Below are 57,671 nucleotides of genomic sequence, written 5' to 3'. Positions count from 1 at the left end.
GATGGGCGCTCCCGACTTCCCGCGGCAGGATCGCTCGGACGACCTCGCCGCGATTGTCGAGGAGCAGCACAGTGTGGGCGACCGTCTCCTGTCGAAGTTGAAGGGGCGTCTCGCCTCCTGAGTCGCCAGTGCTGGCGGGCGCTACCCTCCCTCCATGACTGTCCTCATCAATGCCGCCAACCTCAAGGTAGGGGGCGGCGTGCAGGTGGGGGCTTCGTTCTTGGATGAACTCGCGGCGATGCGGAACGATCCCGAGCTCGTGGGCAGGTTCCCTTGGCTGCAGGACTCGCTGGCCATCGTGGCGTCGTCCCAGGTCCTGGACAATCTCAGCCCAGGCACCCGCGAGCGACTTCCGGTGGTTGCCCGCCCCGCCACCGTGGACTTCGCGGCTTTGCTGCGAGCGCGCTACGACGTCTCGTTCACCGTCTTCGGTCCGGAGTACGTCCCCATCAACGCCCGCCGCCGCATCGTCGGCTTCGCGGACGTGACCAGCCTGCACCCGGAGTACCTGCCTCCTGCTCGGGGGAAGGCGAAGGCCCGGCAGTTCGTGCGTCGCGTACTTTCGCGGGCGACCTTCAGCACGACAAGATCTTTGGTGGTGGAGGCGGAGCGGGTCAAGAGGTCACTGGGCAGCCGTTGGGGGATAAGTCCTAGCCGGGTCACCGTGGTGCCCAACGCCTACAACGCGATCTTCGACAGGCCTGAGGAATGGCGGCCGCTGGAAGTGCCGAAGGATCCCGACGTGGCCAACGTCTGTTATGTCACCGGCCTGTACCCCCACAAGAACCACGCGATCCTCGGACAGGTCCATGCTGCGCTCGAGCTGCGCGGGATGTCGGCTCGCTTCCTCCTCACCTTGAGCGACAGAGAATGGATGTCACTTCCACAGGACGTTCGCCGAGCCTCGCTTAACATGGGGCAGCTCACCCTTGACCAGTTGCCGAGCCTCTACGCAGCCAGTGATGCGTCCATCTTCCCGAGCCTCTTCGAAGCCTTCTCGGTCACTCCCCTGGAGGCTATGGTCACGGGTACGCCGCTAGTCGCCTCGGATCGCGATTTCGTGCGCGACGTCTGTGGTGATCACCCGCGGTACGCAGAGCCAAACGACGCTGGCGCCCTCGCGGTGGCGTTGGCGGATGCGCTCGTCGAGGGACGGGGTCGGCGCACGCAGCATGGAATTGAAGCGGCGCGCCATCTGCCCAACGCGGCCGACCGAGGCTTGTCCTATGTGGAGCTGATCGACCAGAACCTCCGCGGCTCGCGGCGCAGCACTTTGTCTCAGTGGCGGGAAAGAAATCCGTCGCGTGTCGCGCGACGCTCGTGAAGACCTAGACTGCCCGAGGGAATCGAGCGTCTAGAGCAAGGGATTTTTCAGTGGCTGACAACGGCGATGAGCCGATCCTGCTCTCCGCTCCGGACGTAGGGGAGCTTGAGCAGGAATACGTCCTTCGCGCGATGCAGTCAGGTTGGGTCGCCCCCGCTGGCCCCGACCTGAACGCATTCGAGGCGGAGGTAGCGGCCCGGCTAGGTGTGTCACACGCCGTGGGGCTCTCCTCTGGTACTGCCGCATTGCACCTCGCCCTTGTGTCCTGGGGTGTAGGCCCCGGTGATGTCGTGCCGGTCTCCACCTTCACCTTCGCTGCGACGGTCAACGCGATTCGGTACGTCGGTGCCGAGCCATTTTTCGTCGACTGTGACGAAGAGACCGGCAACATGTCGGCGCCACTCCTGGAGCAGGCCATTGCGCAACTCTGCGCCGAAGGGCGCTCGGTCCCCGTGGTTGTCCCCGTGGACATGCTCGGCAAGTGTGTCGACTACACCGCGATCGAAAAGATCGCCAGGGAGGCAGGCGCCCGTCTTCTCTGTGACGCCGCCGAAGCGTTTGGCGCCGCTTGGCAGGGCATCCCGGCGGGTTCCTTCGGGGACGCCTCCGTGCTGTCTTTCAACGGCAACAAGATCATGACTACTTCGGGCGGCGGTATGTTGCTCACCAACGACGGCGAGCTGGCCGCCCACGTCCGCAAACTCTCCACGCAAGCGCGTGAACGTGCAGTGCACTACGAGCACACTGAAGTTGGATACAATTATCGGCTCTCGAACATCTTGGCCGCTCTCGGCCGCGCCCAACTTAGGCGCCTCGATGAGATGATCGGTCGTCGACGTGAATGGCGCAGGCGGTATGCCGAGCTTTTCGCTGACCAGCCGGGGGTCCGAATCTTGGGCGGAATTGACGACGCCGAGGACAACTGCTGGCTCACCGCGATAGTCGTGGACCCGGCAATCTCCTCGTGGTCGGCGAATGAACTCAATGCCAAGCTGACAGAGGCTCACATTGAGACACGACCGGTGTGGAAGCCTATGCACATGCAGCCGATATCTCAGGGACTGCAGGGGGTAATAGACGGCACGTCAGAGCGACTTTTCGACCATGGTCTCACTTTGCCGAGTGGATCGGCCATGACGGACGAGCAGTTCGGTCGGGTCCTTAAGGAGATCGCAAAGGTAATCGGAAGATGAATACGTATGACCCGGTTAAGAGAGCCATCGACATTGCTCTCGGAGGCGTTATCCTCGCACTCTCGCTCCCCATCCAAGGGCTTGTGGCTTGCTTGATCAAGAAGAAGTTGGGCGCGCCAGTTCTCTTTCGCCAGCAGCGCCCGGGCAAGCATCAAGAGATTTTCGAGTTGGTAAAGTTTCGCACCATGCTTGACGTCGACGAGGCGCGAGGGCTAGTGACAGACGCTCAGCGGATTACCAAGTTCGGCGCCATGCTCAGGTCCACGAGTCTGGACGAGCTCCCCAGCCTCTGGAACGTGGTAAAGGGCGACATGAGCCTGGTGGGCCCTCGACCCCTGCTCGTCCGGTACCTCGATCGTTACACCCCCGAGCAGGCGCGCCGGCACGAGGTCCGTCCCGGCGTCACAGGCTTGGCGCAGGTGAGCGGACGTAATTCGCTCTCGTGGGCCGAGAAGTTCGACAAGGACATGGAGTACGTCGACAAGCGTTCGCTAACGCTCGACCTCAAAATCCTGTTCCTCACTGTCGCCAAGGTCGTTAGGCGTGACGGAATCGCGGCAGAGGGCGACGTCTCCATGCCGGAATTCATGGGAACCCCCCGTGGCTGAGCTTCTGGTGGTCATTGGTGCAGGGGGCTTCGGCCGTGAGACGGCTGACGTTGTTGAAGCGATCAACCGAAGCGCACCCCAGCCGCAATGGCTCCTGCAGGGGGTGGTGGACGATTCACCCTCGGCGACGAACTTGGCGAGGCTCACTGCGCGAGGCATCGCTCACCTAGGAAGCGTGGATGACCTAATTGCAGGCGATGAGCGACCGCAATACGTCGTAGGGATCGGATCTCCGCGCATCCGCCGAATCCTCGCTGACAAGTTGGACGCGGCCGGTTTCAATGCAGCGACTCTGGTCCACCCGGATGCGAGCGTCGGCTCTCAATGCACACTGGGCGAAGGGACGATCATCCTGGCCGGGGCTCGAGTCACCACCAACGTCCACTTGGGACGCCACGTTCACCTGAATCCCAACGTCACTGTCGGACACGACACCGTCCTCGAAGATTTCGTGAGCATGAATCCGGCGTCATCGGTCTCGGGTGACTGCCTCGTCCAGACCGGTGCGTTGATCGGGGTGGGAGCCGTCGTGTTGAATCAACTCACCCTCGGGCCTCGAGCGCTCGTGGGTGGTTCTGCGTGTGTGGTCACCAACGTGGCGGCCGAGGCAGTCGTTAAGGGGGTGCCAGCGAGATGATCCGCAGGAGAAGTCCTCATGGTCCCATCGTCTACGGCGTCACCATTCCACTCTCCGCGCGTGCTTTCCTGCGGGGGCAACTGAACTTGCTCGCTCCTTTGCGGAATGACGTGCACCTGGTCTACGGACCTGATGGGGAGGGCCCAGTCGACGAGATTGACCAGCGCGTTACCCAAAGGTGTCTGCCTGTTCGGCGGGACCCCGCCCCACTGCAGGACCTCCGGGGCCTTCACGCATTGATCCAGTACCTGAGCAGCATTCGTCCTGGCACGGTGGTGATGGGGACACCCAAGATGGGACTTCTGGGTCTACTGGCCGCTTGGCTGATAGGAGTTCCGAGGCGCATATATGTCCTCTATGGACTACGTCTCCAGGGTGCCACCGGTATGGGCAGGGTGGTGCTGTGGATAATCGAGCGCATCTCAATGGCTTGCGCGACAGAGATATTGGCGCTGTCACCGTCCAACAGGGACGAGGCGCTCAAGTTGCGGCTTGTCTCTTCCCGCAAGATCCAAGTACTCGGGGACGGCAGTATCGGCGGGGTGGACCTAGAACGTTTCAGTCCACCGCAGGATTTTGAAAAGGGGCGCGCTCGCGACGTCTTCGAGATCCCGCTGGAGGCCCCCGTCCTGGGGTTTGTGGGTCGCCTGACACCAGATAAGGGTTTGGGCGACATGGTGGAGATGTGGCGCCGAGTGAGCTCCGCGGTCCCTGAAGCGTGGTTCTTGCTCGTAGGACCCAACGAATCCAGTGACATGGGTGTGGAGCACCTCGTGGATGAACTGCGTACTCTGCCGAGAGTCGTAGTCGCAGGGGCCAGACCTGACCCAGAGACGGCCTACAAGGCGGTTGACGTGCTGGTACTCCTGACCCGCCGAGAAGGTTTTGGAATGGTGGTGATCGAAGCCGCAGCGTGCGGTGTCCCATCCGTCGCAAGCGCCGTCAACGGAACTGTTGATGCCATCAGTTGCGGCGAGACCGGTCGACTTGTCGATTGGGGGGACGTCCAAGGTGCAGCAGCGGCGGTGACGGAATACTTGACGAATGACAACTTGCGCCGGCAACACGGGGCGCGGGCAAAGCAACGCGCCGTTGAGAAGTTTTCAGCTAGCCGAGTCAATGGACTCTGGCTCGACCACATCTCCGGCAAAGGCTGAACATCCATGAGAGAGAAACGACCCTTGGTGAGCGTGATCATGGGCGCGTTTAACTGCGCACACACTATCGATGAGGCAATCCAGTCGTTGGTTGAGCAGACGTACCCCAATTGGGAACTCATTGTCTGCGACGACGCGTCTTCAGACGGCACCTTGGAGGCGCTCCTCTTGTGGCAAACCCGCGACCCCGATCGCATCCGTGTGCTGCAGAATTCGGAGAATCTGAAACTCCCGCGCACTCTCAACAAGTGTTTGACTGAGGTACGCGGCGAATACGTAGCCCGAATGGATGGCGACGATGTTGCGACCCCGACTCGCCTCGGAAAACAGGTTGCCTTCTTGCTTTCCCATCCTGAAATTGATTTGGTTGGGTCTTGGATGCAGCGTTTCGATGATTTTCGAGATGGAGACATTGTTCGGTCACCTCTGGCTCCGGATCGGAACACACTACGCGCCCAAGTCCCATTCTGCCACGCCACAATCATGACAAGGCGAGCGGTCTACGAGGATCTGACAGGGTATTCATTGCATCCTCGAGTTGAGCGCGTTGAGGACATTGACCTCTGGTACAGGTTCTTCGAGGCTGGGTTTGTAGGCGCCAACATTGAGGAACCTCTGTACCGTGTTCGAGAGGACATGGCGGCGATCAGGCGGCGCACGTTCTCCGCTAGACTTAATCTTCTTCGAACGCACTTTCGCGGCCACAGACTCTTGGGGTATCCGCTTGTCGCATCGGTACGCCCACTTATAGAGTTCTGTAAAGTATTGGTACCCGCACGTCTAATCCTAGTCTTGCGATCTGCACAAAAGGGGCTGCAGAGAAGTCCTGGGAATGACAATGATGCCCGCTGAATTGAGTGCCCGCCGGGCATCTTCCTGTCCTGAAACGCTACCCGGTGAGGTGGCCACTGTTTGGCGAATGTGTGGCGACAAGAGGTCTCCCGCCTTGGTGATTACCCCTCAACAGAGAACGGGATTCGAAAACCGAGTTCTAGTCCGCTGTTCATCAACTCTTGCGCGCCAAATGATTGAGCCCGTGACGTGACCACCCGGATGGCAATGGGCATCGCGCGCGTCGTGTCCGGAACAACTGCAGCCCAAGCAATTCTTCTCTTGGGATCGCTAGTCGTTGCCAGGTTAGTCTCGCCAGAGAGTTTCGGCCTTTTTGCATCCGTCAGCGCAGGAGCGATCATTCTGGGATCGATCGTGAGTTTGCGCCTAGAATTAGCTATTGCAGTGCCGTCGAGACGGGGCGAAGCAGTTGACATCATGACTGTGGCACTGATTTTTTCTATAGTTCTTTCCTTTATTGCGGGACTTGGAGCCCTGGCGTATCCTGCGATCTCCGGGAGTGATTGGTACCCGAAGTCGATTGTTCTATTACTGGCTTACGGTGTGCTCATCGCAGCGACCATGGGTGCTACGTCGGCGATGACTCAGATGGCACTCCGCGACCGGCGATATTCATTGGTCGCGACGAGAGTCGCGGTGCAGGCGCTAGTCACCGTCACTGCCCAAGTCACCCTCTCTGCCTGGGTGCCCGGGGCCCCATCCCTGCTGGCTGGACTATTGACCGGGCAGGTGGCAGGTATTTTTCTTCTCAGGGGTGTGTTTGAGGGTGACGTTAAAATTCCCTCAAAGAAGCAGATTAGGGATCTCTTGGTTCAATACCGTCGTTTCCCTCTGATTTCCGCACCATCTGCAGTCGTAAACACTATGGGACTTCAGACGGCCGTCATCCTCGGCGGCATCTTATGGGGGTCTGCAGCGGCCGGATGGCTAGGAATGACTCAGAGGGTATTAGCGGGTCCCGTCACGGTTGTTGGAAACGCGATCGGACAGGTCTTTATCGGAGAATTCGGAAATCTCATGCGGTGCAGGGACCCGGAGCTCTACAGGCAGTTCCTCCGGGTATCGGCGATCCTGGCTAGTACCGGGGCAATCTTGGCCTCTACAGTATTCGTCCTGGCTCCCCACGTTGCGGGAGTAGTGCTGGGCGACGACTACCGAGAGGTCGGCACATTCTCCCAAGCGCTCGCCTTGGGGATAGCAGGTCAAGTCTTGGCCGGGCCACTTTCCGTGGTACTCCCCATGCTCGGTAGACAATCGTGGCAGGCCATCTGGGACGTCACCAGACTCGGCAGCGTGGTTGGAGGCCTCTTGTCCGTCGCCTCCGTTGGCGGCGGTGTAACGACCGCAATGTGGTGGCTGGGTGGCATCAATTTTACAATGTACGTCCTTCTATGGATTGCATCATGCATTGCAGTGAGGCGGGCTTGCCGCTCGTTTCTTTACCCAGGCGACCCGGTGACCGTCGTGGATGAAATGAGACGAGACGCGTGAATACCCTGGACTTAGCCCTGCTAGGGGTAGGAACGGCCATTGCCTGGCTCGCCTTTACCCTGCCCGCCGTGCGGCGGTCACTGAAGATCAAGATCGCCACGATTTCGGTAATCTATTTTCTATACTCTGGTGTTGGAATTGCCACTGATCCAGGCCTTATGGCAGAGTTTGCATTCCCATACTTTGTTTTCCTTGCCTGTCTGCTGCTGGGTGTCTTGTTAGGTGCACAGCTCAACGTAAAACAAAGATCGCGCAGACCTATTCCTCGAGAAGAAATGAGCGAAAGATGGTGGTCAAACACGTCTGCCTCTTGGCTCGCTGTGATCTATGTAGCGGCAATCATCGGTCAATTGTTTGTAACAGGACGCGCGGGTGAGCTCTTTAATCCAAGCTCGATCCTTCTTGAATCCAACAAAGGTGACGATATATTCGCTGGCAGGCTGAATAGGGGGGAAAATTCAGCGTTTGTAGTACTCGGGTACATGAAGCTTTTGTGTATTCCATTCTTCTACATCGAACTTCAGCGCAAACTAGGATCTCGCTGGATCCTACAGCTACTTCTGCTGTGTGGCGTAACCTACCTTCAGGTGACGGTAGCCGAGCAGTGGGGCCGCGCTGCCCTAGTTCAGCCATTTCTAATTTGGTTATTCGTTCTTTTGGCTCACAAGCGAATCTCGGGCAAGATATTCACCGCCATAATTGTGATGGGCTTCACTGCGGTCGTCCCAATCCTGAATTCCATTACCGTCTGGCGGCAGGGTGGGGATTTCGCGTTGACCGATGGCCTCGGCGCTAACATCTCAGCATTTCAGAAAGCTGAACTGAGTTATCCCAGTCTTTATCCGATCGCTCGCGAAATGGGGGCATCTGGTGAGTACATTGAGAGGTATTTGCTGTGGCTCGTCAGTCTCCCCTTCCCTAGTTCTCTTACGGGGACTTCGTTTAGCGTTTCAAGGGACTTCTCGGAAGAGATCTTGGGCATTACCTATGGCCAGGGAGGTTTCTACGTTCTGCTACCCTCGTGGCTGGGGGAGTCCTTTATTGCTTTTGGTCCATACTTTGCACTATGGGGACTAATTGTAGGAGTACTCATTGGCCTCATGGATCGTTTTCTCTCGAAGACTCCCGAACTCCTGACCTACGATGCATACCTGATGGCCCTCTTATTCGTGTATCTTCGAAGTGTTAGTCAGGAATACATCGCTCAAGCGGTCGCCAGCATGTGGCTCTTGCTTTTCCTTTATGCGCTGAGTCGTCTTCGCCGCGAAAAAACTGGAGCGTCAACCACAGAGGAGGAGATCTCAAAGTGATTGAGGATTCGGCGACCGCTGACCACTCTCGACCCGGAAGCGTCCTATTGGTTTCGCAGTTTTTCGCTCCGCGAAACGAAGTTGCGTCGCTGAGAATGGTGAACTTCGCCACAGGTTTGGCGGATTTGGGCTGGGAAGTTACAGTGCTTACTGTTAAACCCAACCCCTATAATCCGCTCGAGCGACGGTTGGATCTTGACATTCCCGAGCATCGACTTGCCGAGATATCTGTAGTCGCGGTCGATACTCCGCTGGAAGTACGATTTCTCTATGCGGCCAGAGCTTGCGCACACCGAGTTCTTAAGACCTTGCGGTATTTCGGTTCACCACCCGGCGCAGCGCTTAAGCCCGAATCTGACGATATTTCGCCCAATCGACAGTCCACTTTTCCATGGCTGCTTGCTCTTGTTGACCACGGCTACCGGAGGGCGTTTTCTCAGGCTAAGGGCCTGGCGCGCGGGTATGATGCACTGTGGGTTTCTTACGGACCACGTTACATGGTTGATGTCGGGGGACTCTTAGCTGACCGTTTCTCGTCGGCTGGCTTTGTCATGGACGTTCGGGATCCGATCGTGCGCAGTGGTAGCTTTGCGGATCCACGGAGTACAGGTAGGCAGCGTCGAACCGAGGCCAAATTGGCTCAGCGCGCTGATGCCGTGACGCTAGTTTCGGGGCCCTTGTTGGAGAACGCTGTCGCTTTCACGTGCCCGGTTTCCGTAATCTCGAACGGCTTTGGGGAACTTGAAAAGTTGGTTGGGAATCCGGTAGAAGCGCCCGACGTACGGCGTCCTTTCACTCTTTACTACGGGGGACGTCTTTCTCCTGCCCAGGATGCCAGGGCGTTGGCCGCTGCATGTAGAAAGCTGAACGAGACGGTGCCTGTTGTTGTGCAATATGCAGGAACGGATTTCTCCGCTTTTAGCCAAGCGTTTGAGGATCAGAACGCTGGTCAGTTGTTGTCTAACCTTGGTCTTGTGTCTAGACCTGATTCGCTGGCCCACGCAAAAGCCGCGGATGTGGTTGCAGTCTTTTCGTGGAACGATTCTGAAAAGGGGATTCTTACTGGGAAGATTTTCGAGCTTATCGCGCTTAACACGCCGATCGCGGTACTGATGGTAGGCGAGTCGAGGGGATCTGCTCTTAGTGAAATGTTTCAAGGAGACCCTATGCGAAGAGTCTTTGAAACCTCCCTTGATGAAGGTAATGTACAAGAGATCGTGGACTTCCTCATTTCAGCACCGAGATTTGATGAGAACTTTAGGAAAGAATTCCAAGGAATATCGCGATACAAACAATATTCCTATCCGGTGCTGTGCGAAAAGCTGAGTGCAGTTCTAGGTTCCGCAGTCGAGTCGCGCAAGTTGGCCAGTAGGCAGGCAGGCGACGACCAACGGTGATGGGGACTGCCCCGAGCTCTATTGACACCTTGGCCTGCCCCATAGGTTGGTTTCCAATTTCGGAGATGAGTCGAAGGCTTGGCTGAAAGGCTTCGACCGTGCCTCGTCCCTACCCACCCGAGTGCCGCGCGTGTGCCGTCGCACTGATCCGTTCCGGCGAACAGGTCAAGCAAACCGCCTACGAGTTCGCATCAGCGCAGGGTGCCTGCACAACTGGGTCGCCAAGACCAGATCGACCGCGGCGAGCGCCCCGGCATCAGCACCAGCGAGGCAAGTGAGCTCCGAACCGCCCGGCGTCGCATTCGCGAACTCGAGACCGAGCTCGCCATCGTCCGACAGGCGGCGAAGTTCCTGGACTAGGAGAAGCCCCACGCAAAAGGGGCTCACCCGGTTATCGACCGGTTGGCCGGTGCCGGGATGCCCGTTGATGTCGCTTGTCGAGTCCTCGGGGTCTCACGCCAGGGCTACTACCGCCAACAGCGCCGGCCGTTGTCGGCGGCCCAGATGCGTCGCCAATGGCTGACCGGCCTGATCCGGGAGGTGCACGTCGCGTCCAGAGGCACCTATGGCTACCGTCGAGTCCACGCCGAACTCACGTTAACGATGGACGTTCAGGGCAGCACGCGACTGGTGTCGGTGCTGATGACGCAGGCGGGGATCTACGGCCTGCCAGGCCCGGCACGAACGAAACGGCACAAGGGCTTCGCGTCCTTAGGGGACTTGGTCAACTGCAAATTCCATCGGTGCGCCCCAACGAGCTGTGGGTCACCGACATCACGGAGCATCCCATGCGTGAAGGGAAGGTCTTCTGTGCCGCCGTTCTGGACGCCTACAGCCGCCGGATCGCGGGCCGGTCCATCGATTCGCGCCAAGACGCCACGCTCGTCGTCAACGCCCTCGCATGGCCATCCGCAACCGCCAATCCGACCCAGGCGGCATCGTCCACGCGGACCACGGCGCCCAGGGCGGATTCAACCGGTCGTCGCAACACCTTGACTTCGGAGGTCTTCGAGGATGGCGACGTGTCGCGTGCCGGGTGTGATGGAGGCTCTCATTCCACGGAAGGATGAGAGTCATGGGAGCACCGAGGAAGTACCCCGACGAGCTTCGGGAGCGAGCGATCCGGATGGCGGTCGATCTGCGACGGGTTCCGGCGACGAGGACCGGTGCGCTGCGCCGTGTCGGCGAGCAATTGGGGATCAACCCCGAGACGTTGCGCAACTGGGTACAGCAGGCCGAGATCGACGAGGGCAGCCGTCCGGGCGTGACGACCGCAGAGGGCCAGCGGATCACCGAGTTGGAGCGTGAGGTCAAGGAACTTCGTCGCGCCAACGAGATCTTGAAGACGGCCTCGGCGTTTTTCGCCGCGGCGGAGCTCGACCGCAAGTTGAAGTGACTACGACGGTGCTCATCGACTACATCGATGAGCACCGGATGAGGTTCGGGGTCGAGCCGATCTGCACCGTCCTGCGCCAGGCCGGGATGCCGATCGCCCCGAGCAGCTACTACGCCGCGAAGACCCGCCCGCCATCGGCGCGGGCTTTGGCTGACCGCAAGCACGTCGAGGTCCTGCGACGAGTCCACGCCGACAACTACGGCGTCTACGGGGTCCGCAAGATGCACGCCGAGCTCAACCGTCGTGGGCATCGGATCGCCAGGTGCACCGTGCACCGGTTGATGCGCGTCGAGGGGTTGCGTGGGATCAGCCGGGCCAAGGGGCCTAGGAACACGGTCCCGGGCAAGGGTCCCGACACCCGTCCGGATCTGTTGGACCGCGACTTCCATGCACCCGCACCGAACCGGGTCTGGGTCGCGGACATCACCTACTGCCGCACCTTCGCCGGGTGGGTGTACGCCGCGTTCGTCATCGACGTCTACTCCCGCCGCGTGGTCGGCTGGCAGCTGTCGAAGAGCCTGCGCACCGACCTGGCGCTGGACGCCCTCGAGATGGGCCTGTGGACCCGCGCCCACGCCGGTCACGACACCACCGGCGTCATCGCGCACTCGGACAAGGGAGTCCAGTACCTCGCGGTGCGCTACACCCAGCGGCTGGCCGAGGCCGGCGCTGTCGCGTCGGTCGGCTCGACCGGGGACTCATATGACAACGCTCTGGCCGAGGCGTTCAACTCGCTGTTCAAGGCCGAACTGGTCCGCAACCGCGGACCCTGGAAGAGCATCGACGACCTGGAGATCGCCGTCGCGGAGTACGTCGACTGGTTCAACCACCGGCGCCTTCACGGCGAGATCGGCATGATCCCGCCCGTCGAGTTCGAGGACACCCACTACCGTCACAACCCCGCACCGACTACCGTCGGCGCGTCACTTCAGAGCCTCCACTGAACCCGGCACGCGACAGTACCGCGCTGGCGTGGCTCAGTGGAAAGCTCAGCAGGCAGCGAAGCGTCCCAAGACCGCGAAGCTCGTGAGCAACGAACGGCTGCGGGAGTACGTGCAGGATCGGCTCGCGGGCAACGTCCGCCGCCCGGACGGTACGATCGTGCCCGGGCCGACACCACCCGCGTGGAAGGGGCTGAACAAGCCGCGTCGTCAGGACCGAAGGTGGTCGACGGCTTGGAGTCCGGAGCAGATCGCCCAACGCCTGAAGGTCGAGTTCCCCGATGATGAGTCCATGCGCATCAGTCACGAGGCGATCTACCAGTCGCTGTTCATCGAGGGGCGTGGTGCGCTCAAACGCGAGCTTGTCGCCTGTCTGCGCACCGGGCGCGCGTTGCGGGAGCCACGGGCGCGATCCCAGAACAAGGCGCAGGGGCACGTGAGTGCTGATGTCGTCCTCAGCGAACGTCCCGCTGAAGCCGGTGACCGGGCCGTCCCGGGCCACTGGGAGGGCGATCTGATCATCGGCACGGGCCGGTCGGCGATCGGCACACTCGTCGAGCGCAGCAGTCGCTCAACGCTCCTGGTGCATCTGCCGCGACTGGAGGGCTGGGGAGAGAAGCCCTACGTGAAGAACGGGCCCTCGCTAGGCGGGTACGGTGCCGTCGCGATGAACGCCGCGCTGACCGCGTCGATGACCAAGTTGCCTGAGCAGCTGCGAAAGACGCTGACGTGGGATCGTGGCAAGGAGCTTTCCGGGCATGCGCTCTTCGCGTTGGAGACCGGCACGAAGGTGTTCTTCGCCGACCCGCACTCGCCGTGGCAGCGGCCGAGCAACGAGAACACCAATGGCCTGTTGCGGCAGTATTTCCCCAAGGGCACTGATCTGTCGCGCTGGTCGGCCGAGGACCTGGAGGCCGTCGCCTATGCGCTCAACAATCGGCCCCGCAAGGTCCTCGGCTGGAAGACACCCGCCGAGGTCTTCGAGGAGCAACTACGATCTCTTCAACAACCCGGTGTTGCATCGACCAGTTGAACTCACCCAGTTCACCTCGTGGGCGTTCGGTGAGCGGATCCGAGGCTGTTGTCGCTGCCGGGTGAATCCTGACCCTCTGGTGCCGATCGAACCTTGACCCCCTCGGCACTGTGAGGGAGTGATCATGACTGAGGACTGGGCTGAGATTCGACGGCTGCACAAGTCGGAGCAGATGAGCATCAAGGCGATCGTGCGGAAGACGGGGCTGGCCAGGAACACGGTCCGTGCGGCGTTGGCCTCGAACACGCCACCGAAGTACGGGCGGGACCCGGCCGGGTCGATGCTCGATGTCTACGAGCCGCGGATCCGGGAGTTGTTGGCGCAGTTCCCCTCGATGCCGGCCACGGTGATCGCCGAGCGGATCGGGTGGACGAACTCGTCGTCGGTGCTGCGGGCCAAGGCCGCGCAATTGCGTCCGCTGTACGCCCCGACCGACCCTGCGGACCGCACGACCTACGTTGCAGGTGAGATCGTGCAGTGCGACCTGTGGTTCCCCGGCAAGGTCATCCCCGTCGATGCTCCGGCGGCGTCGAAGACCGCGGGCTGGGTCGGTGGCAGGCCGACGGCGGACCTTCCGGTGCTGACCATGGTCGCGGCGTTTTCGGGGTTCATCATGGCGACGCTGCTGCCGACCAGGAAGACCGGCGATCTGGTGGCTGGGATGTGGCAGCTCCTTGCTGGGTTGGGTGGGGTCCCGAAGATCTTGGTGTGGGACAACGAGGCTGGCATCGGTCAGCACCACCGTCTGACGTTGGGTGCCAGGTCGTTCGCTGGCACGTTGGGGACACGGATCTATCAGACCGCGGCCCGTGACCCCGAAGCCAAGGGGGTCGTGGAGCGGGCCAACGGGTTCTTGGAGACTTCCTTCATGCCCGGGCGCGAGTTCGAGTCCCCGGGCGACTACAACACCCAGCTCACGGGCTGGTTACCGCGCGCGAACGCCCGGGTGTTGCGCCGCACTGGGGAGCAGCCCGGGGTCCGGGTCGCTGCTGATGTCGCAGCGATGGGGGTGCTGCCACCGATCGCGCCGTCGGTGGGCACTACCGTCCGGGTCCGGCTGGGCCGCGACTATTACGTGCGCATCGCGGGGAACGACTACTCGGTCGACCCAGGCGTGATCGGCCGGTTCGTCGATGTCCACGCCGGTCTGGACACCGTCACGATCACCTGTGCCGGCACCCCGGTGGGGGCCCATCAGCGGTGCTGGTCGAGCCACCAGACGATCACCGACCCAGTCCACGTGAGCACCGCTGCCGGGCTACGGACCGCGTTCAAGGCGCGCACTGCTGACATGCGTGGCCCCACCACCAGACAGTCAAGTGGGGTCGGTGCGGTCGTTGGTGTGCGGGCGTTGAGCGACTACGACGCCCTGTTCGACCTGACCCCCACTGTCACCGACGAAGCGGCCGTGGCCGCGCGTGCGCGACTCGAGGTAGTGCGATGACCTCGGCGCCCGGCAAGGACCTGGTCAGTGAGGTCGCGTTCCTGGCCCGTGAACTCAAGACCCCGGTGATCAACGAGACCTTCGCTGTCCTGGGCGACCAGGCCCGCGCCGAGGGCTGGTCACACGAGGAGTACCTGGCTGCGGTGCTGGGCCGCCAGGTCGCCTCACGGACCGCGAACGGGACCCGGATGAGGATCGCGGCCGCGCACTTCCCCGCGATCAAGACCATCGAGGACTTCACCTTCGACCACGTCCCTGCCGCGACCCGCGACGTCCTCGCGCACATGAGCACCACCACGTTCATCGCCAAACGCGACAACGTCGTCCTCCTCGGACCGCCCGGGACAGGGAAAACACACCTAGCGATCGCGCTGGCGATCAAGGCCGCCGAAGCGTCCTATCCAGTCGCGTTCAACTCTGCGACCGGATGGATCACCCGACTGGGTGCTGCGCACGACAAGGGCCAGTTGGAACGTGAACTGCGCAAGCTCAACCGATACCGACTGCTGGTCATAGACGAGGTCGGCTACCTGCCCTTCGACACCGCCGCCGCGTCGCTGTTCTTCCAACTCATCGCCAGCCGCTACGAGACCGGCTCGGTCGTGGTCACCTCGAACCTGGCGTTCTCACGCTGGGGCGAGACCCTCGGCGACGACGTAGTCGCCGCAGCCACCATCGACCGCCTGGTCCACCACGCCCACGTCATCGCGCTGGACGGCGAGTCCTACCGCACCCGCGGACACCAAACCGGACCGCCCCCAGCCACACGCACCAAGACCATCTAGCACCAACAAACCGCTCGAAGGGGGTCAGTTTTCGGTCGGCAGCAGGGGGTCAGTTTTGGACCGGCGTTGACAGCGCAGGCCTGCTCCCATCGTTCGGCACTGTCGGCGACGCGCTGGACAGTGCCATGATGGAAAGCTTCTGGTCCTCGATGCAGATCGAACTCTTGAACCGCCGCAAGTGGAAGACCCGGGTCGAACTGGCGAACGCCATCTTTGAGGACATCGAGCTCTTCTACAACCGCCAACGACGCCACTCCGCGCTGGGCTACAAGACACCGATCGAGTTCGAGCTAGCCTCACCCGCAGACACCGTTTCCGCCTGAAGACTCATCACCACGAGTGGAGACCAAGGCGTGGGGCAGGTCGGAGTGTCAACCAGACTGGGGGCAGTCCCTCCGGTCACTGACGCGCCGACAACCCCGGAGATGCCTACTCATCTGGGAATGAGCCGGGAAACGCAGCGCTACACCACGACTGGGACTTGATCTGGATCTGATCCACGACTTCAACAAGAACGGGCATCCTGGGTGCACATTTGTTGCGCGGACGATTTGGTTGAATATGCGCCTGTCTTAGACGCTATGTGAGTGAAGTAGGCAGCGGTTTTACGGAATCGACCGCGCTGGGTTACCCGCAACCCGAACATTGGGCGGGACGTCACGAATTACGACCGCGCCGAGCCCGACCGTTGCATGCGCGTGAACCGTGACCTTATTCATGATGACGCTCTGTGGTGCAATCCAAGCATTCTCTCCGACTTGCGCGCTGCCACAGAGTACCGCGCCCGCAATGATGAAGGCGCCTCTGCCTATGTGAGCGTTGTGGGCTATGAAAACAGCGTCGTCAATCTTGACATCCGACCCTATGGTGGTTGGGTTCACTGTTCCTTGACAAATCGCTACGTGGCTGCCGATTTCCACACGGTCTCCGATTTCGACGCCGCCTACGTGAGCAATGCGGATGGGTTTTGAGTCATTTGCCACCTCGAATCCAAAGCCGCTATTGCCCACTGATGTGTGGTTAGAGAGGATGCAATCCGACCCGATCTTGACTCCAGAATGGACTCGGACGTGGGAGCCAATAATTGTTCGCGGCCCGATCTCAACCGCTTCGTCAATTTGAGTGAAATGTCCGACGCTTGCCGTGGGGTCTATCGAAACATCCGCGTGAATTATTGCTGTGCTGGCAATGCCAGTAACTATGTTGCTGGGAACAATTTCATTTGACGCCACGGCAAAGGCCAGTCTCGGGCGTTCTACGGCAATGCAGTTCTCGGGCCAAGATGTTTCTGCTGTCGGAACAAGGAATACAGTCGACGGCGACGACTCGACAATAGATCGCGCCGACGGGCTGTCCACCTTGATGAAGGCGAGGTGGCCGGGGCGCGGGTTACTGCTATCGCAGATTCCCTCCAGCTGAGCATCAGTGCCACCGGACAGTCCAAACATTGACCACAAGTCGACGGACTTCACGACGACTCCCGGGAAACCAAAGAAATGACTTCAAAGGCCTCTGCAAACTCCAGGCCGGATTGTAGGCCGTAGAATTTTCCGGATGCCTCGAGAGAATCGCGCTGCACGTAGGGGCGTTCCAGTTCGTGTTGGGTTCGGTAGCTCTTAAGCATGAGTATTTTCTTCTCAATGTCCGCGCGGCCCACTTCGACAAAAAAATTGGTAATTAGTCTTCTTGAATTCCATGGTGTCTGGTATCCAAGAATATTTCGATTGCGGAATGCTCGCACGGATTCTGCATGCACGACTTCGTGGTCTTGATGTGTGTCGCAACTATTCATGGTCAGGATCAGGTCGGGATTAAACTCGCGTCGCAAATCTATCAGTGTGTCGAGAATTTCTTGACGATGACTGCCAAAATTTCGTACGGGCTTGTTAAAGCAATAGGTGTTTATTGTATCGATACCGAGAGTTTTCATCGCAGCTCGATACTCGAGTTCCATCACATCTTCAGGGGTCCCGGGTGGGCGACTCAACTCGGCGCGGGAAAACGCAGCGGTTGCGATTGTTGCGCCTTCGCGATGGAGACGGCTGAGGGTTGCTCCACATCCGAGTTCGATGTCATCTGTATGTGCCCCAATCGCGAGGACTCGTTTTGCGCCTATCATCAGGGGACGCCTATTACGTGGACGGGGATTGTGAAGTTCGCCTGTTGGATGACTCGACGGCCGTCAAGAATTAACCTCGCCCCAGGAATGTCTTTGGGACGCAGGTCTTCGTAAGACGCGTGGTCAGTATGCAGAATTATGGCGTCAACGGGCGTTCCAAGAGTGTGTGGTTGAAGGCCCAAGAATTCTAGTTCCGCATCAGTGTAGAGCGGGTCATGGACTGTCGTTACAGCTCCCCTATCTTGCAAACTCCGTACGAGGTCGAAGACGCCCGAGAAGGCCGTCTCCTTGACTTGGCCGCGGTAAGCGGCGCCCAGAACGGCTACATGTGCCCCGTCAATGGATCCGTACTCGCGCTCGAGACGGTTGACAGCGTGTACAGGCATTGAAGCATTGGCGTTACGCGCTGCGCTGACCACCGTTGCGTCTGGATCGTTTGCCAGATATAGCCGCGGGTAGACAGGGATGCAATGCCCACCCACGGAGATGCCGGGCCTGTGTATGTGGCTGAACGGCTGTGAGTTGCATGCGTCGATCACTTGGTGGACGTCGATTCCTGCTGTTTCCGCGAACATAGCGAACTGGTTCGCTAGGGCAATGTTCACGTCGCGGTAGGTGGTTTCAGCCAGTTTGGCAAGCTCGGACGCTTCCGCGCTGCCAAGGCCCCACACTCCATTGGGTCGGGTGAGGTCGGATCGTTGGTCAAAGTCGAGCACAGACTCATAAAACTCTCGTGCGCGATCTTCTCCGCACTCAGAAAGCCCTCCGACCAATTTGGGGTACTTGCGCAGGTCCTCAAACACCCGACCCGTCAGCACTCGTTCGGGGGAGAAGACAAGGTGGAAGTCCGTCCCCTCGACGAGGCCACTGATCTCTTCGATCATCGGCTTCCATCGAGTTCGGGTGGTGCCAACGGGGAGTGTCGTCTCGTAACTGACCAGGGTGCCCGGAGTCAGATGGGCGGCGAGGTCGCGAGTGGCCGAGTCCATCCACCCGAAGTCGGGCTTGCTGTCAGCGTCCACGAACAGAGGGACGACGATCACGATGGCATCCGCGTCGGGGATGCCCTCCGCGTAGTTCGTGGTCGCTCGTAGATTGCCTGCGGGGACCAGGCGTGCCAAGTACTCATCCAAGTGGGCTTCGCCGGGGAACGGGACCTCTCCGGCGTTGATCGTGTCGACCGTCTGGGTGTTCACGTCCACCCCGACGACATGGTGGCCCTTGTCAGCGAACTGGGCCGCGAGGGGGAGACCGATCTTCCCCATACCAATGACTGCAATCTTCATGTTCATATGTCCTGTTCGATTGAAACGGTGCGCTCTTCCCGAGCTGACAAGATGCAGGCATCCGCGACCATGACGGTGCGCATGCCTTCACGCATCGTGACCACGTCCTGTCGCGTACCGCGCACCGCATCGCGGAAGGCCTCGTGCTGCACTTTCAGGGGCTCCGGCTTGGGGATGGCGAAGCGAGTACTGTTGCCTTCGGTCACGCCGCGGAAGGTGGAGATTTGGTCCCACTCAGTGGCGACGAGACCGTTCTCGTGGAACGTGAGGTCTGCGTTGAGGGTGTCCGCCACGAACGTGCCCTTCTCACCGGTGACGATGGTGAGGCGTTCCTTGAGAGGCGAGAGCCAGTTGACCAGGTGGCTGACCACGGTGCCGCCAGCTGTCTTGGCGGTCACGGAGATGAGGTCCTCGTGAGGCCGCCCGCTCTTGTGGGCCGTGTGGGCCGAGACGGTCTTGTACTTGTCCTGGAGCACCCAGGCGGTGAGGTCGATGTCGTGGGTGGCAAGGTCCTTGACCACTCCGACGTCGGCTATGCGGTTCGGGAAGGGACCCTGACGCCGGGTGGCGACCTGGTAGATGCTTCCGAGATCGCCGTTGTCCAGTCGAGCGCGGAGGGCGACCAGTGCCGGGTTGCAACGCTCGATGTGACCCACGGCGTTGACGAGCCCGGCGGCCTCGAATGCCTCGACGAGTTGCTTGGACTCGGGGCCGTCGGTGGCCAGCGGCTTCTCGATGAGGGTATGCACCCCGGCAGCGGCCAGCTCCAGTCCGGTGGCGAGGTGGTAGACGGTGGGAGTGGCAACGACCGCCATGTCGATGCCGATCGCGATCATCTCGGCAACGGTGTCGACGACCGTGGCGGTGCCAGCCATGCCGTGCTTGTCGCCGGCGGGGTCAGCCACGGCAACCAGGTCGAGCCCCTCGATCGAACGCAGCACTCGGGCGTGGTTGCGGCCCATCATGCCAATGCCGACGAGGCCTACACGCAGATCAGACATCAGGAACCAGCCTTCGCGAGAGTGTTGACGGCGTGCACGATGCGTTCGAGGCCAGCTTCGTCCACGGACGGGTGCACGGGGAGAGAGAGGCACTCACGGGCGGCAGCGGCCGTCTCCGGGAGTTCGACGTCGACCTGGAAGGGGGCCAGTTGGTGGTTGGGGGTCGGGTAGAACATGCCTGAGCCGATGTTAAATTCGGACTTCAGGGCGGCTGCGAGGCCGTCCCGGTCCTGAGGTACGCGCACCGTGTACTGGTGGTAGACGTGCACTGCCCCATCCGCGACGTGGGGAACCTGGACGCCCTGGAGGCTCTCGCTCAGGAAAGCGGCGTTCGACTGTCGCGTGGCAGTCCAGGCGCCCACCTTAGTCAGTTGGACGCGCCCGATCGCGGCGTGGATGTCGGTCATGCGGTTGTTGAAGCCGACGACCTCGTTCTCGTACTGACGCTCCATGCCCTGGTTGCGGTAGAGGCGCATGTTGCGCTCGATCTCCGCGTTGACGACGGAGACCATGCCGCCCTCACCAGAGGTCATGTTCTTGGTCGGGTACATCGAGAACATGCCGAAGTCACCGAACCCGCCTACAGGCGTGCCGTCCAGCGAAGCGCCGTGAGCTTGGGCGGCGTCCTCGAAGATCTTCAGGCCATGGCGATCAGCGATCTCCTGAAGGGCCTTCATGTCGGCGGGGTGGCCGTACAGGTGCACAGGCATGATCGCGACGGTGCGTTCGGTGATCGATGCTTCCACGCTCTGGGGGTCGAGGCAGAAACTCACGGGGTCGATGTCAGCGAAGACGGGCGTGGCCCCGGTCAGCGCGACCGAGTTCGCTGTGGCGGCGAAAGTGAAGGAAGGAACGATCACTTCGTCCCCAGCCTTGACACCGGCCGACAGCAGTCCGAGGTGCAGTCCCGAAGTGCCGGAGTTGACCGCGACGCAGGCACGATCCAGACCGAAATGTTGCGCGAACTCCTGCTCGAAGGCTGCGACCTCGGGACCCTGAGCGATCATGCCGCTGCGCATGACGCGGTCAACAGCCTCCCGCTCCTCGTCGCCGATGATCGGCTTGGCAGGGGGAATGAACTCGTTCACGGTCTCAGCCTTTCTCAACGGCCAGGCGACCGTCAGATTCGATGTAGGTCTCGCCGGTGTCAGGGCAAATGAAACGACTGGGCGACTCTTCGTTCAATCGGTGGCCGGTCTTGCCGACCCATCCGAGTTGACGGGCGGGGACACCGGCAACAAGAGCGTGATCGGGGACGTCCTTGGTCACCACGGAACCCGCGGCGACCAGAGCCCAGGCGCCGATCGTCACTGGGGCGACGCAGACCGAGCGCGCGCCGATCGCGGCGCCGGTGCGGATCTCGACTCCAGTCGGGTCCCAGTCGGAGGCCGACTTGATGGTGCCGTCCGGATTGATGGCCCGGGGATAAGTGTCGTTGGTCAACACCACAGCCGGGCCAATGAAGACACCGTCCTCGAGAGTGGCCGGCTCGTACAGCAACGCGTAGTTCTGCACCTTGCAGTTGTCGCCCAAGGTGACGCCACTGCCGACGTAGGCACCCCGGCCGATGATGCAATTGTCACCGAGACGAGCGTCTTCGCGGACCTGGGCGAGATGCCAGACCGATGAGCCATCTCCGACGGTGGCGGTCTCATGGACTTCAGCGCTGTCGACAATGCGGACAGACAATTTCCAACCTTCCCCAACTGTGCGCCGCGGAGCAAGAACTGCGACCGATCGCCACAGATTGTGTCAGACGGCCGGACCCACACAGTTTCGGCGCCGCAAAATTGGACGGTGTCGAGGGGAGTGATGACGTCAGGTCCGCAGGCCGTCGCTGTGTGACGAACGAAGAACGCGGGTGCCAGGCCGAAGCCCGACACCCGCGTTGACGACGTACAGAATCAGCTCGCGCCGATGATCATCCCAGCGCCGACCGTCACGCCGGTCCCCTCATCAATCAGGATGAACGACCCGGTGGTCCGGTTCTTCGCATACTCGTCCACCAGCAGTGGGACCGTCGTACGCAGCTTGACGCGGCCGATCTCGTTGAGCCCGAGCTCGCCGGTGTCCTGGTCCCGGTGCAGGGAGTTGATGTCCAACCTGTACTGGATGTCCTTGACCAGGGCGCGAGCGGTGCGGGTGGTGTGCTTGATGGCGAGCTTCTGGCCTTGGCGCAGCGGCTCGTTGGTCATCCAGCAGACCATCGCGTCGATGTCCTGGCTCGGCTTCGGGGCGTTGTTGACGCGGGCGATCATGTCGCCGCGGCTCACGTCGACGTCGTCCTCGAGACGCACCGTGACCGACATCGGCGGGAAGGCCTGACGGACCTCGCCCTCGAAGGTGTCGATGGCGGCAATCTTCGAGGTCATGCCGCTGGGCAGCACGATGACCTCGTCGCCCTTCTTCATCACGCCGCTGGCCACCATGCCGGCATAACCGCGGTAGTCGTGGAAGTCGTCCGACTTGGGACGGATCACGTACTGCACCGGGAAGCGGACGTCGACCAGGTCGCGGTCGCTGGCCACGTGCACGTGCTCCAGGTGGTGCATCAGGGTGGGGCCCTGGTACCAAGGCGTGTTCTGCGAGCGGTTGACCACGTTGTCGCCCTGGAGCGCCGAGATCGGGATGACCTCGAGGTCGGGGATGTTGAGCTTGGTCGCAAACTGGGTGAACTCGGCGTGGATCTTGTTGTAGATCTCCTCGTCCCAGCCGACCAGGTCCATTTTGTTGATCGCCAGCACCAGGTGGGGCACCCGCAGCAGGCTCAGGAGCACTGCGTGGCGACGCGACTGCTCGGTCAGGCCGTTGCGGGCATCGACCAGCACCAGACCCAGGTCGGCGGTCGACGCACCGGTCACCATGTTGCGGGTGTACTGGATGTGGCCGGGGGTGTCCGCGATGATGAACTTGCGCTGCGGGGTCGCGAAGTAGCGGTAGGCCACGTCGATGGTGATGCCCTGCTCGCGCTCCGAGCGCAGACCGTCGGTCAGGAGCGACAAGTCGACATAGTCGTCGCCACGGTCCGAGGACGTCTTCTCGACGGCCTCGAGCTGGTCGGCGAAGATCGACTTGGAGTCGTACAGAAGCCGACCGATCAGGGTCGACTTGCCGTCGTCCACGGAGCCGGCGGTGGCGAAACGCAGCAGGTCCATCCGCGGCTTCTCAGTCGTGATCTCTGGGGTGGCCATCAGAAGTAGCCTTCCTTCTTGCGGTCTTCCATGGCTGCCTCGGAGAAGCGGTCGTCGCCACGGGTCGCGCCGCGTTCGGTCAGACGGGCCACCGAGATCTCCTCGATGATCGCGTCCAGCGTGCTGGCCTCGGACTCCACGCACCCGGTCAGGGTCATGTCGCCGCACGTACGGAATCGGACGGTGCGCTCGGAGACGGTCTCGCCGTTGCGCAGCGGGTTGAGCGGAGTCTCGGTCATCAGCATGCCGTCGCGCTCGAAGACGCGACGCTGGTGGGCGAAGTAGATCTGGGGGATCTCGATCTCCTCGCGGCGGATGTAGTCCCAGATGTCCAGCTCGGTCCAGTTGGAGATCGGGAAGATGCGCATGTGCTCACCGGCGTGCAGACGGCCGTTGTAGAGGCTCCACAACTCGGGACGCTGCATCTTCGGGTCCCACTGGCCGAACTCGTCACGGTGGGAGTAGACGCGCTCCTTGGCGCGGGCCTTCTCCTCGTCGCGGCGACCGCCACCGAAGGCGGCAGTGAAGCCGTTCTCTTCGATCGCGTTGAGCAGCGTCGGGGTCTGCAGCCGGTTGCGCGAGGTCTTGCCGTCGTCGGTCACGATGCCGCGGGCGATCGCGTCGTCGATGGAGGCGACCACGAGCTTGACGCCCAGACGGTCGACCCAACGATCGCGGGTCACGGCGACCTCGGGGAAGTCCAGGCCGTTGTCGATCTGCAGGATCGGGAAGGGGATCTTCGCCGGGTGGAACGCCTTCTCCGCGAGGCGGAGCATGACGATGGAGTCCTTGCCGCCGGAAAACATCAGGACCGGCTTCTCGAACTCGGCGGCGACCTCACGGAAGATGTGGATCGACTCCGCCTCGAGCTGGTCCAGCTGGCTCAGCTGGTAGTCGGAGTGGGTCTGGGTCATGGTGATTCTCTGGGGCCTCTCATCGGGACAGCAGCGGCCATCGTAGCCCTGCCTGTTGGGCGTCCTTGACACGTCTTGGCGCTCGGCTACGTACGCTCCCTCACGCGCCGCCTGCGCGCGGACGCCTCCGGCACGTCGAGCTCCTCCACCGTGGGCGCACCGAACATCGGCAACCCGACCGTGCGGCGGATCAGGCCCCACGCCAGCGGGAGCAGCACGACCACCGCCAGGCCGACACCGATGATCAGCATCGGGTAGGTCTCGTCGGGTCCGGCGCCCAGCGGCGCCCACCCGGCCTTGTCGAGCAGCGCGACCCCCGACATGGTCAGCACCACGACGATGGCGCGACGGATGAACGACTGGCGGATGCGCGGAGCGAGCTTGGAGCCCAGGATCGTGCCCGGCACCGAGCCGAGGATCAGCGGGATGGTGATGCCCAGGTCGAGGCCGTGGATGGCGATGTTGGCGATCGCCGCGGCCAGCACCAGCGGGACCGCCTGCACCAGGTCGGTGCCGACCAGACGGACCGCGCTCAGGCCCGGGTAGAGCATCAGCAGGCAGATCATGATGACCGAGCCCGACCCGACGCTGGTGATGCCCACCAGGAGCCCGCCGGCGACGCCGACGAGGAAGGTCGGCAGCGGCTTGATGGCGGGGTCGTCATCCTCGACCTGGGTGCCCTTGCGCACCCGCAGGAGGTTGACGTAGAGCCGGGCGGCGTAGGTGGCGGCGGCGAGCAGAAGGGCGAAACCGATGCTCAGCTTCAGCACCCGGTCGAGTTGTTCGGGTGAGTCGGTGAACCACGAGACCAGGTAGGGCCCGAGCAGGGCGGTGGGCACCGACCCGAGGATCAACCACTTGGCCAACGCCATGTTGGGCGAGCCCTCGCGCTTGTGCACGATCGCGCCGCTGGTCTTGTAGACCGCCGCAGCCGTGAGGTCGGCCGTCACCACGGTCGCGGTGTCACCCACCCCCAGGAAGATCAGCGCCGGCGTCATCAGGGCGCCGCCGCCCATGCCGGTGAGACCGACGACGATGCCGACCACGAAGCCGGCGATCATCACCGAGAAGAAGGACCAGGTGGCCCAGTCGAGGAGCGTCAGTGCGTCCATCAGCGCCGCACGGCTCCCACCAGGGAGGGCAGCGCCACCTCGAGCATCGCGGTGATCTTCTTCGCGGCGGCCGCGGTCGGCTCAGGGCCCCGGCGGTAGGGGTCCTTGATGTCGTTGTCGGCCGTGCTGCGAGCGCGGAAGTGGCCCGCGTGCTCGATCAGCGCCCGCCCGGTGAGGTGGGTCGACGCCGCGGTCTCCGCGAATTGACCCAGGGTGAAGATCTTGCGGAACTCCCCGGGATACAGCGAGACCAGGTCGGTGACGTGGCTCTGCTCCGCGGTCAGCACCAGGTCGGCCGCGGCCAACAACTCCGCGCTCGTCGGATAGCTGCGGTGCCGCTCGCCGGAGACCCCCTCGGGCAGGAGCGCCTCGATGACGGGGTCCATCTTCTTTCCCTTCACCGCCTCCGTGCCGGTCGAGGCCACGTCGAGGGCGTTGCCCACCATCGAGATCGTGAGCAGCTCCATGAAGGCAGAACGGCACACGTTGGCGGTGCAGACGAAGAGCACGCTGAGGGTTTCGTGGGGGAGTGAATGAGCTGCGTGCGCAGGGGCCGGCTCAGGGGCCGACGGGACCGACTGGACCGACGAGACAGGCGGGACGATCAGCGGCGCACTCGTCGAGGCGTGCGTGGGCGCGGGGACGCTCGCGGGGGCGACGGTGTCGGGTGCGGTCAAGGTGGGGGACGAGTGGCGTACGTCGAGCACACCGGCCGCCGACAGTGCATCGAGGACGTCGTCGAGGGCGGCCTCCACGCTGCGGCCGGTGGTGTCGACGCGCACATCGGCGTCCTCGGGCTCCTCGTAGGGAGAGGAGATCCCGGTGAACTCCGGGATCTCGCCGCGACGGGCCTTCGCGTACAGCCCCTTGCGGTCGCGGCGCTCACACTCCTCGACCGGCGTCGCGACGTGGACCAGGAAGAACGTGCCGCCGGCGGCCTCGACCATCGCGCGCACCTCGTCGCGGGTCTGCGCAAAGGGGGCGATCGGGCTCACCACCGCCAGACCGCCGTGGCGGGCGACCTCGGCGGCCACCCAGCCGATGCGCCGGATGTTGGTCTCCCGGTCCTCCTTGCTGAAGGAGAGCCCCGACGAGAGGGTGCGGCGTACGACGTCGCCGTCCAGGCTGGTGACGCTGCGTTCACCGGACTCCAGGACCCGGTCGATCAGCGCCCGGGCCAGAGTCGACTTGCCACTGCCGGAGAGACCAGTGAAGAAGAGGACCAGGCCGCGCTCGGCCGGGCCCTTGCGCGCGCGGGAGAGGACCGCGGCGACGGCGGCCGGGTAGTCGCCCAAGTCAGGCTCGGAGTCGCGCGCCGCCAGCGGCCAGACCGGGTCTCCAGCGGCGTACGCCGCCACCACCCGCTCCTGGAGTCGGGCGTCGGCGCGCTCGTCGCCGTGCGCGGCCAGCGGCACCGCGACGACAACGGCGTCGCTCAGCGACTCGGTCGCCGCCAGGGTTGCGCGCAGCAGGTCGACGCGGGGGAGTGAGCCGGTGCCCGTGCCCACGAGGGCGAGCAGCACCAGCGGACCGCGACGGTTGAGACGGCTCAGCTCGAGCGTGGTGAGCGGTGCGGTGACCGGGATCCAGTTACGACCCGCGTACGCAGCTCGCGCCTCGGCCGGCGTCAGGTGCAAGCGGCGGAAGGGGCCGTGCTCGGGGTGGGAGAGCGGCGTGAGGTCACCCGACGGCTCGAGTCGGGCCAACGGCAGGCCCTCGGGGTCGACCAGCTCGACGGTCTGCCCGACCAGGTGCTCGGGGAGGTCGAGAGTGACGAGAGCGTCGAAGGCCGCCGGGTCGTCGAAACGGCGGCGGGGCGCCAGGGCGCCGCTCAGCAGCAGTTCGAGATCATCCAGCTCGCGCGGCGTGGGGCAGAACTGGGGAACGGGGGCGGACACCGGCCCATCATGCCAAAGGTCCACCAATCTGCTGGACGAACGCGTATTGAATGGACCGCTCGTCTCGACCAGCGTCCGGTCGTACCGCAAATGCGGCAAACGCTGCGGGTGACTCGTCTCACGGTCGCGCCTGCTTGCAAACTGCTAACAATTGTTAGCACAATGGAGGGGTGAGCACACGGGACCCTGACGCAGCAGTCGAGAAGGCGGAGAAGATGTCCGTCCTCGGCAAGACCGCTGCTGCGGGAGCCCAGGTCAGTGCCCAGGTGGGCGCTGGCGTGGGAGCAGGGGTCGGCAAGGTGGGAGAGATCCTCAAGGAACAGCGCCTTGCCTCCCGGCTCTCGCTGCGACAGCTGGCCGACCTGGCCGGCGTCTCCAACCCTTACCTGAGCCAGATCGAACGCGGACTGCGCAAGCCCTCGGCCGAGGTGCTCAACCAGCTCGCGAAGGCGCTGCGGATCTCTGCCGAACAGCTCTACGTGCACGCCGGACTGATGAGCCCCGACAGCGCCGCGATCTCGTCCACCAGCGTCGAGGCAGCAGTGCTCTCCGACACCCGACTCAACCCGAGCCAGCGTCAGACGCTGCTCGAGATCCACGCGTCCTTCATCGCCGTGAACAGGCACGTCGACACCGCGCGCAAAGGCGACTGAAGCCACCCACACGTACGACCCGCTGGAGGGGCAGGTCGACATCCACACAGGAGGAACCACCATGGCCACCATCACCAAGCTCGACGTCAAGGCTGTCACCGAGAAGCTCGACGTCAAGACCGTCACCGCCGAAGCCAGCCGCGTCTTCTACGCAGGCGTCGGCGCCAACGCCCTCGCCGTCGCCACCGTGCGCGACGTCGTCTCCGACGTCGCCAGCAAGGCCACCGCTCGCATCACCGGTGTCCAGAAGGACATCGAGACCCGCGTCGCCGACGTCCAGAGCAACGTGAAGTCGATCGACCTCGACCCGCAGACGCTGCGCACCCAGGCCACCGGCGTGGTCAGCAGTCGCGTCGAGGCGCTCACCAAGGACGCCAAGGCCCGCCGCGAGGCCATCGAGTCCCGCGTGGCCGAGCTCCAGGGCGAGGTCAAGACCTACCCGGGCAAGGTGCAGGAGATCCTCGACGACAGCGTCGACTTCGTCACCGAGCAGTACGCCGCTCTCGCCGAGCGTGGCGAGCTGGTCGTCACCCGTCTTCGCAAGCAGCAGGCCGCCACGATCGAGAAGGGTGCCGCCCAGGTCAAGTCCCGCGCCGCGACCCAGAAGCGCAGCGCCGCGGCCACCGAGGGTGCCTCGTCGGTCAAGGAGTCGGTGAAGAAGGCTCCCGCCAAGGCTGCCCCCGGCAAGCCGACCAACTCTGTCAAGGCGAAGCCCGCTGCGAAGCCGGCCGCGAAGAAGGCCCCGGCCAAGCCCGCCGCCAAGCCGGCCCCCGCCAAGACGGCGACGACCACCGCCGGCGCGAAGCTGCCGAAGCCGGCCGCGAAGCCTGCCGCCAAGAAGGCTCCGGCCAAGAAGGCCCCCGTGGCCAAGGCGCCGTCGGCCAAGGCCGCCACCACGGGTCCGGCCGAGGCCGGTCTGGCTCCCAAGGCTGCGGCCAAGGCGCCCGCCCAGGCCGCCGAGGTCAAGACCACGACCACAACCACGACGAAGGCCTGACCCTTCGGCGTACGCGCCACGCAACACCTCCACGGGAGCCCGGTGACCACATGTCACCGGGCTCCTGTGCTGTGTCGCCTACGCTTGCCCCGTGAACGTCTTCGATCTCCAGGGCCTGGTCCTCTACGTCGCGTTCTTCATCGCGCTCGGCGTCAAGGGCTTCGCCCTCGTCACCGCGATCGGCTTCCAGGCCGAGGCCTACACCGCAGCCTCCAAGCTCACCAAGGTGACGTGGTGTGCCTTCCTTGCCCTGGGTCTGGTCGCGCAGCTCATCTCGATGAATCCGCTCGGCCTGATCAACATCGTCTTCCTCGTCGTCGCCTTCGTCTACCTGGCCGACGTGCGCCCCGCGCTGCAGCAGGTCACCGGCCGCACCGGTCGTTGAGGGTTTCACTTCTGGAACGGCTTGCGGGCACAGCAGGCGATGCGTGAGAGACTGCCTGCGGTAAACGCCTGACGTGCGGGCGCGGCTGTGTCGCGCACCGTCCGAGGGTTCGACAGTCGCAACTTGGGAGATGAATCACTGGTGTCTGACTGGATGCTGCGCATGCAACCTCGGAAGACATTGTTGGTGTCGGGCTTCGACGTGGTTGCCTGGATCGGGGCCTTCCTCGTCTGGACCGCCCTCCGTCTCGAGGGCTCCCTCTCCGGCGATCACTGGCTTGCCGCGCTGGCCCTCGGTGCGGTGGCCGCCGCGATGCACCTGGCCCTCGGCTTCACCGTGCACCTGCACCAGGGGCGCTCCCGTCTCGCCTCCCTGGAGGAGGCGATGCTGCTCGCCGTTGTCACCGGCGCGGTCGGCCTCATCCTCTACGTCGCCAACCTAGGGCAGGTCTGGGTGCCGCGCAGCGTGCCTGCCGGCGCAGCGCTCCTGACCCTGGTGGTCACCCTGAGCGGCCGGGCGCTGTGGCGTCGGCTCAAGGAGAGCGCTCGCGGACGAGAGATCGCCGAAGGCACCACCCGGGTCCTGCTGATCGGGGCGGGTGAGTCGGCCTACGACCTGGTGATCTCGATGCTCCGCGACCCGGCCAAGCGCTGGCGCCCGGTCGCGATGCTCGACGACGACCCGGCCAAGCGGCACTACCGCATCCGTGGCGTCCAGGTGCTCGGCACCACCGACCAACTGGCCCGGGTGGCCCGCGAGACCGAGGTTGACACGGTTGTCATCGCGATCCCGAGCGCCGACTCCGCCACGATCGCCAGGTTCAACCTCGCCGGCGTCCAGGCCGGGCTCAAGGTGAAGGTGCTGCCCGCCCCGACCGAGATACTCGACGAGCACGTCGGGATCCGCGACATCCGTGACATCGACCTGCACGACGTGCTGGGCCGCAACCAACTCGACACCGACATCGAGTCGATCGCCGACTACATCGCCGGCAAGCGGGTCCTGGTGACCGGCGCCGGTGGCTCCATCGGCTCCGAGCTCTGCCGCCAGATCAGCCGCTTCGGTCCGTCCGACCTGATGATGCTCGACCGCGACGAGTCGGCCCTGCACTCCGTGCAGCTCTCCATCAGTGGACGAGCACTGCTCGACGGCGACGACGTCATCCTCAACGACATCCGCGACATCGACGCGCTGCGCGAGATCTTCCAGAGCCGCCGCCCCGAGGTCGTCTTCCACGCCGCTGCCCTGAAGCACCTGCCGATGTTGGAGCAGTTCCCCGCCGAAGCCGTGAAGACCAACGTGCTCGGCACCCGCAACGTCCTCCAGGTCTCCCGTGAGGTCGGCGTCGAACGCTTCGTCAACATCTCCACCGACAAGGCCGCCAACCCGGCCAGCGTCCTGGGCTACTCCAAGCGGATCGCCGAGAAGATCACCGCCGAGACCGCGGTGCACGACCCCGGGGCCTACCTCTCGGTGCGCTTCGGCAACGTGCTCGGGTCGCGCGGCTCGGTCCTGACCGCCTTCGCCTCCCAGATCGCCGCCGGGGGACCGGTGACCGTCACGGACCCCGACGTCACCCGCTACTTCATGACCATCGTCGAGGCCTGCCAGCTGACCGTGCAGGCCGCCGCCATCGGTGAGCCGGGCGAGGCCCTGGTGCTCGATATGGGCCAGCCGATCAAGATCCTCGACGTCGCCAAGCAGCTGATCGAGCAGTCCGGGCGACCGATCCGGATCGAGTTCACCGGGCTGCGCGAGGGCGAGAAGATGCACGAGGAGCTCTTCGCCGACGACGAGCCCCAGGACGTGCGTCCGCGGCACCCGTCGGTCTCGCACGTGCCGGTGCCGGGTGTGCACGACGCCGACGTCGACGCGCTGCCACTGGGTGGGGACCGTCGCGAGATCATCGAGGCGCTCCGCAAACTCTCCTGAGTCGGCGTCGCGACCGGGTGCCCCTTACTTCCGGGTAACCAATAGGGCAGGATGCAACAGTCGACCGTGGAGCTCGCGGTCGGGCTACCCTTGAGCACGCCCTCACGGGTGGAGAGCAGAGCGGAGAGAGCACATGGCACTGGAGTCCGAAGATCGCCCCTGGGGGTCCTGGCACGTCATCGACGACGGCCAGGGTTACAAGGTCAAGCGCATCCACGTGAAGCCGGGTCAGCGCCTCTCCTACCAGACTCACAACCACCGCTCCGAGCACTGGGTCGTCATCTTCGGGATGGCCACCTGCGTGATCGACGGCGAGACCGTGGTCGCCGGGCCGGGACAGTCAGTCGACGTGGCGAAGGGCGCCGCCCACCGGATCACCAACCAGCACGCCGAAGAGCTGGTGATCATCGAGGTGCAGCATGGCGCCTACACCGGTGAGGACGACATCTGCCGGCTCGAGGACGACTACGGTCGCGAAGAGGCCGGCGCCACCGCTTCCTGAGGCATCGCTCGCCCCTGGCCGGCCTTGTGCCGCCCCGAGGAGTCACCAAGTGACGCCTGTAGGCCGCACAAGCACGTTCATCGTTGATCGGACGACAGGTGCCGCCGCAGGGCGGCCTCTGCGTTCTCCGGCTCGAAGCCGGTGGCCCGGATCTTCGTCAGGTCCAGCGTGCTGACCAGCGGACGGGGCGCCACGGCCTCGCGACTCGCGAAGTACTCCTGAGTCGTGGTCGCCACCACGTCGCTGGCGTCGCGACCGGAGGCGGCGAAGACGTCGGCTGCGACGTCGCGCCACGAACGTACGGCCCCGGCGTTGGTGACGTTGTAGAGCCCCCACGGGGCGCGTGACTCCAGCAGGTGGCGCGTGGCGCGGGCCAACTCGTCGGTGAAGGTGAGTCGGCCGACCTGGTCGTCGACGACCGTCGGCGAGACCCCCTCGGCCGCCAGTCGCTGCATCGTGGCGACGAAGTTTGCACCGTCGCCGATCACCCAGGAGGTGCGCAGCACGTAGTGGTGGGGGGCCGCCGCCACCGCGAGGTCGCCGGCGGCCTTGCTCTGGCCGTACGCGCCCAAGGGCGAGAGCGGAGCGTCCTCCGGGTAGCCGTCGACGGGCGGGTTGACTCCGTCGAAGACGTAGTCGGTGGAGTAGTGCACCAGCGTGAAGCCGTGCTCCCGCGCGAGCGCGGCGAGCGCGGCTGGCGCGGTCGCGTTGACCGCCCACGCAGCCGTGCGCCCCTCGGGGGTCTCGGCGGCGTCGACGCCCGTGTAAGCGGCGGCGTTGAGGACGACGTCGTACGCCCGCCAGTCCCAGGCAGCCAGCGCTGCGGGATCGGTGATGTCGAGCTCGGCCCGGGTCACCGCGTGCGCGTCCGGGAACTCGGCAGCCAGTGCGCAGCCCACTTGGCCACTGGCGCCCAGGATGAGCGCGCGCTGGCGGGGGATCGCCATGTCAGCGGTCAACGGACCGTAGGAGAGGTCCTTCTCGGACAGCACGCACTCGTCCAGCGGGATCGGCCAATCGATGCCCAACGCAGGGTCGCCGAGGGCCACGCCGGGATAGGCAGCGTTGGGTCGCCAATGCTGGTTGACGAGATAGGAGTAGGTGCTCTGGTCCTCGAGCGTCTGGTAGGAGTTCGCCACCCCACGGGGCACCAGAACTCCGACGCTCGTGTCCATCTCCATGGAATACGTCGCGCCGAAGGTAGCCCCTTCCCGCATGTCGACCCACGCCGCGAACACTCGTCCGTTGGCAATGGTCAGGAACTTGTCCCACGGCTCGGCGTGGAAGCCACGCGCCACACCGCGCTGGGTGTTGTAGGAAAGGTTGTGCTGCACCGGCCCGAAGTCAGGGAGCCCGGCGGCCACCATCTTTTCGCGCTGCCAGTTCTCCTTGAACCAACCCCGTGGGTCCTCGCGCAGGTCGAGGTGGACCACCAGCAGTCCCTCGATCGGGGTGGTCTCGACCCGGGGCAGGGGTGCCTCGCTCATCAGTGTCCTTTCTCCGCGTACGCGGCTTCGGTGGCGTCCTTCGCCGGGCGCCACCAGGCTTCGTGGTCGCGATACCACTCGACCGTGCGGTCCAGCCCCGCTGCGAAGTCGCCGTGGGCCGGCTGCCAGCCGAGCTCGGTGCGCAACTTGGTGGAGTCGATCGCGTAGCGCAAGTCGTGGCCCGCGCGGTCGGTGACGCGGACGAAGTCGTCGGAATCGCGACCGAAGATCTCCAGGAGCATCTGTACCACCCGCACGTTGGAGTGCTCGCCGTCGGCGCCGACCAGATAGGTCTCCCCGACGCGGCCCTCGGTGAGGATGCGCCACACGGCCGAGGAGTGGTCGTCGGTGTGGATCCAGTCGCGTACGTTGGCGCCGGCGCCGTAGAGCCGGGGCGTACGTCCGTCGATCAGCTCGGTGATCTGGCGCGGGATGAACTTCTCCACGTGCTGCCACGGTCCGTAGTTGTTGGAGCAGTTCGACAACGTCGCCTGCACGCCGAAGCTGCGCACCCACGCGCGGACGAGGTGGTCCGAGGCCGCCTTTGACGCGGAGTAGGGGCTGCTCGGGTTGTAGGGGGTCGACTCGGTGAAGCGGCCCGGGTCATCCAGACCGCGCTCGACCAGGGGCAGGTCGCCGTAGACCTCGTCGGTGGAGACGTGGTGCAGGCGGGTGCCGTGGCGGCGCACCGCCTCCAGCAGCGTGAACGTGCCGACGATGTTCGTCTGCACGAACGGGCTCGGATCGCGCAGCGAGTTGTCGTTGTGCGACTCGGCGGCGAAGTGGACCACCGCGTCGTGGTCCGCGACCAACGGATCGACCACTGCGGCGTCAGCGACGTCGCCGACGACCAACTCGACGCGATCGGTGGGCAGCCCGTGGAGCGACTCGCGGCTGGCGGCGTACGTCAGCTTGTCCAGGACCGTGACCCGCGCGTCGGTCTCACGCACCAGGTGGTGCACGAAGTTGGAGCCGATGAAGCCGGCGCCACCCGTGACCAGGACACGCGCCAAGGAGGTCATGACGAGCGAGTCTAGGGCGCCGACGTCAGGGCCGACTCATCCTCCCGAGCGAGCGGTGAGCTCGAACGACGAGATGCCCTTGAGCGCGCCGGTCTTCCAGCGCGAGTTGCCATCTTCGGTGGTCTCCCAGCCTTCGGGCAGCGTGCCGGCGGGGGCGAAACCGTCGGGCCACTCCACGTTCACCTCGACCTTCTCCTTCCGCACCGTGGGGTGCGGGTCGATGTCGAGGTGGTACGTCAACGTGTCGCCGCTGCGCACGGCCGCGGCGGGCACGTCGTAGGTCACGGTGAGGACGCCCTCCTCGGCGGCCTCCACGACCATGTAGTTGGTCAGGAACTCGCGGCCGTAGTAGTCACGTGTCTTCGTGTAGGCCTCCGACTCACCGTCGGCGGTCATCAACTTCACCTCCCGCACCTCGGCTCCCTTGGGCAGGAACGACGTGAGGGCGATGTCGAGTCTGGGGTCGGTGTAGGCGTGCACTTCACCTGCGACCTGGGTGGGGCCGGTGTTGGCGATCGTGGTGCGCAGGGTGACCCGGGCCGAGCCGTCCTCGTTGAGGCGTACGTCGTGCTTGAGCCTCTTCTGCTGCCAGTAGTCGGCCTTGGAGCCGACGCGGTTCTGGGTGAAGGCGCCGATGTAGTCGTGCTCGGTGTCGGAGAGGTCGCCCGCGAAGCCCATCGAGGCACTCGCCTTCTGCGCCGGCTCGTCACGGAAGTAGAGAGCCAGGTGCCGACCCTTGGCGGACTCGCCCAGCGCCTTCATCGTGGCGATGAAGTCGACGCCCGAGAAGATCCGGTCCATGAAGGCCGGGATCAGCGCCTGGTTGAGCGCCTTGCGCTCCTCCTGCTCGTTCTTGCCAAAACGGTCATAGTCGCCAGCGGTGATCTCGACGAGGTTGTCGGAGGTGACCGTGCCCAAGCCCTCGACCTCCAGCGGGCCGGTGGCTTTGAGTAGGTTGGCCATCGCCACTACGTCGAGGGCGATCAGACCGTCGCTCTCCTGCTTCTTCAGTTTGTCCCAAGCGCGCAGGGTGTCCTCGCCGCTGACCGGCCACGAGGGCGCCGAGTTGGCGTGGGTGATGCGCTGGCGCTTCTTGCGGGAGAATGGGTTGTCCTCGACCCGGTCCCAGTGCAGCAGCCGGAAGAGCTTTGGGTCGGTGACTATGTCCCCGCTCGCGCCCTGCTCGATCTCGCCGCCGTCGATCCTGAGCCGGGAGAAGGTCAGCATCGAACCGCCGGAGTACTTCATCTCGGCGGGGTTCATCATCGCGATCACGTAACCGCGCTGGCCCTCGGAGCCGAGCATCTCGGGCAGGGAGTCGAAGAGCGGGGAGAGGTTGTCGAGCGTGCTGGCCGCCGGGTCCACCTTCTCCAGCGCGGTGTCGCGCGCGTCGGCCGTGGTGTCGCCGACGAGCAGGTTCTTGCCCTCGACGTCGTTCAGGTGTGTACGGGCCGCACGCATGTGCCTGGTCACCGACTTCAGGCCGGCCAGGGAGGCGTCGAGGATCTCGAGGTCGACATTGCCGTCGCTCAGCAGCTGGGAGTCCTCACTCGCGATCTGTGGGTAGAGCTCCTCACCCACCTCCATCGCGGAGGTGAGGTGATCCATCGCGGTGGCCAGGTCACGTACGTCGCGCACGCCCGACCCCGCCAACGGTACCCAGCTCAGGATCTTCGCACCGATGCCGTCGGTGACGGCGGTGACGTCATCGACGTGCACCCGGGCCTGCGCGACGTGGTCGAACCCCACCTCGGAGTCGTCCGCCTGCAGCGCCTCCACGGCACGGGTCAGGTCGTCCTGCGCCGCGCTCGCGTCGGCCGGGACCGAGCGCAGCGGGAGGGCCAACAACGCAAGCCCGATGATCAACAGAACCAAGGCACCCAGAGAGGACAACAACCAGTGACGACGAAGGAAACTCACGCATGTCATGGTGCCAGAGAAGCCCTGATCCCATGGCAAAGCCGGCGCACTTGCCCGGGCCTGGCGCCGACGCTCAGCCTCGAGTCAGCGTCCCGAGGTGGCGGTGAGCTCGAGTGAGGTGATGCCCTCGAGCTCGGCGGTCTTCCAGCGCGAGTGGCCCTTCTCCGTGGCCATCCAGCCCTCAGGCAGGGAGTGCAGACGGGAGGGAGCGAAACCGTCTGGCCAGCGCACGGTCACCTGGACCTTCTCCTTCTTGACAGTCGGGTGCGGGTCGATGTCGAGACGGTAGGTCAGTTCGTCGCCCTGGCGGACGGCCGCGGCCGGCACTTCGTAGGTCACCTTGAGGACTCCCTCCTCCTGAGCGTCAAGCACCATGTAGTTGGTCAGGAACTGGCGCCCGTAGTAGTCGCGGGCCTTCCTGTAGGCCGGGGCGCCTCCGGCCGTCGTCGTCAGCTTGATGCGACGCACCTCGGCACCCTGCGGCAGGAAGGAGGTGAGGGCGAGGTCGAGCGTCGGATCGGTGTAGGCACTGAACTCGCCTTGGAGTTGAGTCGGTCCAGTGTTGATGATCGTGGTGCGCAGGGTGACCCTGGCCGAGCCGTCCTCGTTGAGTCGGACGTCGTGCTTGAGCTCCTTCTGCTGCCAGAAGTCAGCCTTGGAGCCGACCCGGTTCTGCGTGAAGGCGCCGATGTAGTCGTGCTCGGTGTCGGAGAGGTCGCCGGCGAAACCCATGGCGGTGCTCGCCTCCTGCGCCGGCTCGTCGCGGAAGTACAGCGCCATGTGGCGACCCTTGGCGGACTCGCCCAGCGCCTGCATGGTGGTGATGAAGTCGACGCCCGAGAAGATCCGGTCCATGAAGGCCGGGATCAGCGCTTGGTTGAGTGACTTGCGCTCGTCCTGCTCATTCTTTCCGAAGCGCGCGTAGTCCGCGGCGATCAACGGCACCAGGTTCTCAGAGGTGACCGTGCCCAGGCCTTCGACCTCGAGGGGGCCGGTGGCCTTGAGTAGGCTGGCCATCGCCACCAGGTCGACGGCGATCAGGCCGTCGTTCTTCTGCTTCTGCAGCTTGTCCCAGGCGCGCAGCGTGTCCTCCCCGCTGACCGGCCACGAGGGCGCTGAGTTGGCGTGGGTGATGCGTTGTTGCCTCTTGACGGAGAACGGATTGTCCTCGACGCGCTTCCAGTGCAGCAGCCGGAAGAGCTCCTGGTCGGTACTGGTGTCGCTGGCCTCATCCTGCTTGATCCGTCCGTCATTGATCCTGAGCCGGGAGAAGGTCAGCATCGAGCCGCCGGAGTACTTCATCTCGGTCGGGTTCATCATCGCGACCACGTAGCCCCGCCGCCCGTCGGAGCCGAGCATCTCGGGCAGCGAGTCGAAGAGCGGGGACAGGTTGTCGAGGGTGCTGGCCGCGGGGTCCACCTTCTCTAGCGCGGTGTCGCGAGCGTTGGCCGTGGTGTCGCCGACCATCAGGTTGTTGCCCTCGACGTCGTGCAGGTGCGTACGGGCTGCGCGGAGGTGGGTCGTCATCGACTTCAGGCCCCTCAAGGAGGTGTCCAGCACTGCGAGGTCGACGTTGCCGTCGCTCAGCAGCTGGGAGCCGTCGCCGGAGATCTGCGGGTAGAGCTCCTCGGCGACCTCCATCGCGGAGGTGAGGTGGCCCATCGCGGTGGCCAGGTCACGTACGTCGCGCACCCCCGAGCCCATCAACGGCACCCAGCTGAGGATCTTCGGGCCGAAGCCGTCGGTGGACTCGGTGACCTCGTCGACGTGGTAGCGAGCGTTCGCGACGTGGTCGAAACCTTGGTCGGTGTCGTTCGCCTTCAACGCCTCGACGGCAAGCGTCAATTCGTCCTGCGCCGCGCTCGCATCGGCTGGCACGGAGCGCAGCGGGAGGGCCAGCAGTGCCAACCCCACGATCAGCAGAGCCAAGGCGCCCAGAGCGGAGAGTGGCCAGTGGCGACGAAGGAGACTCACCGCCGTCATCGTGCCAGAGAGATCGAAGTTGTGGCATACCCAAAATTTGTGCCCCTAGGCTGTGCGCCATGCGCGGAATCATCCTCGCCGGAGGCACCGGCAGTCGGCTCCACCCCATCACCCTGGGCGTGAGCAAGCAGTTGCTGCCCGTCTACGACAAGCCGATGATCCACTACCCGCTCTCCACGCTGATGCTCGCCGGCGTGCGGGAGGTGCTGGTGATCACCACGCCCCACGAGGCTGAGTCATTCCGCCGTCTGCTGGGCGACGGCTCGCGTTTCGGGATCGAGATCACGTACGCCACCCAGCCCAGCCCCGACGGCCTCGCGCAGGCCTTCACCATCGGCGCCGACCACATCGGTGGCGAGAGCGTCGCGCTGGTGCTCGGCGACAACATCTTCTACGGCTCCGGGCTCGGCACCCAGCTGCGCCGCTTCGCCGACGTCGACGGTGCCTCCATCTTCGGCTACCAGGTGGCCGACCCCCGGGCGTACGGAGTGGTCGAGTTCGACGCCGACGGCCGCGCGCTCTCGTTGCAGGAGAAGCCGGCGCGGCCGCGCAGTTCGTACGCCGTCCCCGGCCTCTACTTCTATGGCAATGACGTCGTCGCGTACGCGCGTGAGTTGACGCCCAGCGCCCGCGGCGAGCTCGAGATCACCGACCTCAACCAGCGCTACCTCGACGAGGGTCGCCTGCACGTCGAGGTGCTGCCGCGCGGCACCGCCTGGCTCGACACCGGCACCTTCGACTCCCTCAACGACGCCAGCAACTTCGTGCGCACCGTCGAGGGCCGCCAGGGGCTCAAGATCGGCGCCCCCGAGGAGGTCGCCTGGCGGATGGGGTTCATCGACGACGCCGGGCTGGCCGAGCGGGCCGAGCCGCTGCGGAAGTCGGGCTACGGCGAGTACCTGCTGGGGTTGCTCGCGGACCCTCGCTGACGTTGCGCTGAGCCGCCGGACGTCATCACGCGCGGTCGCTGGAGCGACCCGCCGTGATGACGCTGCGCGGGGGTTGCGGGTCAGCCGAGGTCGGCGGCGACCATGCGCGCCACCACGTCGGTGAAGGCGACCGTCGGTGCCCAGCCGAGAGCCTGGCGAGCGCGGCTCGCGTCCCCGACCAGCTCGGTCGCGTCGACCGGGCGGAAGAACTCCGGATCGACCCGCACCAGGTGCTCCCAGTCGTCGATCCCGGCGGCGGCGAAAGCTGCCGCCACGAACTCCCGCACGGAGTGACCCACGCCGGTCGCGATCACGTAGTCATCGGCGCTCTCGGCGCCCGCCGCCCGCACCAACGCGTCCACGTAGTCCGGCGCCCAGCCCCAGTCACGACGGGCGTCGAGGTTGCCGAGCACCAGCTCACTCGCCTCGCCCCGCGCGATCGCGGCGACGCCACGGGTGATCTTGCGGGTCACGAAGGCGAGCGGGCGCCGCGGCGACTCGTGGTTGTAGAGCACCAGGCTGCTCGCGTGCACGCCCTGCGCCCGCGCCTCGCCGACCGCGAGATGGGCCGCGGCCTTGGCCTCGCCGTACGGGTTGGTCGGCGCGATCGGGGTCGACTCGTCCTGTGGGCTCACGCTGGGCGCCCCGAAGATCTCGGCGCTCGAGGCCTGCACGAAACGGATGTCGTGACCGACGGCATCCATCTCGGCCACCGCCTCCAGCAACGCGATCGCGGCGTCGGCGTTGACCTCCCGGGCCAGCTCCGGCTCGGCCCAACTGCGCGCCACCGAGCTCATCGCCGCCAGGTGGTAGACCTCGCGCGGCGCGATCTCGGCGAGCAGCGCGCGGGTCGCGTCGTGGTCGGTGACGTCGCCGACGTGCAGCCGCACCGCCTCGGGCACGTACGGCGGGCGGGTCGAGGCTGACGACAAGGGCGAGGGGAGCGAACGGACCAGACCGTGGACCTCGCACCCCTGCGCCAGCAGCAGCTCGGCCAGGTACGAACCGTCCTGGCCGCCGATCCCGGTGACGAACGCGCGCCGCTGGCTCTTTGCCCCGTCACTCACGGCAGGCTCACTTCCAGCCGGACTTGAGCGCCTCGATGTCGGCGTCGACCATCATCCGGACCAGCGTCTCGAAATCGACCTTCGGCTCCCAGCCCAACACTTCCTTGGCCTTGGTCGAGTCGCCGACCAACGTGTCGACCTCGGCGGGGCGGAGGAACTGCGGATCGAGCCGCACGTACTTCTCCCAGTCGCGGATGCCCACCTGGTCGAAGGCGATCGTGACCAGGTCGCGGATCGAGTGGCTGATGCCGGTGGAGATCACGTAGTCGTCGGCGACCTCCTGCTGCAGCATCAGCCACATCGCCTCCACGTAGTCAGCCGCATAACCCCAGTCGCGGCGCGCGTCCAGGTTGCCCAGCGCCAGCCCGTCGGCCAACCCGAGGTGGATCTTCGCAACCGTCTTGGTGACCTTGCGGGTCACGAACTCCTCGCCGCGACGGGGGGACTCGTGGTTGAAGAGGATCCCCGAGCTCGCGTGCATCCCGTACGACTCGCGGTAGTTGATCGTCATGTGGTGCCCGAAGACCTTGCTCACCCCGTACGGCGAGCGCGGCCACAGCAACGTCGTCTCGCGCTGCGGCGTCTCCTGCACCTTGCCGAACATCTCCGAGCTCGACGCCTGGTAGAAGCGGACCTTGCCCAGGTCGTCGCCGGCGTAGAGACGTACGGCCTCGAGCATCGTCAGCACCCCCTTGCCGGTCACGTCAGAGGTGAGCGCAGCGTTCTCCCACGAGTACGCGACGAACGAGATCGCGCCCAGGTTGTAGACCTCGTCGGGCTGGGAGACCGAGAGCGCGCGCATCAGGCTCGACATGTCCGTCAGGTCACCGGTGTGCAGCCGTACGTCCGGCACGAGCTGCTCGACCAGCTCACGGCGCGGGTTGTTCTGGCCGCGGATGATGCCGTGGACCTCGTACCCCTTCGACAGCAACAACTCAGCGAGGTAGAGGCCGTCCTGACCGGTGATGCCGGTGATGAGGGCGCGCTGGGGGGACGACAGGGTTGACATGCGCGCAAGTGTCTCAGGCCCCTCGGGGTTGCGGGTGCGGGTGCCACAGCAAGTCGGGCAAGTAGGGTCTGGACCCATGAAGATCCTGGTCACCGGCGGCGCCGGCTACATCGGCTCGCACACCGTGCTCACGCTCCTCGAGAAGGGCCACGAGGTCGAGGTCGTCGACAACTACGACAACTCCTCGCCCGAGTCGATCCGCCGCGTCGAACGGCTCACCGGGGGATCTGTGGTGCTGCACGAGTTCGACCTGCGCGAGGAGGAGCGGCTCACTGAGCTCTTCGCCACCGGTGCCTATGACGCGGTGATCCACTTCGCCGGGCTCAAGGCGGTCGGCGAGTCGGTCGCCGAGCCGGCGCTCTACTACGGCACCAACCTGGAGTCGACGCTCTCGCTGGTACGCGCGATGGCTGCGTCGGCCACCCGGACGCTGGTCTTCTCCTCCTCGGCCACCGTCTACGGCGAGCGGGCCCAGGTGCCCTACGTCGAGGCGTACGAGCCGCTCGAGGCGAACAACCCCTATGGCAAGACCAAGGTGATGATCGAGCACATCCTCGGCGACCTGGCTGCCGCCGACGACTCGTGGCGGATCGGGCTGCTGCGCTACTTCAACCCCGTCGGCGCGCACCCGTCCGGCGAGATCGGCGAGGACCCGGCCGGCATCCCGAACAACCTCACCCCCTACATCTCCCAGGTCGCCGTCGGCAGGCTTGCCTCGCTCGGCGTCTTCGGTGACGACTACGACACGCCCGACGGCACCGGACTGCGCGACTACATCCACGTGATGGACCTGGCCGAGGGTCACGTCGTGGCGCTCGAGCACCTGGCTGCCTCGCCCGGGATCGGCGCTCGCGCCTGGAACCTCGGCACCGGGACCGGGACCTCGGTGCTCGAGGTCGTCGCCGCCTTCGAGAAGGCCTCCGGCGTCGAGATCCCGTACGAGGTGAAGCCGCGGCGCGCCGGCGACCTGGCCCGCTCCTACGCGGATGCGTCGCGGGCGAAGGACGAGCTCGGATGGGTGGCGACGCGGGGGATCGACGAGATGTGCGCCGACGCGTGGCGCTGGCAGTCGCAGAACCCGCAGGGGTATCGCGCCTGAGGGTGGTCGAACAGCCACCGGGCCGCTGGTTTCGTTCATTACGCGCCGTTGAGCTGGTCAGGCACTACGGTCGAGGCATCCTTTCAACCTGTCGCCCAGCGGCATGCCCCAGGAGTGTTCTTGACTGCCCACGAACCATCCCCTCCGTCCTTGAACCCTGGCCCCAGCCGACGCGGCGTGGTCCGCACGGCCGCCTGGAGTCTCCCGGCGGTCTCCCTCGCCAGCGCAGCGCCGTCCTTCGCGACGACGCCGGTCGATGAAGCACCCAATGGTCTGTATCTGCTCCCGGTCGCCCTGTGGACCGCAACGGCCCAGGAGAGGGAGGGCAACCCGGGCGCGGAGCTGTTCCCCGGGGATGGGCTGATCGTCGGCGCCTACATGGTCTACCTCCCGGACGAAGGAGCGGCCGCGGTGGTCCAGCCGACGGTGACTGCCCGCCTCCCGATGTGGACGGGCGCACAGGACCTGGCGCTCCCGGGGAACTGGACAGGCACCGGGCTCGACCCGAGCGAGCCATCGTGGCAGTTGGACAAGCCGGGGCCGGGAGCGGCCGGGATGGGCCCGTTCCTCTCGCCCGACGGGGAGCTGGCCTTCTCGCTGCCCGGCGGGCTGGCGGCCGGTCAACTGTCAGCTGTGCTGGCGCAGGTGGACACGGCGGGACACATGGTGCAGGGAGAGGCAGCCACGGTCGGCCTTCGCGTCACGCCGCCCACGAGCGCCGACTTCGTGGAGACCGAGGTGCTGAGCTTCACCGAATTCCAGGCCGAGGTCATGGCATTCCTCCAGGCGGTGAGCGGAGGATCCGCAACTCGCAGCTCCGCGCCTCCATCGCCCTGGTCAACGCTCCCGACTGCTCGCTGAACCGCCACCTGGTTGCGCGGCTTCGGTGGGTCGAGCAGCCACCATGTCGGAGACTCGTGCGGTTTCGGCGCTGAACGGGCCTGAATGGCTCGAGCTTCCGACATGGTGGCGGCCTGTGGAGTGCGACCGCGCCGGACGGGCGAGAACAGCAAGGCTGACCACATGGACCCGGTCGATGCGCTGCTCCGCCTCGGAGGCGTGGCCTCCCTGGGCGAACTCCTCGGACCCACCACCCGGAGCCGGTTGCGCACGGCTGTGACGCAGGGTCGGGTGGTGCATCTCAAGCACGACCGCTACGGGTTGGTCGACCTCTCGACTGATCGGCGCGTGGCCGGTGCCGCCGGGGGAGTGGTGTCCCACCTCAGCGCCGCGCTGGCGTGGGACTGGAAGATCAAGCACCCGCCCCTCCGGACTCATGTCACGGTGCCGGTCGGAGCCCGGCGGCCCTCTCAGGACGTGGCTCTGCACTGGTCCCGTCTGGAGGACAGCGAGGTCAGGCGCGGGATCACCAGTCCGGTCCGGACGGTGATCGACTGCGCGAGGGCGTTGCCCTTCGACGAAGCTCTGGCTGTCGCCGATTCCGCGCTCCGGGGCCAGGAGGTCGACCGCCACCAACTGTTGCTGGCCGCTCAGGCGTCGCCCCGGAATGGGCGGTCCCGGGCGATCGAAGTGATTGAGGCAGCGGACCCCGGGGCAGCCAATCCCTTCGAGTCGGTGGTCCGCGCCATCGCCCTGGATGTGCCCGGGTTGACGGTCCGGACTCAGGGCGAGATCCAGGGGATCGGATTCGTGGATCTCCTGGACGAACGGCTGCGAATCGGCTCGCGCAGGCAAAGAAACGTCGCCGCAGCGCCTGAGCGTCCGACGGGGTGGTGCGTGCGTTGAGTCTGAAAATGCGCCTATCACCAAATTGGGGTAGGCCACCATGCGGGCAGGGGAGAGACGTGGGTCACATAAGTCTCTACCCTCGGGTAACCAACACCTCGGGCGGACGCGACAGGAATCACCATGACCCTTGCAGACGAGAACCACAACAGCCCTTTGATGCCGAGCCGACGACGCGTCGTGCAGGCCGCCGCGTGGAGCATCCCCGCGATTTCGGTCGCCGCGGCTTCGCCTGCGTTCGCCACCACGCCGGTCACGCCGGCAGAACTGATCACCTTCACTTCGGGGATGTTCTGGCGCCCGAACGCAGACGAGATCACGGACCCGGACGAGGCAGGGCTGTGGGGCTTCCTGCCTGCGGGGTCGATCATCTGGATCACCCAGATCACGAACCTGGGTGCGGCACCGCAGAGCGTCTCGCTCGAGCTGGGTGCGCCCCCGGTCGGGTCGGGGTTCTTGGCGGCAAAGGGGTTCAGGGTCCTCGACGCGGGCGGGCTCGCGGTGACCCCTGAGGTGAGTGTTCTCTCCAGCAACGGCACGCGCTCCGCAGACGGTCGGGTCGTCGTGAACCTCCCGCAGGTTCCCGTCACCACACCCGCGACTGTCACGGTGCTGATCGATCGCCCCGAGTCGGTCACGCGCGGCTCGTCGCCGTCGTGGAACGTCACCGTCACCCCGCCCGGCGCGGGCAACACCATCTCGGTGCCGATCACGAGCTACGCCGACTTCTTGGCGTCGGTCGCCTGATCTGCCCCGCCGCGGGTGCGTCCGGGGCGCGCTCTAGGCTGACGCCGTGAGCGATTCCGAACTCCTGGTCACCAGCGCCGACGGTGTCGTGACCGTCGTCTTCAACCGTCCGCACCGTCACAACGCCTTCACCAAGGCGATGTACGCGGAGATGCGCGGACTCTTCGAGGACCTGGCGACCCGGCCCGACATCCGGGTCGTGGTGCTGCGTGGCGCCGGTGGCCGCGCCTTCGCGGCGGGCAACGAGATCTCGGACTTCCTGGAGACGGACGCGGCGCAGTACGAGCGGTGGATCGGAGAGTTGCTCAACGGGCTCTTCGCTCTCCCTCAGGTGACGATCGCGGCGATCGACGGCGTCTGCGTCGGAGGCGGGCTGGCGGTGGCCACCCACTGCGACATCCGGATCGCGACCCCGGAGTCCCGCTTCGGCTACCCGATCGCCAAGACGCTCGGCAACGCGCTCTCCGCTCCGATCGTGCACCGTTGCGCCGCTGCCTTCGGTGAGCCGATCACCCGCTCCATGCTGCTCACCGGCCGTCTCGTCGACGCCGAGCGGGCCTACTGCGTCGGTGCGCTGAGCGAGGTCACCGAGGACCTCAACGGCAGCATCGACGCCCTGGTCGCCGAGGTCATCGCCGCCTCCGCCACCACCCAGCAGGCCACCAAGCGCCAGATCAACGCGCGCGCCCTCGAGCAGGAAGCAGCTCCCGACTTCGACGAGGCGATGCTGCGCGAGGTCTACACCGGCCCCGACTTCAACGAAGGCGTGCGCGCGTTCCTGGCGAAGGAGAAGCCGAAGTTCGGCGCCGACGTCCGGCAGGACTGACGTACGACTCGACCCCGCCCGCCGCGGCGCCCCCACTAGGCTGACGCCATGGCAGCGGAGACCGACGACTGGTTCGCGCGCCGCACCCACCGCTGGCAGGACTGGTCGCTCGACGAGCTCCGTGGCGCCAAGGGCGACACCACGGTCAGCCTTGTCGTCCCGGCCCGCAACGAGGCCGCCACGGTAGGTGACGTCGTCACCCGCTGCCGTGAGGCGCTGATGGAGACCGCCGCCCTGGTCGACGAGATCGTGGTCATCGACTCCGACTCCACCGACGGCACCTACGAGATCGCGACTGATGCCGGCGCCGTCGTGCACCGCGCCGCCGAGATCCGCCCGGAGCTGGGCGCGTACGTCGGCAAGGGTGAAGCGATGTGGAAGTCGCTCTTCGTCACCCGCGGCGACATCACCGTCTTCATGGACGCCGACCTCACCGAGTGGGACACCCACTTCGTGCCGGGCCTCCTCGGCCCGCTGCTCACCGACCCCACGGTTCAACTCGTGAAGGGGTTCTACGAACGTCCCGGCGAGGTGGGGGCGTACGACGGGGGTCGGGTCACCGAGCTCGTCGCCCGCCCGCTGATCGCGCTGCTCTTCCCACCGCTGGCCGGTCTGGTGCAGCCGCTGGCCGGGGAGTGGGCGGTGCGGCGCGACCACTTCGCAGGGCTCGAGGTGCCGACCGGGTACGCGGTCGAGCTCGCCGCACTCATCGACACGTGGCGTACGCGCGGCGTCGACGCGATCGCGCAGGTCGACCTGGGCAGGCGCGACCACAGCCACCAATCGTTGCTCGACCTCGGGGCGATGGCGACGCAGATCCTGACCGCGGCGTGGGCCCGCTCCAGCAGGAGCCACCATGCCGACGAGATCGCGCTCACCCAGTACCTGCCCGCCCCCGATGGCGTCACCCCGAGCCGGTCGGCGGTCCCGGTCACCGAACGCCCCCCGGCCGCGCCGCTGCTCTGAACGATGCGCACCTGCGTTGCACGGGCGGGTGCGACGGGGCGCTCCCGCACCTCTCCTCTGCGCCCACCCGGCCCTCGCCTATGGTCATGACGTGACCCTCAAACTTCGAGCGCACTCGTTCGGCGACGACGAGACGTTGATGATGGCGATCGTCAACCGCACTCCGGACTCGTTCTACGACAAGGGTGCGACGTGGGCCGAGGACGCGGCCTTCCAGCGCGTCGACCTCGTCGTGGCCCAGGGCGCCGAGATGGTCGACATCGGTGGCATCAAGGCGGCCCCCGGCGTCGAGATCAGCGCCGCGGAGGAGAAGGCGCGGGTCGTCGACTTCGTTGCGCGCGTGCGTGAGACCCATCCGGGCGTGGTGATCTCGGTCGACACCTGGCGCGCGGAGGTGGCCGACGCCGCCTGCGTCGTGGGCGCCGACGTGATCAACGACGCCTGGGGTGGCGCCGACCCTGAGTTGGTCGACGTGGCCGCGGCCCACGCCGCCGCGATCATCTGCACCCACACCGGTGGCGTGCAGGTGCGCACCCGCCCGCACCGCATCGAGTACGACGACGTGGTCGCCGCCGCCATCGCCGACACGACCGCGTACGCCGAACGCGCCCTGGCGGCCGGGGTGGCGCGTGAGTCGATCGTCATCGACCCCGCCCACGACTTCGGCAAGAACACCTTCCACTCCCTCGAGATCACCCGCCGGCTCTCCGAGATGGTCGACACCGGGTGGCCCGTCCTGGTCTCGCTCTCCAACAAGGACTTCGTCGGCGAGAGCCTCGACAAACCCGTCGGCGAACGCCTGCTCGGCACGCTGGCCGCGACCAGCGTCTGCGCCCTGGCCGGCGCCCGGATCTATCGCGTGCACGAGGTCGTCGAGACCCGCCAGACCGTCGACATGGTGTGGACCATCGCCGGACGTCGCCCGCCGACCCGAGCGATCCGAGGCCTCGCGTGACCGCGCCTGTGACCGGCTCCCACGACCTGCCGCGCATCGCAGAGATCGGTCTCGAGGCGATGCCGGGCACGGGCAGACGGGTCGTGATCGTGCCGTGCGTCCCGGCGTTGCTGCCCGAGTATGCCTCGGTGAGCGACCCCGTGGCCGACCTGCGTACAGCCTGCGTCGCCGCCGTCGCCTGGCTCGACTCGGACGTACGGGTGATCGCCGACGACGCCCTCGGTGAGCGCGTCGCCGAGTCGCTGCTGGGCAAGGCCTCGACCCCGGGCGCCACCGATCTGCTGGTGGTGGCCAACGGTTCGGCGCGCCGCAGCGAGAAGGCCCCCGGTCACCTCGACGAACGAGCCGCGGCGTACGACCAGCAGATGGGGGAGTTGCTCGCGCGCGGCGACGTGGCCGGGCTGTCCGGGCTCGACCCCGCGCTGGGTCGTGAGCTCCTGGTCGCCGGCGCCGGCGTGTGGAGCACGTTGGTCTCTGAAGGGATTGACGTGCAGAGTGTGACGACGGACCACGCCGAGGACCCCTTCGGCGTCATGTACTGGGTGGTGAGGTGGCAATGCGCATCTTGATGAGGAACAGTCCGCCCGAATTTGCGCAGAGCCAGGGCTCTGTCGGGGCGCCCGACGTGAGTGATGCGCTCCTGGCCCAGCTGTACGCCGCGGAGCCTGCGGCCGACGGGGTGTGGTTGCGGGTCAACATGGTCTCCACCGTCGACGGCGCGGCCCAGGGGGAGGACGGGGTCACCGACGGGATCAACAACGTGCCCGACAAGCGGGTCTTCCACGCGTTGCGTTCGTACGCCGACGTGATCGTCGTCGGCGCCGGGACCGTGCGGGCCGAGGGCTACCGACCCACGACCAAGCCGATCGTGGTGCTCTCGCGCTCCGGGGAGGTCCCAGCGACGCTGCGCGGAGCCGACCCCGGGCAGGTGCTGATGGCGACCGTGGAGCACGCACCCGGACTGGAGGAGGCGCGCCAACTCCTCGGCGACGAGTACGTGCTCGTGCTGGGGGCGTACGCGATCGACTTCGCGCTATTGCGCACAGCCCTGGCCGCCCGCGGTTGGAGCCAGGTGCTCAGCGAAGGTGGGCCGTACGCATTGCACGACATGGTTGCCTCCGGCGCCGTGGATGAACTGTGCCTCACGATCGTGCCTCGGCTGATCGCCGGCGAGCACAAGCGGATCACCTCCGGGCCGCCGATCGATGTGCCCCTCGAACCGCTCCTGTTGCTCGAGGAGGACGGCACTCTGATCGGGCGGTGGGCGGTGCGTCAGACTGCGCCCCGGGTCGGCCTCTGAGTCGGCCCCTGAGTCGGCCCCTGCGCCGACTCAGTCCTGCGAGGCCTTCGCGAGACGGCTCCCGAGCACCTGCGGCTCGGCGGCCATCATCGCGACCGTGGTGAGTCGGTACCGTCCCTGAGGCGTGCTGATGGTGTGGGCGATCCACAACAGGTGACCGCCGGAGACCTCCACCATGCGCACGAGCGGAGCGTCGGAGGCGGGCCACACATTGATCTCGGTGGCAGCGACCCCCGACTTCAGCAGGGTCCTGCGCGCCTTCTTGGTGAGCCCGTCGATCCCGACGCCATCCGCCTGACCGGTGCCCCACCAGAGGCCGACCGCCGTCGCCATCGCGTCGGCACGCTTCTGCAGCACCGGACCAGGCTCGATGGCCTTGCTGACCGAGACCGGCACCTCGGATGCCTTGGCGAGTCGCACCGTGCCCTGCGAGCGCCACTTCGCCGAGAAGCGCGCGCGGGTGCGGAGCTGGATCCGGTTCGGGTCGCCGGTGGCGACCATGGCCCACATCGGATAGGTCATGAACTCAGGTGCGTAGACGTCCACCGGGTCATCGACCAACTGCCCGGCCTCGGCGAGGGAGAGGCCCGTACGACTCAGGGAACCGTCGTTGCTGGCCGCCGGCCCCGGCACCGCGCAGGACTGCACGAAGAGCGCCAGGGGAATGAGCAGCAGGGTGAGGAAGGAGCGACGGTTGAGGGCGCGGCGGCGGAAGATCCGGGCCAACGGGAAGACCGCCAGCAGCAGCAGGAAACGGCGCTTGAAGCGTCGGCGGGCGGGTGCGGGTGCGGGCGCGGTCGGGGTCGCAGTCGGCGCGAGGGGCGCGAGGGGCGCGACAGGCGCGAGGGGCGCGGTGACGGGGAGAGCAGCACGCTCGGATGTCGCCCCGCGCGGCGCCTCAGACTCGCGCGCGACCCCGCGCGGCGCCTCAGGCTCGGGCGCGACCTCGGGATCCGGTGCCTTGACCGGGGGAGCGGCGGGTGCGGGCTCGGCAGCCGCGGAAGGGGTCACCGACGCCGCGGAAGCTGCGGAAGCCGCAGCCAGGGCCGCCTCCCAGGACTCCGGCTGGCTCGAGGACGGTGTCGCCGACGGTGTGGGCTCTGAGGGTGTGGACGCTGAGGGCTCATCAGTCCCCGCGCGGGCCTCTGTGCGGCGCCCCCACCAGCCGAGCACGAACGAGAAGGCGATCAGCACCAACCCCACCCCGATGACGCCCAACTGGCTCAGGAAGAGGTTCTTGACGGTGGCGCCGAGCGAGATCCGGACCCGCTCGTCACCGGCGGCGGGCACCGCGACGACGTCGATCGGCGTGCCGTCCAGCGGGACGGCGAGTTCGACGGAGTCGCCGCTGGTCGAGCCCAACCACCCGACGATCCCTTCGGGCCGCAACGCCTTGGTCGAGGACGACTGGGCTCCCTCGGTCATGTCTCCGCCGACGTTGCCCAACGACATCCGCGTGATGGTCCAGTGGCGTCGGCCCTCCAGCAGGCTCGTGGTGTCGACCCGGTGCGCGTAGCCGAGGAAGACCCCGCTGGGCGCCTCGGCGCGTACGAGAAGGTTGATGTTAACGAAGTCCGTGATCGCCGGATGGGTGCGTACGGCCTGGCCGCTGGCCGGTTGACCGGCCGTGTGCGAGCCGATGATCAGGGTGTCGTCGGGCCCCACGTAGGTCGCGGTCGCCCCGCCGAGCACCATCAGGAACAGCCCGCACACCACGAGCGCTGTGCGTCGTGCCTTCATCGGTCCCCCTGCTCGTCGTCCCCCACGACACCTGCAGTCGCTGGCCCGCGACCTCGGGGAAGGTTAGCGGAGATCCCACCGCCCGCGGCTCCCCTCACGCTTCAGCGGCACATCCCAGCGCGGCGGGCGCCTCGGTCAGCGCGGCGTGCGCCTGGACCAGCGAGGGGCCGTACCAGGTGATCAGTCGGCCCTCGACCATGCGCGTCGGGGTCCGCGTGAACGCCTCGGGTCCGTCGTCGGCAGTGAAGACGTACGGCTCGTCGGGCAGCAGCACCACGTCGGCGCCGGCACCGTCGATCGCTGCGAGCTCCAGGTGCGGGTAGCGCTCGGCGTGGTCGTCGAAGACGCCGGGCAGCCCGGCCCGGGCGAGCAGGTCGCCGGTGAAGGTGTCGCGACCGACGACCATCCACGGATCGCGCCAGATCGCCGTCGCGGTGCGCGCGCGCACCGGCGCCGGGTCGCCACACCACAGGGCACGGGACTCGACCAACCACCCGGGCAACGGGCAGCGCAGGGCCTCGGTGAAGAGCCGCTCCATCGAGGCGATCGCCTGCGGCACGGTCTCGATGTCGGTGACCCAGACCGGCACGCCCGCGTCGCGCAACCGGCGTACGTCGATCTCGCGGTTCTCCTCCTTGTTGGCGACGACGAGGTCGGGGGAGAGCGCCGCGATCGCGCGGGTGTCGGGGTTCTTCGTGCCGCGGACGCGGGTGACGTCGAGGTCGCCGGGGTGGGTGCACCACTCGGTCGCGCCGACGAGGAGGCGGGCGTCGATCGAGGCGATGGCCTCGGTGAGGCTGGGGACCAGGCTGACCACGCGACGTACGCGGAAGGGAAGACTGACTTCGACGCCGAGGTCGTCCACGTGGAGGGTGTGCATCCAGCCACCCTAGACAGCACTCGCCGCCAGCTCGTCGGGGCCGGTGTATATAGTCGGAGACGCGTGATCCCTCGGCCGTGATGGTCGAGTGCATCGATCCCGGATTGGGGCGAAGGATCTCCCGCGGCAACTGCCGTCGGTGACTGCTTCCTGCCCGCTCCCGTGATCCGGAGGATCCCTTGCACTTCCCTCGTACGCCGGCCCGCCTCGCCGGGGGTGCTCTCACGCTCGCCCTCGCGCTGACCGCCACCGCCTGCTCCGAGACCGACGCCCCCCGCGCGGCGCCCGCCGACGGCTCCGGAGTCACCGTCACCAACTGCGGCGTCGAGGTGAGCTTCGACGCGCCCCCCGAGCGCGTCGTCACCATCAAGTCGACCACCACCGAGTTGATGCTCGCCCTCGGCCTCGAGGACCGGATCGTCGGCCACGGTTTCCCCGACGGGCCGGTCCCACCGGCGTACGAAGCGCAGGCGGTCGGCCTCGAGACGCTCTCCACCGAGGCGCCCAGCCAGGAGGTGGTGCTCGAGAAGGAACCTGACCTGGTCTTCGCCGGGTGGGAGTCCAACCTCGCCGCCGACACCGCTGGTGAGCGCGACACCTTGGCCAAGCTGGGCGTGCAGTCGTACGTCGCCCCGTCGGCCTGCCAGAGCGCCGGCGCGCCCGAGAAGATGACCTACGACCTGCTCTTCGAACACTTCGCCGAGGCGGGTGAGATCTTCGGGGTGCCCGAGGCCGCGGAGGAGTTGGTCACCCGGCAGCGCGCCGAGCTGGCCGGGCTAGCCGACCGCGAGCCGATCCCCGACGGCACCACCGCGCTGTGGTGGTCATCGGGCGTCGACACCCCCTTCGTCGGCGGCGGCACCGGCGCACCGCAGATGGTGATGGAGGAGATCGGCCTCACCAACGTCGCCGCCCACATCGACCAGACCTGGACCTCGCTCGGCTGGGAGGCGATCGTCGACGCCGACCCCGACGTGATCGTGCTGGTCGACGCCGCCTGGAACACCGCCGAGCAGAAGATGCAGGACCTCAGGGCCAACCCCGCGACCGCCGAGCTGGACGCGGTCAAGGAGGAGCGCTTCCTGGTGATCCCCTTCCCGGCCGCGGAAGCCGGCGTACGTTCGGTGCCGGCCGCCGTCGAGCTGCTCACCCAGTACGCGACCCTCGAGGACCCGGTCAGGTGAGCCCCGTCGAGGTGGCCGAGGCAGCCGTCGAGCGTCAGCCGACCACGCCGCGTCAGCCGAGCCGTCCGGGCCGCGTACGTCCGGGAGCCTGGGTGTGGTGGCTGCCGGTGCTGACGCTGGCCCTCGTGGCGTCGGTCGGATGGGCCGTCACCGTCGGGCCTGCGGACCTGTCGGTGCGCGAGGTCTGGCAGGTCATCGGTGCGAAGCTCGGCCTGGTCGAGTCATCGCTGAGCCCGATCCGGGCGGGGATCGTCTGGGAGTTGCGGCTGCCGCGGGTGCTGACCGCTGCCGCCGTCGGCGCCGGTCTCGCGCTCTCGGGAGCGGTGATGCAGGCGCTGACCCGCAACCCGTTGGCCGACCCGTACCTCCTCGGGCTCTCGTCGGGCGCCTCCACCGGCGCCGTGCTCGTGCTGCTGGTGGGGGTCTCCGCGGTGCTCCCGCTGGCCGCCTTCGCCGGGGCACTGGCCGCGCTCGTCCTGACCCTGCTCCTGGCGCGCAGTCTCGGTGAGATCACCCCGACCCGGACCGTGCTGGCCGGTCTGGCGGTCTCGTCCTTCGCCGGCGCGATCACCTCCCTGCTGATCTTCTGGAACGCCCGCGGCGATGCCTTCCGTCAGGTGCTCAACTGGATCCTCGGCTCGCTGGCCGGCGCAGACTGGGACGCGGTCGCGATCACCTGGGGCGCGCTGCTCCTCGTCGGGATTCCGCTGGCGCTGCGCGGACGCACGTTGGACGCCTTCGCCTTCGGTGACACCGCCGCAGCCGCACTCGGGATCGACGTGGGGCGTACGCGGTGGCTGCTGCTCGTCGGCACCGCCCTGCTCACTGGCGCGATGGTCTCGGTCAGTGGCGCGATCGGATTCGTCGGGTTGGTGCTGCCCAACGCCGTACGCCTCGTCGTCGGCTTCCAGCACCGGCGCCTGCTGCCGCTCAGCGTGCTGGCCGGCGCGATCTTCATGGTCTGGGTCGACACCTTGGCCCGGACCGCCTTCGACCCCCGCGAGATCCCGGTCGGCATCATCACCGTGCTGGTCGGCGCGCCGGTCTTCGTCCTCGTCCTGATCCGCAACAAGGAGCGCGCATGAGCATGCTCGAAGTGGCCCACCTGACCCGCCGGGTCGGTGAGAAGGTCCTGCTCGCCGACGCCGGTTTCACGGCACCCCTGGGTGGGGTGATTGCGCTGGTCGGGCCCAACGGGGCCGGGAAGTCGAGCCTGCTGCGGCTGATGAGCGGCACGATGGCTGGTCCGAAGGGTGCGACTGCAGGGCGCGTGGTGCTGGACGGCGTCGACCTGTTGTCGCTGAAGCGGCGCGAGCGGGCGCGGCAGCTGGCGCTCGTCGAGCAGGAGTTGCGGGCCGAGTTCAGCCTGACCGTGCGCCAGGTCGTGGCGCTGGGCCGGATCCCGCACGAGTCCGGATGGGCTGTGGCCGGGGCCGACGACGGATCGGTGGACGTGGCGATGCGCCGCGCCGGGGTGCTGCACCAGAGCGACCGGCTGCTGTCGACGCTCTCGGGCGGGGAACAGCAGCGGGTGCAGCTCGCGCGGGCGCTGGCCCAGGACCCGCGCCTGCTCCTGCTCGACGAACCGACCAACCACCTCGACGTACGTGCCCAGATGGACACCCTCGGGTTGCTCCGCGAGATCGCCGCCGACGGGGTCACCGTGGTGGCTGCGTTGCACGACCTCAACCTGGCGGCTGCCTACTGCGACCACGTCGTCGTGCTCGACCGGGGACGGGTGCGCAGCGTCGGTGGGGTGCGCGAGACGTTGACGCCGGAGATGATCGAGGAGACGTACGGAGTCAGCGCCGACGTGCTCACCCACCCGCGCACGGGGCGACCGTTGATTGCGTTCTCGCCGGCGTTGCCTGCGCCCGCCTCCGCCGCCACCCTCCCGGACGTCATCGTGAGCGGTCGTGGGGGCGTACGCGGGTGATGACGTCCCGCGAGGCCCCTTGCGGACGTCATCGTGAGCGGTCGTGGGGGCGTACGCGGGTGATGACGTCCCGGGGACGCGCTTAGACTCGCCGCTCAGGCAGCAGATGGTCAGCGCGTGGCCAGTTGCGGACGGCGTGAGGAGCAGACGTGGGTGAGCAGGTGCGCAGTCCCGTCGGCTACGTCGTCCCGGTCGACGCCGTCACCCCCCGCGAAGCCGTCGACCTGGCGGTGATGGCCGAGCAGGCGGGTTTCGGCGGGACCATGGCCGCCGACCTCTTCCAGCCCTGGCTCCCCAGCCTGGGACAGGCCCCCAACGTGTGGCCGCTCCTCGGCGCACTCGCCGAACACACCACCGGCGACTTCGGCGCCGGCATGGTCGCGGCCGGCGGACGCCAGCACCCGGCGGCGATCGCGCAGGCGGCCGCCACCTTGGCGTCGCTGCACCCGGGCCGGCACTGGCTCTCCTTGGGCGGCGGCGAAGCGCTGCACGAGCACGTCACGGGCGGCTACTGGCCCGAGGCCCCCGAGCGGATCGCCCGGCTCTTCGAAGCCGTCGATCTGATCAAGCGCCTCTACTCGGGGTCACTGGCCGAGCGCGACGTCCGCTACGACGGCGAGCGTTTCCAGATGGAGAGTGCCCGACTCTGGACGATGCCCGAGCAGGCGCCATCGGTGCTGGTGGCGACCTCCGGTCCGATGACCGCGCGTCGGGCCGGGCGTCAGGCCGACGGACTGCTCGCGGTGGCGGTCCAGCCGGCCCAGGCCGAGCAACTGCTCGACCGTTTCCGCGAGGGCGCCCGGGAGGCGGGCAAGGACCCCGCCACCATGCCCACCTGGTTGCACCTCAACATCAGTTGGGCCGACACCGACGAGGAGGCGGCGCGCGCCGTCGTCGAGCGCTACCCGATGGCGGCGATGCGCTTCGCCCGCGGTGACCTGCGCTCGCCGCACGTGGTCGAGCAGATCGCCCGGCTCGTACGGCCCGAGGACTTCCCCGGTCGGCTGCCGGTGAGCGCCGATCCGGCCGTCCACGTGGCCGAGATCAAGGGGTACCTCGAGCTCGGGTACGACCGGGTCTTCCTGCACAACGTCGGGATCAACCAGGTCGCCTTCCTGGCGGCCTTCGGGCGTGACGTCCTGCCGCACCTGGGATGAGGCGCGCAATGTCATGGTGGATGCTCGCCCCGGCGACGGGCTGCGATGACGTCCCGCGATCGGTGGCTGGAATGAACCCACCCCGTCGACGGTTGCGGTAGGTCGTGACCACCGCCAAGGACGCCCGACGCGTCTCCCTGCTGCTCGGGCTCCTCTTCGGTCTCGCCGGGATGGGGTCCTCCTCCGCGGCGATCGCGTTGCCGATGGTGGCGGACGAGTTCGACATCTCCGTCGGCTTCGCCGCCTGGACGATCAGCGGGTACGTGCTGCTGCTGGCCGTGGCGACCCCCGTGTACGGCCGCGTCTCCGACCTCGTCGGCGTCCGGATCCCGCTGCTCTTCGGCGTCGGACTGATGACGCTCGGTGCCCTGGGCGCCGCCGTCGCGACCTCGTTCGAGCTCCTGCTCGTCGCCCGGTTGCTCCAGGGGGCCGGAGCGGCTGCCGTGCCGACGCTGGGGGTCGCGCTGCTCAGTGCCCGCTACGACGGCGAGGTCCGCGGCTTGGCCCTGGGCAGACTCGCTGCCATCGCCGCAGCGATCAGCTGCATCGGGCCCCTGGTCGGCGGAGTGGTCGAGCACGCCTTCGGATGGCGGGCCGTGATGGCGCTGCCGATCCTGGGAGTGGTGGTGCTTCCGCTGATCTGGAAGGCCATCGCCGGCGGCGGCTCCGGCGCCCGGCTCGACGTCATCGGCGCGGTCCTGGTCGCCCTCACCTCTGCCGGACTGATCATGCTGGTGCAGTCACCCTCCACCGGCCTGGCCGTCGCCGTGGTGGGCGCGGTGCTCCTGCTGCTCGGCACCCCGCTGGTTGCTCGCCGGGTGCAACGCCACCCCCACGGGTTCCTCCCGGCATCGGTGGTCCGCAACGGCACCGTGGTGCGCTCCGCGGTGGCCGGGGCCTCGATCCCCGCCGCCTGGTTCGCCCTGCTGATCGGGGTGCCGGCCGCCCTCGTCGCCGAAGGGTGGGCGGCCTGGGAGGTCGGTCTGCTGATGGTGCCGAGCGCCGTCGTGGCCCTGCTCATGCCGAGGGCCACCGCCTGGTTGCTGGAGCGTCGCGGAGGCCCCGGGACCTTGGTGCTCGCGGCCCTCGTGGCTGCCGGGTCGATGCTGGCCGCCGCGTTGGCGACCGCCCTGGCCTGGCCGGTCGTCGTCGGCATCGCGGTGGTCCTGCTGACGTTTGCCTTCGGTCTGGGCCAGCCCGCCATGATCGCCAGCGTCGGGGATGCCGTCCACGCCGACGTCCGCGGCGCGGCACTCGGGGTCGCCACCCTGGTCTTCCTCGTCGGCGGCAGCGTCGGCTCCGCCGTGGTGGCGGGGCTGGGGGAGGTCATCGGGATCCCGCAGAGCATGGTCGTGCTGGCGTTGCTGCCGCTGCTCGGGATCGTCGTGATGGGCCCGGAGGTGCGGCGCGAGCGCGCCGCGAGGAGCGCTGCCGAACCGTCAGCTCAGAGCCAGTAACTCGGTTCCCGCCAACGCCACCACGCACAGGGTGAGGAACAGCGGAGCGCGCCCACCGCGTGAGCGGCCCCGCGAGCGGGTCCCGGCGTCGTGCGCGTACCGGAAGTTGCTCTCCAGGAAGACCCAGAGCGCGAGCACCACGGTGACGAAGACTGGGACCAGCGCGACGAGCCCCAGCTCGGACCAGCTCAGGCGAGCCACGATCGCCGAGCCACCGACCAGCGAGAGGGCGGTGCGTTGCCATGCCAGCGCCGTACGTTCGTTGGCGAGGCCGACGTCGGCCGGCTCGGCACCCCGCGATGCCTCGGCCATCTCACAGGCCCAGGGCGATCAGCACCAGCGCGGAGACGACCACGACCAGGGCGAAGACCGCGCCGAACCCGAACGACGGCAGGGGGGCGTTGCTGCGCATGGCGCGTTCGGCCAGCGCCCACCGGATCCACGCCGCGACGGCGCTGACCAGACCCAGTCCGATCAGGGTGATCGCCAGGCCGTACTGCAACCGGTCGCCGATCGAGAGGTCGACGACGTCGACCGCCACGCCGGCAGCGAGCAGGGCCAACGACGTACGGATCCAGGCCAGGAACGTACGTTCGTTGGCGAAGCTGAAGCGGTAGTCAGGCTCCGAGCCCCGGTCGTAGACCCACCGGGGCCATCGGGACGGCTGCGGGTCGGGCTCAGTCGGCACGGGCATGCTTCCTTC

53 protein-coding genes, 3 pseudogenes and 1 other annotated feature (1 of these 57 cut by a window edge) are annotated in these 57,671 nt (G+C 66.3%); of the genes and pseudogenes, 37 read left to right on the top strand and 19 right to left on the bottom strand.

Going from position 1 to position 57,671, the window contains the following annotated elements:
- From DNK52_RS15965 to DNK52_RS16255, 17 genes and pseudogenes are all read left to right on the top strand, one after another.
- Window positions 1-121 carry the 3' portion of a hypothetical protein gene (locus DNK52_RS15965; RefSeq protein ID WP_162598606.1) on the top strand. It extends 56 nt beyond the left edge of the window, so the window shows 121 of its 177 coding nt (coding positions 57-177); the start codon falls outside the window, past its left edge; it ends in the stop codon at window positions 119-121.
- A gap of 33 nt (window positions 122-154) precedes the next feature.
- Window positions 155-1,324, top strand: a complete 1,170-nt coding sequence (locus tag DNK52_RS04695) for a glycosyltransferase (RefSeq protein WP_110239759.1) — start codon at window positions 155-157, stop codon at window positions 1,322-1,324.
- Between the two features lie 50 nt (window positions 1,325-1,374).
- The gene (locus tag DNK52_RS04690; RefSeq protein ID WP_239455384.1) at window positions 1,375-2,517 is read left to right on the top strand and encodes a DegT/DnrJ/EryC1/StrS family aminotransferase; all 1,143 of its coding nucleotides are present in this window, start codon (window positions 1,375-1,377) and stop codon (window positions 2,515-2,517) included.
- Window positions 2,514-3,125 (top strand): sugar transferase, encoded by a 612-nt coding sequence (locus DNK52_RS04685; protein ID WP_110239758.1) that lies wholly within the window; start codon window positions 2,514-2,516, stop codon window positions 3,123-3,125. Before DNK52_RS04690 ends, DNK52_RS04685 begins: the two co-directional genes overlap by 4 nt.
- A complete protein-coding gene (locus DNK52_RS04680; protein WP_110239757.1) occupies window positions 3,118-3,762 on the top strand; it encodes a NeuD/PglB/VioB family sugar acetyltransferase in 645 nt (214 codons plus the stop codon). The genes DNK52_RS04685 and DNK52_RS04680 overlap by 8 nt, the downstream gene beginning before the upstream one ends.
- Entirely contained in the window at window positions 3,759-4,919 is a 1,161-nt protein-coding gene (locus tag DNK52_RS04675; protein WP_110239756.1) for a glycosyltransferase, read from the top strand. The genes DNK52_RS04680 and DNK52_RS04675 overlap by 4 nt, the downstream gene beginning before the upstream one ends.
- Window positions 4,920-4,925: 6 nt before the next feature.
- Entirely contained in the window at window positions 4,926-5,771 is an 846-nt protein-coding gene (locus DNK52_RS16500; RefSeq protein ID WP_110239755.1) for a glycosyltransferase family 2 protein, read from the top strand.
- A gap of 189 nt (window positions 5,772-5,960) precedes the next feature.
- Window positions 5,961-7,262 carry a lipopolysaccharide biosynthesis protein gene (locus DNK52_RS04665; RefSeq protein ID WP_110239754.1) on the top strand — a complete coding sequence of 434 codons (1,302 nt, stop codon included), beginning with the start codon at window positions 5,961-5,963 and terminating at the stop codon, window positions 7,260-7,262.
- Window positions 7,259-8,572, top strand: coding sequence for a hypothetical protein (locus DNK52_RS15960; protein ID WP_162598604.1), 1,314 nt, complete (start codon window positions 7,259-7,261; stop codon window positions 8,570-8,572). The genes DNK52_RS04665 and DNK52_RS15960 overlap by 4 nt, the downstream gene beginning before the upstream one ends.
- A gap of 95 nt (window positions 8,573-8,667) precedes the next feature.
- Complete coding sequence (locus DNK52_RS04655) at window positions 8,668-9,969, top strand: glycosyltransferase family protein (RefSeq protein WP_110239752.1); 1,302 nt, start codon at window positions 8,668-8,670, stop codon at window positions 9,967-9,969.
- Window positions 9,970-10,067: 98 nt separating this feature from the next.
- A pseudogene (locus DNK52_RS16260) lies at window positions 10,068-10,933 on the top strand (IS3 family transposase); the annotation flags it as partial.
- Between the two features lie 111 nt (window positions 10,934-11,044).
- Window positions 11,045-12,309 (top strand): IS3 family transposase gene (locus DNK52_RS04645; protein ID WP_110239750.1). Its coding sequence is split into 2 segments (ribosomal slippage): window positions 11,045-11,336 and window positions 11,336-12,309, totalling 1,266 coding nucleotides; the frame shifts between segments, so codons are not numbered across the junction.
- Window positions 11,323-11,466: a sequence feature (AL1L pseudoknot), on the top strand. It overlaps the preceding gene by 144 nt.
- Before the next feature lie 10 nt (window positions 12,310-12,319).
- A pseudogene (locus DNK52_RS04640) lies at window positions 12,320-13,339 on the top strand (IS30 family transposase); the annotation flags it as partial.
- Between the two features lie 118 nt (window positions 13,340-13,457).
- Window positions 13,458-14,783 (top strand): IS21 family transposase, encoded by a 1,326-nt coding sequence (gene istA / locus DNK52_RS04635; protein ID WP_110239749.1) that lies wholly within the window; start codon window positions 13,458-13,460, stop codon window positions 14,781-14,783.
- Window positions 14,780-15,568, top strand: a complete 789-nt coding sequence (istB, locus tag DNK52_RS04630; RefSeq protein WP_110239748.1) for an IS21-like element helper ATPase IstB — start codon at window positions 14,780-14,782, stop codon at window positions 15,566-15,568. Before istA ends, istB begins: the two co-directional genes overlap by 4 nt.
- Window positions 15,553-15,891: pseudogene (locus DNK52_RS04625) on the top strand (integrase core domain-containing protein); the annotation flags it as partial. The gene istB and the pseudogene DNK52_RS04625, both read left to right, overlap by 16 nt.
- Window positions 15,892-16,260: 369 nt before the next feature.
- Window positions 16,261-16,539, top strand: a complete 279-nt coding sequence (locus DNK52_RS16255; protein WP_239455382.1) for a hypothetical protein — start codon at window positions 16,261-16,263, stop codon at window positions 16,537-16,539.
- 497 nt (window positions 16,540-17,036) lie between these two features.
- Here DNK52_RS16255 and DNK52_RS04615 read toward each other — a convergent pair whose 3' ends face one another.
- The 9 genes from DNK52_RS04615 to cysC all read right to left on the bottom strand — a co-directional run bounded on the left by DNK52_RS04615 (window position 17,037) and on the right by cysC (window position 27,089).
- Window positions 17,037-17,687: a PIG-L deacetylase family protein gene (locus tag DNK52_RS04615; RefSeq protein WP_110239746.1), complete on the bottom strand. Its 651-nt coding sequence runs from the start codon at window positions 17,685-17,687 to the stop codon at window positions 17,037-17,039.
- Window positions 17,687-18,973: a nucleotide sugar dehydrogenase gene (locus DNK52_RS04610; RefSeq protein WP_110239745.1), complete on the bottom strand. Its 1,287-nt coding sequence runs from the start codon at window positions 18,971-18,973 to the stop codon at window positions 17,687-17,689. Before DNK52_RS04610 ends, DNK52_RS04615 begins: the two co-directional genes overlap by 1 nt.
- A gap of 2 nt (window positions 18,974-18,975) precedes the next feature.
- Window positions 18,976-19,974, bottom strand: coding sequence for a Gfo/Idh/MocA family protein (locus tag DNK52_RS04605; RefSeq protein ID WP_110239744.1), 999 nt, complete (start codon window positions 19,972-19,974; stop codon window positions 18,976-18,978).
- Window positions 19,974-21,062, bottom strand: a complete 1,089-nt coding sequence (locus tag DNK52_RS04600; RefSeq protein ID WP_110239743.1) for a DegT/DnrJ/EryC1/StrS family aminotransferase — start codon at window positions 21,060-21,062, stop codon at window positions 19,974-19,976. Before DNK52_RS04600 ends, DNK52_RS04605 begins: the two co-directional genes overlap by 1 nt.
- A gap of 4 nt (window positions 21,063-21,066) precedes the next feature.
- A complete protein-coding gene (locus DNK52_RS04595; RefSeq protein ID WP_110239742.1) occupies window positions 21,067-21,663 on the bottom strand; it encodes an acyltransferase in 597 nt (198 codons plus the stop codon).
- 215 nt (window positions 21,664-21,878) lie between these two features.
- On the bottom strand, window positions 21,879-23,165 hold the full coding sequence (gene cysN, locus DNK52_RS04590) for a sulfate adenylyltransferase subunit CysN (protein WP_110239741.1): 1,287 nt from the start codon (window positions 23,163-23,165) through the stop codon (window positions 21,879-21,881).
- Window positions 23,165-24,079 (bottom strand): sulfate adenylyltransferase subunit CysD, encoded by a 915-nt coding sequence (gene cysD, locus DNK52_RS04585; protein WP_110239740.1) that lies wholly within the window; start codon window positions 24,077-24,079, stop codon window positions 23,165-23,167. Before cysD ends, cysN begins: the two co-directional genes overlap by 1 nt.
- A gap of 86 nt (window positions 24,080-24,165) precedes the next feature.
- Window positions 24,166-25,191, bottom strand: coding sequence for a sulfite exporter TauE/SafE family protein (locus DNK52_RS04580; RefSeq protein WP_110239739.1), 1,026 nt, complete (start codon window positions 25,189-25,191; stop codon window positions 24,166-24,168).
- On the bottom strand, window positions 25,191-27,089 hold the full coding sequence (gene cysC / locus DNK52_RS04575) for an adenylyl-sulfate kinase (RefSeq protein WP_110239738.1): 1,899 nt from the start codon (window positions 27,087-27,089) through the stop codon (window positions 25,191-25,193). The genes DNK52_RS04580 and cysC overlap by 1 nt, the downstream gene beginning before the upstream one ends.
- A gap of 170 nt (window positions 27,090-27,259) precedes the next feature.
- Here cysC and DNK52_RS04570 point away from each other — a divergent pair, with 170 nt between their 5' ends.
- From DNK52_RS04570 to DNK52_RS04550, 5 genes are all read left to right on the top strand, one after another.
- Window positions 27,260-27,742: a helix-turn-helix domain-containing protein gene (locus DNK52_RS04570; RefSeq protein WP_239455381.1), complete on the top strand. Its 483-nt coding sequence runs from the start codon at window positions 27,260-27,262 to the stop codon at window positions 27,740-27,742.
- Window positions 27,743-27,803: 61 nt separating this feature from the next.
- Window positions 27,804-28,739 carry a hypothetical protein gene (locus DNK52_RS04565; protein WP_110239737.1) on the top strand — a complete coding sequence of 312 codons (936 nt, stop codon included), beginning with the start codon at window positions 27,804-27,806 and terminating at the stop codon, window positions 28,737-28,739.
- A gap of 91 nt (window positions 28,740-28,830) precedes the next feature.
- Window positions 28,831-29,124 (top strand): DUF2516 family protein, encoded by a 294-nt coding sequence (locus DNK52_RS04560; protein ID WP_162598602.1) that lies wholly within the window; start codon window positions 28,831-28,833, stop codon window positions 29,122-29,124.
- A 162-nt stretch (window positions 29,125-29,286) separates the two neighbouring features.
- A complete protein-coding gene (locus DNK52_RS04555) occupies window positions 29,287-31,056 on the top strand; it encodes a nucleoside-diphosphate sugar epimerase/dehydratase (protein ID WP_204163363.1) in 1,770 nt (589 codons plus the stop codon).
- A 133-nt stretch (window positions 31,057-31,189) separates the two neighbouring features.
- Entirely contained in the window at window positions 31,190-31,558 is a 369-nt protein-coding gene (locus DNK52_RS04550; RefSeq protein WP_204163362.1) for a phosphomannose isomerase type II C-terminal cupin domain, read from the top strand.
- Window positions 31,559-31,635: 77 nt separating this feature from the next.
- On the opposite strand, the gene DNK52_RS04545 is transcribed toward DNK52_RS04550, so the two are convergent.
- From DNK52_RS04545 to DNK52_RS04530, 4 genes are all read right to left on the bottom strand, one after another.
- Window positions 31,636-33,045 (bottom strand): sugar nucleotide-binding protein, encoded by a 1,410-nt coding sequence (locus DNK52_RS04545; RefSeq protein ID WP_110239734.1) that lies wholly within the window; start codon window positions 33,043-33,045, stop codon window positions 31,636-31,638.
- A complete protein-coding gene (gene rfbB, locus DNK52_RS04540) occupies window positions 33,045-34,058 on the bottom strand; it encodes a dTDP-glucose 4,6-dehydratase (protein ID WP_476703534.1) in 1,014 nt (337 codons plus the stop codon). Before rfbB ends, DNK52_RS04545 begins: the two co-directional genes overlap by 1 nt.
- Window positions 34,059-34,103: 45 nt before the next feature.
- Window positions 34,104-35,987, bottom strand: a complete 1,884-nt coding sequence (locus tag DNK52_RS04535; RefSeq protein WP_162598601.1) for a DUF4012 domain-containing protein — start codon at window positions 35,985-35,987, stop codon at window positions 34,104-34,106.
- Window positions 35,988-36,071: 84 nt separating this feature from the next.
- Entirely contained in the window at window positions 36,072-37,961 is a 1,890-nt protein-coding gene (locus tag DNK52_RS04530) for a DUF4012 domain-containing protein (RefSeq protein WP_162598600.1), read from the bottom strand.
- 68 nt (window positions 37,962-38,029) lie between these two features.
- On the opposite strand from DNK52_RS04530, the gene rfbA reads away from it, so the two are divergent.
- Window positions 38,030-38,899, top strand: coding sequence for a glucose-1-phosphate thymidylyltransferase RfbA (gene rfbA / locus DNK52_RS04525; RefSeq protein WP_110239730.1), 870 nt, complete (start codon window positions 38,030-38,032; stop codon window positions 38,897-38,899).
- 80 nt (window positions 38,900-38,979) lie between these two features.
- Here the strand turns inward: rfbA and DNK52_RS04520 are convergent, their stop codons facing one another.
- Together DNK52_RS04520 and gmd are read right to left on the bottom strand one after the other, a co-directional pair.
- Window positions 38,980-39,966: a GDP-mannose 4,6-dehydratase gene (locus DNK52_RS04520; protein WP_110239729.1), complete on the bottom strand. Its 987-nt coding sequence runs from the start codon at window positions 39,964-39,966 to the stop codon at window positions 38,980-38,982.
- Between the two features lie 7 nt (window positions 39,967-39,973).
- Window positions 39,974-40,975, bottom strand: a complete 1,002-nt coding sequence (gene gmd, locus DNK52_RS04515; RefSeq protein ID WP_110239728.1) for a GDP-mannose 4,6-dehydratase — start codon at window positions 40,973-40,975, stop codon at window positions 39,974-39,976.
- 76 nt (window positions 40,976-41,051) lie between these two features.
- Between gmd and galE the strand changes: the two genes are divergently transcribed.
- From galE to DNK52_RS04470, 9 genes are all read left to right on the top strand, one after another.
- Window positions 41,052-42,074 (top strand): UDP-glucose 4-epimerase GalE, encoded by a 1,023-nt coding sequence (gene galE / locus DNK52_RS04510; RefSeq protein WP_110239727.1) that lies wholly within the window; start codon window positions 41,052-41,054, stop codon window positions 42,072-42,074.
- A gap of 150 nt (window positions 42,075-42,224) precedes the next feature.
- Window positions 42,225-42,935, top strand: coding sequence for a hypothetical protein (locus DNK52_RS04505; RefSeq protein ID WP_162598599.1), 711 nt, complete (start codon window positions 42,225-42,227; stop codon window positions 42,933-42,935).
- Between the two features lie 84 nt (window positions 42,936-43,019).
- Entirely contained in the window at window positions 43,020-43,820 is an 801-nt protein-coding gene (locus tag DNK52_RS04500; protein ID WP_162598598.1) for a hypothetical protein, read from the top strand.
- Between the two features lie 123 nt (window positions 43,821-43,943).
- A complete protein-coding gene (locus DNK52_RS04495; RefSeq protein WP_110239724.1) occupies window positions 43,944-44,567 on the top strand; it encodes a hypothetical protein in 624 nt (207 codons plus the stop codon).
- Window positions 44,568-44,613: 46 nt separating this feature from the next.
- Window positions 44,614-45,393 carry an enoyl-CoA hydratase-related protein gene (locus DNK52_RS04490; RefSeq protein WP_110239723.1) on the top strand — a complete coding sequence of 260 codons (780 nt, stop codon included), beginning with the start codon at window positions 44,614-44,616 and terminating at the stop codon, window positions 45,391-45,393.
- A gap of 48 nt (window positions 45,394-45,441) precedes the next feature.
- The gene (locus DNK52_RS04485; RefSeq protein WP_110239722.1) at window positions 45,442-46,359 is read left to right on the top strand and encodes a glucosyl-3-phosphoglycerate synthase; all 918 of its coding nucleotides are present in this window, start codon (window positions 45,442-45,444) and stop codon (window positions 46,357-46,359) included.
- A 91-nt stretch (window positions 46,360-46,450) separates the two neighbouring features.
- Window positions 46,451-47,314 (top strand): dihydropteroate synthase, encoded by an 864-nt coding sequence (folP, locus tag DNK52_RS04480; RefSeq protein WP_204163361.1) that lies wholly within the window; start codon window positions 46,451-46,453, stop codon window positions 47,312-47,314.
- On the top strand, window positions 47,311-47,883 hold the full coding sequence (locus DNK52_RS04475; RefSeq protein WP_239455380.1) for a class III extradiol ring-cleavage dioxygenase family protein: 573 nt from the start codon (window positions 47,311-47,313) through the stop codon (window positions 47,881-47,883). Before folP ends, DNK52_RS04475 begins: the two co-directional genes overlap by 4 nt.
- A gap of 56 nt (window positions 47,884-47,939) precedes the next feature.
- On the top strand, window positions 47,940-48,614 hold the full coding sequence (locus DNK52_RS04470) for a dihydrofolate reductase family protein (protein ID WP_162598597.1): 675 nt from the start codon (window positions 47,940-47,942) through the stop codon (window positions 48,612-48,614).
- 30 nt (window positions 48,615-48,644) lie between these two features.
- Here DNK52_RS04470 and DNK52_RS04465 read toward each other — a convergent pair whose 3' ends face one another.
- Together DNK52_RS04465 and DNK52_RS04460 are read right to left on the bottom strand one after the other, a co-directional pair.
- The gene (locus DNK52_RS04465; protein WP_110239720.1) at window positions 48,645-50,354 is read right to left on the bottom strand and encodes a hypothetical protein; all 1,710 of its coding nucleotides are present in this window, start codon (window positions 50,352-50,354) and stop codon (window positions 48,645-48,647) included.
- A 94-nt stretch (window positions 50,355-50,448) separates the two neighbouring features.
- Window positions 50,449-51,234 carry a helical backbone metal receptor gene (locus DNK52_RS04460; RefSeq protein ID WP_110239719.1) on the bottom strand — a complete coding sequence of 262 codons (786 nt, stop codon included), beginning with the start codon at window positions 51,232-51,234 and terminating at the stop codon, window positions 50,449-50,451.
- A gap of 179 nt (window positions 51,235-51,413) precedes the next feature.
- Between DNK52_RS04460 and DNK52_RS04455 the strand changes: the two genes are divergently transcribed.
- The 5 genes from DNK52_RS04455 (at window position 51,414) to DNK52_RS04435 (ending at window position 56,968) form a co-directional block, all read left to right on the top strand.
- Complete coding sequence (locus DNK52_RS04455) at window positions 51,414-52,418, top strand: putative F420-0 ABC transporter substrate-binding protein (RefSeq protein ID WP_110239718.1); 1,005 nt, start codon at window positions 51,414-51,416, stop codon at window positions 52,416-52,418.
- The gene (locus DNK52_RS04450) at window positions 52,415-53,503 is read left to right on the top strand and encodes a putative F420-0 ABC transporter permease subunit (protein ID WP_239455379.1); all 1,089 of its coding nucleotides are present in this window, start codon (window positions 52,415-52,417) and stop codon (window positions 53,501-53,503) included. The genes DNK52_RS04455 and DNK52_RS04450 overlap by 4 nt, the downstream gene beginning before the upstream one ends.
- On the top strand, window positions 53,500-54,354 hold the full coding sequence (locus DNK52_RS04445; protein ID WP_110239717.1) for an ABC transporter ATP-binding protein: 855 nt from the start codon (window positions 53,500-53,502) through the stop codon (window positions 54,352-54,354). The genes DNK52_RS04450 and DNK52_RS04445 overlap by 4 nt, the downstream gene beginning before the upstream one ends.
- Before the next feature lie 149 nt (window positions 54,355-54,503).
- Window positions 54,504-55,511, top strand: coding sequence for a TIGR03557 family F420-dependent LLM class oxidoreductase (locus tag DNK52_RS04440; RefSeq protein ID WP_110239716.1), 1,008 nt, complete (start codon window positions 54,504-54,506; stop codon window positions 55,509-55,511).
- Between the two features lie 104 nt (window positions 55,512-55,615).
- Window positions 55,616-56,968: an MFS transporter gene (locus DNK52_RS04435; protein ID WP_110239715.1), complete on the top strand. Its 1,353-nt coding sequence runs from the start codon at window positions 55,616-55,618 to the stop codon at window positions 56,966-56,968.
- Here the strand turns inward: DNK52_RS04435 and DNK52_RS04430 are convergent.
- Both DNK52_RS04430 and DNK52_RS04425 read right to left on the bottom strand, forming a co-directional pair.
- Entirely contained in the window at window positions 56,951-57,280 is a 330-nt protein-coding gene (locus DNK52_RS04430) for a DUF202 domain-containing protein (RefSeq protein WP_110239714.1), read from the bottom strand. The two genes, DNK52_RS04435 and DNK52_RS04430, sit on opposite strands and share 18 nt — an antisense overlap.
- A 1-nt stretch (window position 57,281) precedes the next feature.
- A complete protein-coding gene (locus DNK52_RS04425; RefSeq protein WP_110239713.1) occupies window positions 57,282-57,662 on the bottom strand; it encodes a YidH family protein in 381 nt (126 codons plus the stop codon).
- Between the last annotated feature and the right edge of the window lie 9 nt (window positions 57,663-57,671).

Source organism: Nocardioides gilvus, from assembly GCF_003194605.1.
Taxonomy (GTDB): Bacteria; Actinomycetota; Actinomycetes; order Propionibacteriales; family Nocardioidaceae; genus Nocardioides; species Nocardioides gilvus.
The sequence above is the reverse complement of the archived record's forward strand: the minus strand, read 5'-3'. Positions and strand labels throughout refer to the sequence as shown.

What these genes read in the sequence shown, in the direction of transcription:
- DNK52_RS04500 (WP_162598598.1), top strand. Translation starts at nt 43,020, where the DNA reads ATGGCTCGAGCTTCCGACATGGTGGCGGCCTGTGGAGTGCGACCGCGC.
- gmd (WP_110239728.1), bottom strand. Translation starts at nt 40,975, where the DNA reads ATGTCAACCCTGTCGTCCCCCCAGCGCGCCCTCATCACCGGCATCACC.
- DNK52_RS16500 (WP_110239755.1), top strand. Translation starts at nt 4,926, where the DNA reads ATGAGAGAGAAACGACCCTTGGTGAGCGTGATCATGGGCGCGTTTAAC.
- DNK52_RS04460 (WP_110239719.1), bottom strand. Translation starts at nt 51,234, where the DNA reads ATGCACACCCTCCACGTGGACGACCTCGGCGTCGAAGTCAGTCTTCCC.
- DNK52_RS04485 (WP_110239722.1), top strand. Translation starts at nt 45,442, where the DNA reads ATGGCAGCGGAGACCGACGACTGGTTCGCGCGCCGCACCCACCGCTGG.
- DNK52_RS04695 (WP_110239759.1), top strand. Translation starts at nt 155, where the DNA reads ATGACTGTCCTCATCAATGCCGCCAACCTCAAGGTAGGGGGCGGCGTG.
- DNK52_RS04655 (WP_110239752.1), top strand. Translation starts at nt 8,668, where the DNA reads ATGGTGAACTTCGCCACAGGTTTGGCGGATTTGGGCTGGGAAGTTACA.
- rfbA (WP_110239730.1), top strand. Translation starts at nt 38,030, where the DNA reads ATGCGCGGAATCATCCTCGCCGGAGGCACCGGCAGTCGGCTCCACCCC.
- cysN (WP_110239741.1), bottom strand. Translation starts at nt 23,165, where the DNA reads ATGGCCACCCCAGAGATCACGACTGAGAAGCCGCGGATGGACCTGCTG.
- DNK52_RS04605 (WP_110239744.1), bottom strand. Translation starts at nt 19,974, where the DNA reads ATGTCTGATCTGCGTGTAGGCCTCGTCGGCATTGGCATGATGGGCCGC.
- DNK52_RS04425 (WP_110239713.1), bottom strand. Translation starts at nt 57,662, where the DNA reads ATGCCCGTGCCGACTGAGCCCGACCCGCAGCCGTCCCGATGGCCCCGG.
- DNK52_RS04445 (WP_110239717.1), top strand. Translation starts at nt 53,500, where the DNA reads ATGAGCATGCTCGAAGTGGCCCACCTGACCCGCCGGGTCGGTGAGAAG.
- DNK52_RS04465 (WP_110239720.1), bottom strand. Translation starts at nt 50,354, where the DNA reads ATGAAGGCACGACGCACAGCGCTCGTGGTGTGCGGGCTGTTCCTGATG.
- DNK52_RS04580 (WP_110239739.1), bottom strand. Translation starts at nt 25,191, where the DNA reads ATGGACGCACTGACGCTCCTCGACTGGGCCACCTGGTCCTTCTTCTCG.
- DNK52_RS04495 (WP_110239724.1), top strand. Translation starts at nt 43,944, where the DNA reads ATGACCCTTGCAGACGAGAACCACAACAGCCCTTTGATGCCGAGCCGA.
- DNK52_RS04610 (WP_110239745.1), bottom strand. Translation starts at nt 18,973, where the DNA reads ATGAAGATTGCAGTCATTGGTATGGGGAAGATCGGTCTCCCCCTCGCG.
- galE (WP_110239727.1), top strand. Translation starts at nt 41,052, where the DNA reads ATGAAGATCCTGGTCACCGGCGGCGCCGGCTACATCGGCTCGCACACC.
- DNK52_RS04430 (WP_110239714.1), bottom strand. Translation starts at nt 57,280, where the DNA reads ATGGCCGAGGCATCGCGGGGTGCCGAGCCGGCCGACGTCGGCCTCGCC.
- istB (WP_110239748.1), top strand. Translation starts at nt 14,780, where the DNA reads ATGACCTCGGCGCCCGGCAAGGACCTGGTCAGTGAGGTCGCGTTCCTG.
- DNK52_RS04615 (WP_110239746.1), bottom strand. Translation starts at nt 17,687, where the DNA reads ATGATAGGCGCAAAACGAGTCCTCGCGATTGGGGCACATACAGATGAC.
- DNK52_RS04555 (WP_204163363.1), top strand. Translation starts at nt 29,287, where the DNA reads ATGCAACCTCGGAAGACATTGTTGGTGTCGGGCTTCGACGTGGTTGCC.
- DNK52_RS04550 (WP_204163362.1), top strand. Translation starts at nt 31,190, where the DNA reads ATGGCACTGGAGTCCGAAGATCGCCCCTGGGGGTCCTGGCACGTCATC.
- DNK52_RS04545 (WP_110239734.1), bottom strand. Translation starts at nt 33,045, where the DNA reads ATGAGCGAGGCACCCCTGCCCCGGGTCGAGACCACCCCGATCGAGGGA.
- DNK52_RS16255 (WP_239455382.1), top strand. Translation starts at nt 16,261, where the DNA reads ATGCGCGTGAACCGTGACCTTATTCATGATGACGCTCTGTGGTGCAAT.
- DNK52_RS04685 (WP_110239758.1), top strand. Translation starts at nt 2,514, where the DNA reads ATGAATACGTATGACCCGGTTAAGAGAGCCATCGACATTGCTCTCGGA.
- DNK52_RS04675 (WP_110239756.1), top strand. Translation starts at nt 3,759, where the DNA reads ATGATCCGCAGGAGAAGTCCTCATGGTCCCATCGTCTACGGCGTCACC.
- DNK52_RS04565 (WP_110239737.1), top strand. Translation starts at nt 27,804, where the DNA reads ATGGCCACCATCACCAAGCTCGACGTCAAGGCTGTCACCGAGAAGCTC.
- cysD (WP_110239740.1), bottom strand. Translation starts at nt 24,079, where the DNA reads ATGACCCAGACCCACTCCGACTACCAGCTGAGCCAGCTGGACCAGCTC.